The organism is Dactylosporangium roseum (assembly GCF_025264685.1).
Classification (GTDB): Bacteria; Actinomycetota; Actinomycetes; order Mycobacteriales; family Micromonosporaceae; genus Dactylosporangium; species Dactylosporangium roseum.
Genome location: NZ_CP073721.1, coordinates 425001 through 482671 on the forward strand (window position 1 = coordinate 425001; position 57671 = coordinate 482671).

Consider the following 57671-nt stretch of genomic DNA (forward strand, 5'->3'; position numbering starts at 1 on the left):
CCGAATGGGGGAACCCGGCACCAGTCATGTGGTGTCACTTCCGCCTGAACACATAGGGTGGATAGAGGGAACGCGGGGAAGTGAAACATCTCAGTACCCGCAGGAAGAGAAAACAATTGTGATTCCGTGAGTAGTGGCGAGCGAAAGCGGATGAGGCTAAACCGGTCATGTGTGATACCCGGCAGGGGTTGCGTGGTCGGGGTTGTGGGACGTGTCTTGACTGGTCTGCCGGCCGGTCGCGCAGTCAGAAAATCGATGGTTAGTCGAAGTCCGCTGGAAAGCGGTGCCGTAGACGGTGATAGTCCGGTAGGCGAAAACTGTCGGTCTGTGTTGGCGTGTTCCCGAGTAGCGGCGGACTCCTGTAATCTGCCGTGAATCTGCCAGGACCACCTGGTAAGCCTAAATACTCCCTGGTGACCGATAGCGGACGAGTACCGTGAGGGAAAGGTGAAAAGTACCCCGGGAGGGGAGTGAAATAGTACCTGAAACCGTGCGCCTACAATCCGTCGGAGCGTCCAGTCGTTTGGCTGGGGTGACGGCGTGCCTTTTGAAGAATGAGCCTGCGAGTTAGTGGTGCGTGGCGAGGTTAACCCGTGTGGGGTAGCCGTAGCGAAAGCGAGTCTGAAGAGGGCGTTTGAGTCGCGTGTCCTAGACCCGAAGCGGAGTGATCTAGCCATGGGCAGGCTGAAGCGCGGGTAAGACCGCGTGGAGGGCCGAACCCACCAACGTTGAAAAGTTGGGGGATGACCTGTGGTTAGGGGTGAAAGGCCAATCAAACTCCGTGATAGCTGGTTCTCCCCGAAATGCATTTAGGTGCAGCGTTGCGTGTTTCTTGCCGGAGGTAGAGCACTGGATGGCCTAGGGGGCCTACAAGCTTACTGAAGTCAACTAAACTCCGAATGCCGGTAAGTGAGAGCGTGGCAGTGAGACTGCGGGGGATAAGCTTCGTAGTCGAGAGGGAAACAGCCCAGATCACCAGCTAAGGCCCCTAAGCGTGTGCTAAGTGGTAAAGGATGTGGGGTCGCATAGACAACCAGGAGGTTGGCTTAGAAGCAGCCACCCTTGAAAGAGTGCGTAATAGCTCACTGGTCAAGTGGTTCCGCGCCGACAATGTAGCGGGGCTCAAGCACACCGCCGAAGCTGTGGCATTCACACATGTACCCGGCCTGAGACTTCGGTTGAGGGTCCAGGTGTGTGGATGGGTAGGGGAGCGTCGTGTCACCGGTGAAGCGGCGGAGTGATCCAGTCGTGGAGGTGACGCGAGTGAGAATGCAGGCATGAGTAGCGAAAGCAGGGTGAGAAACCCTGCCGCCGGATGACCAAGGGTTCCAGGGCCAGGCTAATCCGCCCTGGGTGAGTCGGGGCCTAAGGCGAGGCCGAGAGGCGTAGTCGATGGATAACGGGTTGATATTCCCGTACCCGCGTAGAAGCGACCATGCTGAACCTGCTTGTACTAACCTTGCGATGGTCTGATCCTTTCGGGGTGAGGGCTGGAGTTTGGGAACTTGGGTGGTAGTAGGCAAGCGATGGGGTGACGCAGGAGGGTAGCTGGGCCCGGCCGGTGGTTGTGCCGGGGCAAGCGTGTAGCCCGTGTCGTAGGTAAATCCGCGGCACTTGTGGGTGAGGCGTGAAGCGGAGCCGTTTCAGGTGAAGTCAGTGATCCCATGCTGCCGAGAAAAGCCTCTAGCGAGTTTCGAGCGGCCCGTACCCGAAACCGACACAGGTGGTCAGGTAGAGAATACCGAGGCGATCGGGCGAACTGTGGTTAAGGAACTCGGCAAATTGCCCCCGTAACTTCGGGAGAAGGGGGGCCACCGATGGTGAGACCACGTGCTGGTGGAGCGGTTGGTGGCCGCAGAGACCAGGGGGAAGCGACTGTTTACTAAAAACACAGGTCCATGCTAAGTCGTAAGACGACGTATATGGACTGACGCCTGCCCGGTGCTGGAACGTTAAGGGGACCTGTTAGCTGGTAACGGCGAAGCGGAGAACTTAAGCGCCAGTAAACGGCGGTGGTAACTATAACCATCCTAAGGTAGCGAAATTCCTTGTCGGGTAAGTTCCGACCTGCACGAATGGCGTAACGACTTCCCCACTGTCTCAACCACAGGCCCGGCGAAATTGCAGTACGAGTAAAGATGCTCGTTACGCGCGGCAGGACGGAAAGACCCCGGGACCTTCACTATAGCTTGACATTGGTACTCGAATTCGATTGTGTAGGATAGGTGGGAGCCGGTGAAGCAGTCACGCCAGTGGTTGTGGAGGCAAGCTTGAAATACCACTCTGTTGGATTTGGGTATCTAACTTTGGGCCGTGAGCCGGTTCAGGGACAGTGTCTGGTGGGTAGTTTAACTGGGGCGGTTGCCTCCTAAAATGTAACGGAGGCGCCCAAAGGTTCCCTCAGCCTGGTTGGCAATCAGGTGTTGAGTGCAAGTGCACAAGGGGGCTTGACTGTGAGACTGACAGGTCGAGCAGGGACGAAAGTCGGGACTAGTGATCCGGCACTGGCAGGTGGAAGCGGTGTCGCTCAACGGATAAAAGGTACCCCGGGGATAACAGGCTGATCTTCCCCAAGAGTCCATATCGACGGGATGGTTTGGCACCTCGATGTCGGCTCGTCGCATCCTGGGGCTGGAGTAGGTCCCAAGGGTTGGGCTGTTCGCCCATTAAAGCGGTACGCGAGCTGGGTTTAGAACGTCGTGAGACAGTTCGGTCCCTATCCGCCGTGCGCGTAGGATACTTGAGAAGGGCTGTCCCTAGTACGAGAGGACCGGGACGGACGAACCTCTGGTGTGCCAGTTGTTCTGCCAAGAGCACGGCTGGTTGGCTACGTTCGGAAGGGATAACCGCTGAAAGCATCTAAGCGGGAAGCTCGCTTCGAGATGAGGTATCCCACCCCTTGAGGGTTAAGGCCCCCAGCGAGACTACTGGGTTGATAGGCCGGAGGTGGAAGCCTGGTGACAGGTTTGAGCTGACCGGTACTAATAGGCCGAGGACTTGACCTCGTAACCGTTCCCGCCTTTTGGGTGGGGATGGGTGGTGAAGGTGTTGACGCATCCACTGTGTGATTCTGAACCAATACCGGTCGCACTCTGCGGGCCCTGTTGTGGGGTGTGTGGGTGTGCGGGGTTGATAGGTTCATAGTGTTACGGTGGCCATAGCGGAGGGGAAACGCCCGGTCCCATTCCGAACCCGGAAGCTAAGCCCTCCAGCGCCGATGGTACTGCACCCGTGAGAGTGTGGGAGAGTAGGACGCCGCCGGACAAACTTTCGATCGAGGGTCGCCCGTTGGGCGGCCCTCGACTCGTTTCAACGGACGTTTTGCGTCGCGTTTCTACCATCCGCGCGCGTCCTACGACGACGATCTGCCCGACCTGTCCGAGCGCCACGACGCGGCCTCCGGTCTGCTGCCCGCCCATTCCGGCGACGACCAGGCGAGATCGCGGTGCCCGACGTAACGAACGAGGGTCAGCCGCCGAACGCCCTGGCGCGGCTCGGCGCGGTGAAGTTCTCCGCGGGCACGCCGGTGAGCGCGCCCTTGAGCGTGTAGGCGACCGCGTTGTTGATGACCGGGTGCGACATCGTCTTGTTGGTTTGCGGGTTGTCCGGGTCGGTGACGATGCCGGCGACCGCGAGCTGCTTGGCCATCACGACGAACGTCGCGCTCTTCTCGCTGTCTGTGGTGCCGGTCTTGCCGGCGACTGGCCGGCCGACCTGGCCGTGGACGGCGGCGGCCGTACCGCCGTCAGGGCAGGCGTTGAACGCGGACTGGTCGCCGACCGGGCAGCGGGCCATGTCCACGGCGGCGCGGGCCACGTCCGGGTCGACGACCTGCCTGCACTGCGGACTCCCGGCGTCGATCGTGTTGCCGTTGAGGTCCCGGATCTCGACGACCGGGGTCGGGGTGCAGTACTTGCCGTCGGCGGCCAGGGTGGCGTAGGCGTTGGCGAGGTCCAGCGGGGTCGTGTCCGACACGCCCAGCGTGAACGCGCCCCACTGGTGGGCGTCGGCGGCCAGGCCGGCGTCGTTCGGCGAGCGGAACTGGATGCCCAGCCGCTGCGCCACGTTGACCACCTTCTCGGCGCCGACCCGCTGTTGCAGCGGTACAAAGTAGGTGTTCAGCGACATGCCGAAGCTCTGCCACATGTTGAAGTCGCCGGCCTGGTCGCCCGAGTTCTTCGGGCAGTAGTGCGCCCCGTTGCAGGCGGTGGGGCTGCTCGGGTCGACCGGATAGTCGGACACGAACTGTTTCTGGACGTTCTCGGTGTGCGACAGCGGCAGGCCCGCCTCCAACGCGGCGACCGCGGAGAAGATCTTGAACGACGACCCGGCCTGGTAGCCGGGGATTTCCGGGCCGCCGGTGATGAGCGGGACCGTGGTGTTGGGGTAGTTGCCCTTCTGTCCCTTCTTCGACGGGTTGGTGCTGGACCCGTTGTGGGTCTGGTCGTTGCTGAAGTTGCGGTTCGTCGCGAGGGCCTGCACCCGCCCGGTGCCCGGCTCGATCGCGGCGAGCATGACCGCCTCGGAGTCGCCGATCTTGACGGAGTCGCCGGCGCCCGGCTGGTCCTGGGCGTACTTGAACGCGGCTGCCTGGGCCTGCACGCTCATCGAGCTGATGATGGTGTAGCCGCCGGAGCGCAGTTTGTTCTGCCGTTCGTACGCGTCGGCGCCGAACGCGGGCTGTTCGAGCCACCACCGGCGCAGGTAGTCGCAGATGAAGCCGGCGCCGAGATCGGGGCGCTGGACCGCCTCGCAGCCTTCGGGGGTCCGCTTGCCGACGACCGTGGGCTTGGTGGCCGCCGCCTCGTCGGCCTGCTGCTCGGTGATGTAGCCCATCGTCACCATCTGGTTGAGCACGTACTTCTGCCGGTCCAGCGCGCGTAGCAGGCCCTCGGCCGTGGCCGGGTCGTTGGTCGTGGGCGCCTTCACCAGGCCGGCGAGGAGCGCGGCCTCCGGCAGCGTGAGATCCTTCGGGTCCTTGTCGAAGTAGACGTGCGACGCGGCGAAGATGCCGTACGCGCCGTGGCCGAATGACGAGATGTTCAGGTACCGTTCGAGAATCTGCTCCTTGGAGAGCTTCTTCTCCAGCGCGATCGCGAGCTTCATCTCCCGCACCTTGCGAGCCGGCGTCTTGTCGGTGGCCTCCACGACCTCCTTCGGCGAGCGCGCGGAGTAGGCGGCGACCTGCCGCACGTACTGCATGGTCAGCGTCGAGGCGCCCTGCTGGTCGCCGCCGTTCTGGTTGTTCACGAACGCGCGGGCCACGCCCTTGAGATCCACGCCGTGGTGCTGGTAGAACCGCGTGTCCTCGGCGGCCACGATCGCCTGCGCCATGACCGGCGCGACCTCGGTGATCGGCACGTCCCGCCGGTTCTCGTCGTACATCATCGCCAGCAGCGTCTTGCCGTCGCTGGCGTAGATGTACGAGATCTGCGGCGACGGCAGCACGTCGAAGGTGGTCGGCAGGCCCTCGAAGTTGTCCGCGCCGGTCTTGGCGGCCAGGCCCGACATGGCCAGTGCCGGGAACACCGCCGCGGCCACCGCCACACCGGCGACCAGTCCACACAGCAGCAGGGACGAAACGGCGGACAGCACGCCGTGGCCACGCAAACGCATACAGCAACCCCAGGGTTTTCGCCGGCTATGCAGTCTCAAACCCTTCAAGTCGTACCCAATCTGACGCTTCGCGACACGTGACACTTCGCACACGACCCGTCGATGTCCACTGTGGACAGACCAGGGCGCTGTTGACGGCGTACCTATCCTCGGCGGGATGCGCCGCTTCCACGTCCGGGACCACATCGCTCAGCTCGATCCGGTGCGCGACTACGCCGAGATCACGCGACTGCTGATGTTCCGGGAGTTTCCGTGGGACGTGCGCATGGCGGGCCGGCTGATGATCTGGCACCTGTACGCCGCCCCGCCGGTCGCCGCAGTCGTGGGCAGCACCGGCGCGCTCGCCGTCCGGGCGGAGGTCACCTCCCTGGCGTTCGGGGATCTCGTCGAGCACGGGTTCGACTCGTGGCGAGGGCGGGAGGTCGTCCGGTTCGTCAACCGCGGTCACCGGGGCACGCCGGTGACCGCCGAACACAACCGGTTTGCGCTCGCGGCGCTGGCGGTGACGCTCGTGCGCTGGCTCGACCGGTACGGCTGGCGTCCGGTCACCGAGGGTGAGCGGGCCGCACTGATCACGTTTTACGCCGAACTCGGCCGCCGCATCGGCGTGCGGGACCTGCCACGGACCTACGACGCGCTCGCCGCCTACCTCGCCGGGTGCGAGGCCGGGTTCGCGCCGTCGGCAGCCGGTGAGCTGTGCGGCGAGCGGACCCTGGCGATGGCGCGCGGCCGGGTGCCCTCGCTGCTGCGGCCACTGGTCCGGCCGGTCGTCGCGGCACTGCTCGACCCGGGCGTTCGAGCGGCCGTCGGCCTACCGCCGCCCGCCGGGCCGGTGCGGCTCGCCGTCCGCGGCGTGCTGCGCCTGCGGCGCCGTGTCGTGCGCCTGCTCCCGCCTCGAGTGGAGGAGACCACCCCGCGAACCCGGCGCCGCGCCGGCGGGCTCCAACGCTGATTTCGGGTGGTGTCAGCGCCTCGGGTCGGCCGGGTCGCCCGGGCGGATCAGGCCCGTTTCGTAGGCGAAGATGACCGCCTGGACGCGGTCGCGGAGCTGGAGTTTCGCCAGGATTCGCTTCACGTGGGTCTTCACCGTCGACTCTTCCACGCCCAGCAGCTCGGCGATCTCCGTGTTGGTGCGGCCGCGGGCCGCCGCCTCCAGGACCTCGCGCTCGCGTGGGGTCAGCTCCAGCAGGCGGCGGGTGGCGGCCGGGTCCGGTTGGGGCTGGTGGGTCATCCGGTCGATGACCGTGCGGGTCACCGCCGGGGAGAGCAGGGACTCGCCGGCCGCGATGGTGTGGATCGCGGCGATGAGCTGCTCCGGCTGGGTGCGCTTCAGCAGAAAACCCGAGGCGCCGGCGCTCAGCGCGCCGAACACGTAATCGTCGTCCTCGAACGTCGTCAGGATTAGGATGCGGGCCGGTGAGCCGCTCGCCACGATCTCTCGCGTGGCGCCGATGCCGTCCAGGTGCGGCATCCGCACGTCCATCAGCACGACGTCCGGTTTTGTGTGCTTTGTCTGCTCGGCGGCCTCGCGACCGTCGGCGGCCTCGCCGACCACGATGATGCGGTCGTCGCTGGACAGCACCGCTCGCAGGCCGGCGCGCATGAGGTCGTCGTCGTCGACGACCAGGACCCGGGGTCCACTCACGCCGTGACTCCGGCGCGGTCGGCGAAGTGTGGCAGGCGGGCCGACAGCTCGTACAGGCTCCCGGACGCCTTCGCCTGGAGCGTGCCGCCCAGCAGAAACGCTCGCTCGCGCATGCCGACGATGCCGTGGCCGCCGTTGGTCGGCGGGGTGCCGGTGGTGGCGCGCGTCGGGTTGACGACCGTGATCTCGACGGCCTCAGGGGCGAAGCGCACGGTCACGTCGGCGCTGCCGTCGCCGTGGCGGGTCGCGTTGGTCAGCGCTTCTTGCAGGATTCGGTATGCCGCCGAGGCGACGCTGCGGGGCACCGAGCCGGGGGAACCGTCGAGGCGGCTGGTGAGGGCCAGCCCGCTCGACCGGAACCCCTCCAGCAGATCGTCGATCGCGGCCGGGTCGGCCGGGGTGAGCTCGCTCTGCCCGTCCTCCCGCAGCGCGCGGACCAGGCGGCTGATCTCGTCCATCGTGCCGCGCGCGACGTCCTCGATGGTGTGCAGCGCCCGGATCGAACCCTCCCGGTCGCGCTCGTGGAGCAGTCGCGCGGCGCCGGCCTGCACGAGGATGACGCTGATCGCGTGGCCGGCCGAGTCGTGCAGCTCCCGGGCGATGCGGGTGCGCTCCTGCGCGGCGGCGAGCCGCTGTTCCCGTTCCACCTCACGCTCGGTGCGCGCGGCCCGCTCCTCCAGCGCGACGATGCGCTCGCGGCGCAGCCGGCTGCGGTCGCCGGTGATCCAGATGGCGCAGAACATGATCGCCAGGGACGTCAGCTCGATCGGGATGTCGGTCAGGTTGTCGCCAGCCAGCAGATAGGTCACCGCGAGGACCGGACCGAAGCCGACCACCGCCGCGCACGCGGACCGCCGCAACAGGTCGGGGCCGCCGCTGTGCCGCACCGCCACGGTGTAGGCGGCGATCGCGGTGCCGAGCGGGAAGTCCAGCGGATAGTTGAGCACCAGCAGGATCAGGGTGGCCACCGCGACGATCGTGTAGACCGCGAGCGGGGCACGGTCCCGCACCACCAACGGCACCGACGCCGCGACGGCGAGCACGACGCCGAGCGCGTCGAGCGGCGTGGACAGCGGGCTCGGCGTGCCCAGCCCGTCGGCCGCGAGGGTGCTCATCGCGATGGCGAGCGTCATCGCCGCGATCCCCCCGTCCACCAGCACCGTCCGCCTGTTCACCCTGCCAGCGTAGAGAGCCGGCCCGGCGGGTGAAACGCTCCGCGGGGGGATGCCGTATGCCCCTACAGGGGGACACGAAGATCCCTTCAGCGAGCGTTGTCCCGAAGTACCGCCGCTTCCTAGCGTTCTCCGTCGGGCAGTCCGGCCGACGCCAGGGGAAGGCGGCGCACGATGGCACAGACCACGCAAACGGAACGCACGACGAGCACCAGCACCGTCTTCACCCGGCTGGCGGACCGCTCGTATCGGCACCGATGGCTCGCGCTCATCGCCTGGGTCGCCGTCCTGGTCGCCGTCACCGTCGCCGCGCAGGTCGTCGGCAGCGACTACCGTAACGACTTCGCGCTGCCCGGCACCGACTCGCAACGCGCTCTCGACATGCTGCGGGAGCGAGCGCCGGCGCAGGCCGGCGCGACGGCACAGGTGGTCGTGCAGCGCGCGGACGGTCTCGCCGCCCGGCCCACCCGGGACCGGATCGAGGCCATGCTCCGCGACGTGCGTGAGCTGCCCCGGGTCGCGGAGGTCCGCAGCCCGTACGAAGATCCCAGCGCCATGTCCCGCGACGGCACCGTCGCCTACGCGACGGTCGTGTTCGACGCACCCGCCGAGCAGGTCCCCGGCGAGGACGTCCGCCGGATCATGGACACCGCCCAGGCCGCCCGCGGCGACGGGCTGCGGGTCGAGCTCGGCGGCGACCCTGTCCGCAACGCGCAGGAGAGCGAGGGCGGCGCCGCCGAAGGCGTGGGGATGCTGGCCGCGCTCGTGATCCTCGTGCTGCTCTTCGGCTCGCTGCTCGCGGCGAGCCTGCCGATCGTCATCGCGGTGTTCGCGGTCGGCAGCGCCGTCGGTGTCGTCGCACTCGCCTCGCACCTGGCGACGATCGCCGACTTCACCGCGCCGCTGATGCTGCTGGTGGGGCTCGGCGTCGGCATCGACTATGCGCTGCTGGTGTTCTCCCGCTACCGCGGCGAACTGCTCGCCGGTGCCGACCGGGCCGCCGCCACCCGCACGGCGCTGGACACCGCCGGGCGCACCGTCTTCTTCGCCGGCTGCACGGTCATCGTGGCGCTGCTCGGCCTCATCGCCCTCGGCCTCGGCTCGTTGCGGGGTGTCGCCGTCGCCATCGCGGTGACCGTCCTCGTCACGATGATCGCGTCCCTGACGCTGTTGCCGGCCCTGCTCGCCGTCGTCGGTGCCCGCGTCGAGCGCGGTGTCCGCAAGCGGGCGTCCCGTGCCATCCGGCGGGAAGGCGATCGCTGGCGGGCCTGGTCGACACTGGTGCAGCGCCGGCCGTGGGCGGCGTTGGTGCTGGCTGTGGGCGCCCTGCTCGCACTCGCCTGGCCGACCCTCGACATGCGACTCGGCTTCGCCGACGCCGGGACCGACGCGCCGTCGGCGACCTCCCGCGCCGCGTACGATCTGCTGGCCGAGGGCTTCGGCGCCGGGTTCAACGGCCCGCTCGTCGTCGTGGTCCGCGGCGACACCGAGGCGGCGGCAACCGTCCAGCAGGCGCTGTCGACCACGGCCGGCGTCGCGGCCACGACACCGCCGCTGCCGTCGAGTGCGGACCTGTCGACCATCATCGTCTTCCCGGACGCCGGGCCGCAGGACGCCCGCACCGCCGAGCTCGTCGACCGGCTGCGCTCGCAGACCCTGCCCCCGCTGGCCGCCGGCAGCGGCGCGACCCTGCTCGTCGGCGGCAGCACCGCCGCGGTCGTCGACTTCGCCGACGCGGTGAGCGGGCGGCTGCCGATCTTCGTCGGCCTGGTCGTCGGCCTGTCGGCACTGCTGCTACTGCTGGTGTTCCGCTCGGTGCTGATCCCGATCAAGGCCGCGCTGCTCAACCTGCTCAGCGTCGCCGCGGCGATGGGCGCCATCACACTGGTCTTCCAGGACGGCAGATTCGGCGCGCAGCCCGGCCCCATCGAGGCGTACGTCCCGGTCATGATCTTCGCGATCGCGTTCGGGCTGTCGATGGACTACGAGGTGTTCCTGCTCGCCAGGATGCACGAGGAGTGGCAGCGTACGCGCGACGCGCAGCTCGCCATCCGGGAAGGGCTCGCTACCACCGGCCGGATCGTCACCGCCGCGGCGGCCATCATGGTCCTGGTGTTCGGCTCGTTCCTGCTCGATCCCGGCCGGATGCTCCAGCAGTTCGGCCTCGGGCTGGCCGTCGCCGTCCTCCTCGACGCCCTCGTGATCCGGTGCCTCATCGTGCCCGCGGTCATGCGGCTGCTCGGCACCCGCGCCTGGTGGCTGCCACGCTGGCTCGACCGGTCGCTCCCGCACGTGGCGCTGGAGGCGGGCCCGGCTGACGGGCCGGTTCCGCGGTAGGCGCGGCGCCGGAGGCGGGCCGGTCCCGCGGTCAGCGCGGCACGCGGCGGCGCGGCTACCTCGCCGACGGCTCGCCGTCGGCAGCATGAACGAGAACCCTCGGACCGACCGGGTGGGCGTTCGCAGCGCGGACGGGCCGGCGGCGCCGCGCGGCGGCCAGGACGATCCGGCCCGCGGCTGCCGGGCGCAGCGGGCGGTTGTGCCTGGCGGACAGGGCCATGCCGGCGGCGAGACACGCCACGGCGGTGATGGTGCCGGCCAGGACGAGCGTCTCGCGGGGGCCGGCCCGTTCGGCGAGCCAGCCCAGCAGCGGAGCGCCCAGGGCGCCGGAGAGCGAACTGGCCACCGACATGGCGGCCAGCATCCGGCCGCGCATCTCGGTGAGGGTGTCCAACTGCACCCGGGCCGACACCGTCGTGTCGATCAGCACGGCGCCGGCGCCGATCGGCAGCATCAGGGCCGCGAAGCTCCACACCCCGGGCGCGAGGCCGCAGAACAGTTGCAGGACGCTGCTGAGCAGGCCGGCGCCGATCAGCGTCTGGTAGCTCAGGTCGCGCTGCCGGGCCGCGGCCAGGGAGCCGATCGCCGTGCCGGCGGCGAAGAACGCGGACAGCAGGCCGTAGCCGGGCGCGCCGGCGTGCAGCGGGCCGTTGCTCATCGCCGCCATCGTCACCTGGTAGTTGCGGCCCAGGCTGCCGAGCACGACGGCGAGTGCGAGCGTGATCAGGATGATCGGCTGCCGCAGCAGGTACCGGAAGCCGGCGCGCACCCCGTGGGCGGGGGCGGTCGCGGGGTCGCCGGTGGACGCCGGCTGCGGATGACCGTACCGGGGGCGGAGGGTGAGCAACGCGACGAGCACACCGAGGAAGCTGATCGCGTTGCCGGCGAACAGGGGCGCCGGGCCGACCAGCGCGGCGACCGTACCACCCAACGTCATGCCGATGATCCGGCCGGTGGAGTTCACCAGAGAGCCGAGCGACAGCGCGTTGGTGAGCAGGGACCGATCCACGATGGTGGACGTGAACCGGCCCATCACCGGGCTCTCGATCGCGTTGACCACACCGCCCGCGGCCGAGATGACGTACACCATGCCGATACCGCCCAGATGCCCCCAGGCGGCGGCCGCCAGGACCGCGGCGAGGGCGGCATGGGCGAGCTGGGTGCACACCAGCAGCGGACGGCCGGGCAGCCGGTCGGCGAGCGCACCGGCCCACGAGCTGAGCAGCAGCACCGGCAAGGTCTGCATGAGCACCGTCAGACCCATCAGGCTGACCGAACCGGTGGCCTGCAGCACGTACCAGTTGATCGCCAGCGCCTGCATCCAGGTGCCGCTGACCGACACGAAGTCGGCGCCCATCCAGATCCGGAAGTTGCGCTCACGCAGGGCTATGAAGGTGGTGCGCACATCGTCCGTCCTCTTCGTGCCGGACGACAGCTTGCCCTCACTCGCTCCGTCCCTGCCGGTCGCCGGCTTTCGGCAACCACCGCGGCGCGGCCGGGCGTCCCCACGCCCGAGCCGCACCACCTCCGGTCCGCACATGCTGCTGGCGCTGAGCCCTGTTCGACAAGGTGGAGAGCGCGATCGTGAGGCGGTTCACGGCCTGCCGCATGGTCGATGACCTGCGGAAACAGGATCAACGACGGGAAGCGGTCAGCACGGTGGAGGATCCGGGGGCAGCTCGGTGGCCACCGTCGAACCGCCCGCACCGGTGCCGACCGTCAGCGCGGGCTCACTCGTTGTGGAGCACCTCAGCGATCCGCAGCCGGGCCGCGCGCCGGGCCGGGATCAGTGCGCCGACGAGGGCGATCAGCACACCCGCGACGGCCAGCAGCACCAGGGTCGGTGCGTGCCATACGTCGAGGACCACCGCCGGGATGCTGATCCGCGCCGCGTCGGCGGTCTGCGGAACGATGTACCGGTGTGCGGCGATGCCCAGCGGGATGCCCAAGAGTCCACCGACCGCGCCGAGCAGCGCCATCGACGTGAGCACCATCGTCACCACCTGGCGCGGCGTCATCCCGATCGACTTCAGCATGCCGAGGTCGCGGCGGCGTTCGTGGACGTTGAGCACCACCGTGTTGAACACGCCCAGCGCCGCGACCGTGGACAGCAGCAGCGCCAGCACCGTCGAGAAGCTGATCACGGTGACCGCGAAGTCGCTGAGATGCGAGGTGTCCCACGCGTCGATGCTCGGGTCGGCCGTCCTGACCGCGGCGACGTACGCCGCGACGTCGCCACCCCGCACCAGTTGGACCTGGTAGTGGACCTCCCACGGCTGGACGGCGCGGTCCGGGGCCAGTTCGGTCAGGACCTGCCAGTCGACGAACGCGGCCGGCGGTCCGGGGGCGCCGTCCATCGTCTCGCCCACGACCGTCAGCACCGTCCGCCGCCCGCCGAGCTCCAGGGTGACCTTGTCGCCGACCGTCAGCCCGCGCTCGCGCATGACCTTCGACGGCACCACCATCTCGTTCACCGCGCTCATCCAGCGGCCCGCGGTGAGCTCGTCCCGGTAGCCCATCGACGCGTAGTCGCCGCGCACGAAGTTCACCGGGAACGGCTGCGTCTGGCCGAGCGCCGGCACCGTCAGGCCCGCGACGGCCGCCACCCGGGCCGCGCCCGGCAGGCCGCGCAGCAACTCCTCCACCTGCGCGTCGGTCCGGCTCGTGGCTGACGGCAGACCGCCCTGGTCGGGCGCCTGACCTTCGGCGGCGATCCGGCGCTGGCCGTCGGAAGGCCGCACGCCGATCTGCCCGGAGGCCCGATCCTCGATGGCGGAGACCCGGGTCAGCGTGTCGGCCAGGCCGGTCGCGAACGTCACCGTGGTCACGCCGAGCAGGACGGCCGCGACGGTGAACGCGGTCCGGCCCGGACGTGCGAACGGCAGCCCCAGCCCGAGGCTGACCGCCTGGGGCAGCCGGGCGCCGGCAAGCCGCCGCTGGATCCGCAGGCCGCGGCCGGTCCGGGGGGCGCTGCCCGCGCTGATCGCCTCGGCCGCGGACAGCCGGTGCGCCCGTGCGGCCGGTACCAGCGCCGTCACCACGACGAGGAGCGGCACGCCCAGCAGGCCGGCCGCCCACACCCAGGGGAAGGCACCGATGCCGCCGCCGAGCCCGAGCCCCTCGAACCCCTCGCTGACCAGTGGCCGGGCGGCGAACGAGCCGGCGACGGTACCGGTGACGCAGCCCACGACGGCGGGGACGGACACCATCACGAGGTATACCGCCACCACCTGTCGCGGCGTGAACCCGAGCGCTTTGAGCACGCCGATGTGCCGGAACCCGGAGACGACCGCACCGCTGACGACGTTGCCCACGATGACGATCGCGACGACGAGTCCGAGCACGCCGAACGTCGCCAGCAGTGGCACGTAGATACCGATGTCCGAGGCGACCTTCTCCTTGACGACCAGGTACGGCTGCGCGGCGATCAGGGCGGCGGAGGGCAGCCCGCCCGTGACGGCGGCGACGTCCGCCTCGACCGCCGTGGTCGTCGACACGTCCCCGCTGAACCGGTAGAGCATCTGCACCGAGGTCGGCTTCAGCGCGGTCATCTGCTCCGGTGTGACCCAGGCGTCCGCGGTCTGGCTGAGGCTGTACGCCCGGCCGACCACCGTGAACGTGGTGTCGCCGAGCGTGACCTCCTCGGACATCCACGGCGGCGCGCCCCGGCCGTCCGCCGGCGGCGTGTTGAGCACCACCTCGCCGGGACCGGTGGGCCAGCGCCCCTTCCACAGGTTGAGCTGGTCCACCGGGCCGCCGGGGTCGGCCCGCCCGACAACGGTCATCGGCCCGCGCGGGCCCGGCCCGGCGCCCTCGCCGAGGTCGAGTGTCACCTGCTCGAACGGGCCGGCTGCCGCGGCCACGCCGGTGCGCCGCCCGGCGAGCTCCGCATCGGTGACCGATGACCGGTCGAACACCGCGACCGCGTGCGCCCCCTGCTGCGCGGCGAAGGCCCGGTCGAACGGCGCCGAGGTCGCGTCCAGCAGCGCCAGCGCCACCACGATCGTGGTCGTCGACAGCAGTACGACCAGACCGATGACAAACGTCTGCAGCTTCCGCCGCCGCACCGCGGCCCGGGCCGCCCGCCACACGGCGCTCATACCCGGTCCAGGGTGCGCTCGTCGGCGATCCGGCCGTCGGCGAACTCGATCAGGCGGCTCGCGCACCGGGTGGCCAGCCGCTGGTCGTGCGTGACGATCAGCAGCGTCTGCCCGATCTGGTTGAGGTCCAGCAGCAGGTCCATCACCTGCTCGCCCGCGCGGCTGTCGAGGGCGCCGGTCGGCTCGTCCGCCAGCAGCAGCGCCGGGCGGTTCACCAGCGCCCGCGCCACGGCGACCCGCTGCCGTTCACCGCCGCTGAGTGCCGCCGGGTACACGTTGCGCCGGTCCGCGATGCCCAGCTCGTCGAACAGCTCCAGCGCCCGCTTGCGCGCCGGTCCGGCGGCCGTCCCGGTGAGCTGCGCCGCGAGCGCCACGTTGTCCAGCGCCGGAAGGTCGTCGAGCAGGTTGAAGAATTGGAAGATCATGCCGATGCGGTGCCGGCGGAACAGCGCCAGCCTCGTCTCGTTGAGCCGCCCCAGGTCCTCCCCGTGCACCCGCACCGACCCGGACGTCGGCCGGTCCAGCCCGGCGATCATGTTCAGCAGCGTGGACTTGCCGCAGCCGGACGGCCCCATCACCGCGACCGCTTCGCCGGTGTGAATCTCCAGCGACACGCCGTCCAACGCGATCGTGTCGCCGTACTCCTTGCGTACCCCGTCCAGCTTGACGACGCAGGTGTCATTGGTCATGACAGCAAGCTAGGGGCGCCGGCCCCGGTCGGGCATCGGCCCGCGGATGCAACCCGCCGGCGGTGTCATACCGGGGATGTACGCGGCTGAACACCGGGGATGACGCCGCGCCGGGCGGGGTCTGCGAAGGTGGTGGTTGTGCAACCCGCGACGGTCTGGCTCGCCGGCGCCCTCGCGGTGGCCTGCGCGGCCGCCGCGTGGCTCGGCGTCGCGCTCGTGCGCGCCCGCCGCCGGCACGACCGCGCGCTGGAGCAGCGGGGCTGGCTCCTCGAACGCGAACGGGAGAGCGCGGCTCGCACCGCCGTCGACGCCGAGCGCGCCCGGATCGCCCGGGAACTGCACGACATCGTCAGCCACAACGTCAGCCTCATGATCGTCCAGGCGTCGGCGGCGCGTGAGGTGCTCGCGAGCATGCCGGAGGAGGCGGTCACGGCCCTGGCCGCCGTCGAGCGCGCCGGACGGGACACCATGACCGAGTTGCGGCACCTCCTCGGCCTGCTCGCACCGCCGGCGGACGGCGGTGACGACGACCGCACCGACCTCGCGCCGCAGCCCAGCCTCAGCCGGCTCAGCCCGCTCATCGACCGCATCTCGTTCGCCGGCCTGCCGACCGACGTGCGCATCTCCGGCGAACCGCGGCCGCTGCCGACCGGGATCGACGTCACCGCGTACCGCATCGTCCAGGAGGCGCTGACCAACGCGCTGAAGCACAGCCCGGGCGGCAAGGCCGAGGTGACGATCCGCTACGCGGAGCGCTCCCTGCGCATCGAGGTGCTCAACACCGGCCCCAGCGTGCTCACCGGTGACGGGACCGGCGAGCGAGCGGCCCGCGGCGGCGGCGGCGCCGGCCGCGGCCTGCTCGGGCTGCGGCAGCGGGTCAACGTCTACGGCGGGGATCTCGACGCCAGGCGCCGTCTCGGCGGCGGGTACCGCGTCCGCGCCCGCATCCCGGTGGACCCCGCATGACGCCGGCGCCCAGGGTGCTCATCGCCGACGACCAGGAGCTGATCCGCGTCGGCTTCCGGCTCATCCTGACCGCTCGCGGCATCGACGTGGTCGGCGAGGCCGGCGACGGCGCCGAGGCGGTCGCGGCCGAGCGGCGCCTCCGGCCCGACGTCGTGCTCATGGACATCCGCATGCCGACGATGGACGGGCTCGAGGCGACCCGGCGCATCCTCGAGCACAGCCCGCGATGCCGGGTGCTCATGCTCACCACGTTCGACCTCGACCGGTACGTCTACGCCGCCCTGGCCATCGGCGCCAGCGGCTTCCTGCTCAAGGACGTCACCGCCGACCACCTCGCGGCGGCGGTACGGCTGGTCGACACCGGCGACGCGCTCCTGGCGCCCTCGATCACCCGGCGGCTCGTGCAGCGCTTCGCCGCGGCCGACGGCCCCGCGACGCCCGCCGTCCACCGGGACCTCGCCGCACTGACCCCGCGGGAGCTGGAGGTGCTCACCCTCCTCGGCCGCGGCCTGTCGAACACCGAGCTGGCCCGGCAACTGACCCTCAGCGAGGCGACCGTGAAGACGCACGTGGCGCGGATCTTCGCCAAGCTGGAGCTGCGGGACCGGGCCCAGGCGGTGGTGCTGGCCTACGAAACCGGCCTGGTGAGCCCGGGCGACGCGTAGCTCCGCCGCCGCGGGGCGCCGACCGGGTCGGCACTGACGTCGACGACGTCGCGCTCATCTGCCATCGGCCGAGAGCCGATGAGCCGCCCCCTGGTCCGTGGCCGCGGCTAGAGCTCGGTCAGGAAGTCGAGGCTCTGCCAGCCGCGGCACGGAGTGGGCGAGGTTGCTCACCGCGATCCTGCTGTGGGTCGCGCTGCCGGCGGTGCTGGGCCTGCTCCGGGTCCGTCGCGCGGAGATCGGCTGACGTCCGCGCGGCCCGTCGGCTGGACCAGCTCCTGGTCCTGCGGCTCCGGTGCCTGCGCCGGCGCGGGCACGGTGGGGATGACGGGAGCGGGCAGGGTCTCGTCGTAGCGGCGCTCGCCGCGGACCGTGGTGAGCGCCGCGCGGATGAGCAGTCGCAGGTCGAGCCGCACGCTCTGGTGCTCGATGTAGGCGAGGTCCTTTTCGAGCCGCTCCTGCGGCGACATGTGGAACTTCTCGATCTGTGCGATGCACGCGATCCCCGGCCGTACCGTGTGGCGCTCGGCGTATCCGGGCACCGTCTGCAGGTGGGTGCGCACCAGCACGGTCCGCAGCGGCCGAGGCCCGACCAGGCTCATCGTGCCGCCCAGGACGTTGATCAGCTCGGGCAGCTCGTCGAGGTGCCAGCGGCGCAGCCAGCGACCGACCCGGAGCGTGCGCGGATCCCCGGCGGGCGAGGCCACCGGACCGGTGAGCCGCTCGGCACCGTACTCCATGCTGCGAAACTTGAACTGCCGGAACGTGGCACCGCCACGGCCCACCGAGTTCTTCGTGAAGAACACCGGTCCCGGCTCCTCGAACCAGACGAGCAGCCCGATGATCGGCCACAGCGGCAGGGTGAGCGCGAGGCCGAGCAGCGCGCCGATGACGTCGATCAGCCGCTTGCCACGCGGTGCCGGGCGCAGCCGTACCACGACCGCGCTGTGGTAGGCGAGCACCTCCCGCTGCACCTCCGCCGACGGCGGTGCGTTGTCCTCCACGATCCCGGCGGTGGCGGCGCTGAGCACGATCCCGCTCGCGAACGCCGCCGTCACCAGGATCAGTGCCGCCCGCGCCGGCACGTCGTGCCCGAGATGCAACCAGACCCACGGTGCGACGATCAGCCCCACCGTGACGACAAAGGCCAGCCGGCAGGCCCACGCCCGCGCCGGCTGGGAGAACGACGACGTGAGCACGACGGCGGGCAGCAACGCCAGGAACAGCGTCACGAGCAGAATCCAGTAGTTCAGGATCTCGTAAATCACCAGCAGTACGCCTTCTCCTGCTCGGCCCACATCGTGAACAGCAGCAGGATCCAGATCTCCCGCGCGTGTTCCGCCTGGCCGCTCAGGTGTCGATCGACGATCGCCCGTACTTCGTCGAACCGGAGGTAGCCCTGCCGCGCCAGGACCTCCCGGCTCAGGTACTCCTGGACAAGCGGCCGGTACACGCCCCGCAGCCACCGCGGCAGCGGGGCGTTGAACCCCTTCTTGCGCATCGCGACGATCTCCGGCGGCAGGATGCCGCTCATCGCCCGGCGCAGCAGCCATTTCGGCCGCGGGCCCGGCAGCTTCAGCCGGCCCGGCAGGCCGAACGCGAACTCGACCACCGCGGTGTCCAGCAACGGCACCCGCACCTCCAGCGAGTGCGCCATGCTCAGCCGGTCGACCTTCGCCAGCACGTCGTCCGGCAGGTAGACGTGGGTGTCGGTGTACTGGAACCGGGTCAGCTCGTCGAAGCCGGCGCCGGCCCGGTGGTGCGGCTCATGCGTGTCGTACGTGTCGGACAGCTCGGCGAACAGCTCCGGCCGCAGCAGCCGCGCCTTGGCCGGCTCCCCGAACACGACCCGCCACAGGTAGTGGCTGCGGCCGGGCTCCTCCAGCGCGTTCGCGACGAACCGCCGCGCCTTGAAGTCGAAACTCGCCCTGGCACTCGACCGGGGCAGGAACCGCAGCAGGGCCGGTGCGACCCCGGCGGTCAGCGCGCGGGGCAGGCGCCGGTAGTGGCGGGCCAGCTTGTCCGCCTGGTAGGTCGGGTATCCGGCCAGGATCTCGTCGCCGCCGTCGCCGCTCAACGCCACCGTCACGTGCTCCCGGGCCAGGCGGCACAGGTAGTACGTCGGGACCATCGACGGGTCGGCGAACGGCTCGTCGAACGCGGGCAGCAGCCCCTCCGACAGGTCCTCGGCGCGCGGCTCGACGACGATCTCGGTGTGGTCGGTGCCGAACCGGCGGGCCACCAGGGCGGCCTCGCGCCGCTCGTCGTAGGAGCGGTCGGCGAAACCCACCGAGAACGTCTTGAGCTCGGCGTCGGGCCGCACCCGGCGGGCGGCGGCGACGACCGTACCGGAGTCCATGCCACCGCTGAGGAAGCAGCCGAGCGGCACGTCGGCCATCAACTGCCGGCGGACGCTGTCGAGCACGAGTTCGCGCAGCCGCTCGCCCGCCTCGCCGGCGGTCAGGTCGTCGTCCCGCGGCACGTCGGCGAGCGCCCAGTAGCGCCGGACGGTGGACGTGCCGTCCTGCCACACGAGTGTCGTGCCCGGCTCCAGCTTGCGGACCTCGCGGTACATCGTCCGCGGCGCCGGGACGTACATCAGCGACAGGAACGCGCTGAACGACTGCAGGTCCGGCGTACGGTCGGCGACCGCGGACAGCACCGCCTTGATCTCCGAACCGAACACCAGGCCGCCGGAACGCTCGGCGTAGTGCAGCGGCTTCACGCCCACCCGGTCGCGGCACAGCACCAGGCGGCCGCGGGCGTCGTCGAACAGCGCGACCGCGAACATGCCCTCGAGATGGCGGGCGAAGCCGGTGCCGTACTCCTCGTACAGGTGCGGGATGACCTCGGTGTCGCTGCCGGAGGCGAACGTGTGCCCGCGCCGGGCGAGCTCACGCCGCAACTGCCGATGGTTGTAGATCTCGCCGTTGCAGACCGCGTGGACGGTGCCGTCCTCCGAGTGCACCGGCTGCCGGCCGTGCTCGACGTCGATGACCGCCAGCCGCCGCACGGCAAGGCCGACGGGGCCGTTGACGTAGAAGCCCTCCTCGTCCGGGCCGCGGTGCACGAGGGTACGGCACATGGCGCGCAACCGGTCCTCGTCGACGTGGTGCTCGTCGTCGCCGATCACCAGGCCGGCGATGCCACACATCCGGGTTCCTCCCCGTCTCAGACCGGCGGCAGTTCAGCCGGCCGGTGAGCGGGCCCCGGTGCGGCCGGTGCCCACAGCCGTGCCGCCTGAGCGGCGAGCCGCACCAGGTAGCGGGGGCCGAGGACGAGGTATCGGTGCGCGAGCCGGCGCGGCTCACCGGCCAGCCGCCACGACCACGCCAGGCCCGCGCGCTGCATCCACCGCGGCGCGGGACGCAGGAGGCCGGCGTGATAGTCGAAGGCCGCACCGACGGCCAGCAACGGCATGCCCAGCAACGGGCGCATCGCGTGGGCGAACGACTCCTGCCGCGGACAGCCGAGTCCGACCAGTACCAGCCGGGCCCCCGAACCGGCGATCCGTTCGGCGATCTCGACCTCCTCGCCTGGCAGCGCCGCACGGAACTTCGACGGTTCCGTACCGGCGATTCGCAGCCCCGGTATCAGCAGGGTCAGGGCCGCCGCCAGCCGGTCCACGGTCCGCTGGGTCGAGCCGTAGAGGTACACCGGAAGGTCCTCGACGGCGGCGCGCCACAGTACCCGCAGCATCAGCTCCGGCCCGCTCACCCAGTCCCGCAGGCCCGCCGCGTGCAGTAGATTCAGCGCCCACCGCACCGGCTGCCCGTCCGGCGCGACCACGTCGAAGGCGTTCAACCTGGCGTTGTGCCTCAGGTCGCCGACGCCGGTCATCACGCCGTGCACGGCCAGCGCCGTGAGAATGAACGGCCGCCTGCGCACCGCCGCTTCGATCACCCGGTCGACGGCGGCGTCGTAGTCGATGACGTCGACCAGCACTCCCAGGACGTTGCGTTTGCCGCCACTCGGGCTGACCGTCAGGTCGATCGGCACAACATCGGTGGCCAACGCCGTTCCCTCCGTATCGCCTCACGGGAGCACCGCGCGTCGACCGCCGGGCACCGGGGTCGAAGCGTCGGGTGCGGACATCGCGGCAGGACGTCCACGGCGGCTGTACCCCTGCCGTTGCGGATAAACGCCGCCCGCGAGGTGGCTGCGGAGGTGGCGGAGGGCGGCCGCCTCGTCGAGGCGACCGCCCTCGCGGTGACCGGCTTTGCACGGCCTGCTGATCGCGTCCAGGACATCGAGCCGGGCCGCGCGCCTTGCGGGCAACGGGCCGGCGATGGGACCGGCCAGGCCTTCAGGTGGTCGGCGCCGGGGCGAGCCCCGCGAAGTACGGCGCCATGGCCGGGTAGTAGTCGTCGAAGGCGGGCCGGGGCGTGCCGTCCCGGGCGGCGACGAGCATGTCCAGGTAGTACTCCCAGCCGGGGCCGATCTCGCCGACGCCGTCGGTCGTGTCGAGGTGGTGCACGAGGCGCAGCTCGGTGCGGCCGTCGGTCTCCGACAGCAGCAGCTCCAGCCGCCATCGGCCGGTGTCGTCGACGGCCGACACGGCCAGCCGGCGGGGCGCCTCACACGCGTCGATGTGCAGGTCCATCCAGGGCTGCTGCTCCTCGAAGGCCATCTGAACCTTGACGGTCCGGCCCGGGCCGGCGTCACCCTCCCACGGACCGAACCATCGGGCCGTGCGGTCGGACTCCGTGACGCTGGCCCAGACGTCCTCGAGCGGTGCGCGGAACGTGCGGGTGAGGACCAGGTCCGTGCCGGTGGCTGTGGGAAACAACCGGCCGGTGGGCGGTGGGGTCATGCTGAACGCTCCTCTGCTTCGTCTGCTTCGGTGGCCGGTTCGCGCCGGCGGCGCTCGCGGCGGGTGCGGTAGACCTCGGTCTCCAGAGCGTCGAGCCGGTGCTCCCAGCCGGAGACCCGCGTGAACTGCGTGAGCCACTCGATCAGCTCGGTGAACGGGGCGGTGTCGAGCTCGTAGAAGCGGCGCCGGCCGATCAGCGTGTCGCGCACCAGCCCGCACTCCCGCAGCACCCGCAGGTGGCGGCTGACAGCGGGCCGGCTGATCGCGAATCGCTCGGCGATCTCGCCGGCGGGGATCCGTTCCGCCAGCAGCATCACCAGGATGCTGCGCCGCACGGGGTCGGCGATGGCGGCCGCGACGTCGTGCACCGCGAAAGCGTAACCGGTGTGTTACATGTCCTCAAGGGATACTGAACGAATGAACCTGACGTTCCGTCCCGCCCGCCGGTCTGATGTGCCCGCCCTCGTCGCGCTCGTCCAGTCGGCGTACCGCGGCGACGACAGCCGGGAGGGCTGGACCACCGAGGCTGACCTGCTCGAAGGGCAGCGCACCGACGCGGCGATGGTGACCGAGGCGGTCGAGGCCCCGGCCGGCGTGATGCTCGTCGCCGAGGTCGGCGACACGCCCGTGGCCTGCTGCAAGCTGGAGCGCCGCGACGACCACGGATACTTCGGCATGTTCGCCGTCGCGCCCCGGTACCAGCGCGGCGGGCTCGGCCGTGCGGTGCTGGCCGAGGCCGAGCGGTTCGCCCGCGACGAGTGGGGCACCGGGGAGCTGCGGATGACCGTCATCGTCCAGCGCGAGGACCTCATCGCCTGGTACGAGCGGCGCGGCTACGTCCGCACCGGCGAGTTGTCCCCGTTCCCGTACGGCGACGAGCGCTTCGGCGTGCCGCTGCGCGACGACCTGGAGTTCGAGACGCTGACAAAGAAGCTCGGCTGAGCCGCCAAGCCTCGTCGATCTTGCAGTTGTGGTGCCTGACAAACCCGGGCATTCAGGGAGTGTCTCGGCACCACAACTGCAAGATCGACGCACGAGGCACGGCGCGCGGCGGGCGGCGCGGGGCACGGCGGGCGGGGTGCGGTGGGCGGTGGTCAGCGGGCGGCGAGTGCCTCGCGGAGGCCCTGCGCGGCCAGGCGGTCGGCCCGCTCGTTCTCCGGGTGTCCACTGTGGCCCTTGACCCAGTGCCACTCGACCTGGTGTCGCGCCACCGCGGCCTCCAGGCGTTGCCAGAGGTCCACGTTCTTCACCGGCTGCTTGCCGGCGGTCTGCCAGCCGTTGCGCTTCCAGCGCGGGATCCACGCCGTAATGCCGTTTCTGACGTACGAGCTGTCCGTGTACAGGTGCACGACCGCCGGGCGGGTCAGGGCCTCCAGCGCGCTGATCGGCGCCATCAGCTCCATGCGGTTGTTCGTCGTCGGCGTCGCCTCTCCGCCGCGCAGCTCCTTCTCCCGCGCGCCGTACCGCAGCAGGGCGCCCCAGCCACCCGGGCCGGGGTTGCCACTGCATGCGCCGTCCGTGTAAATCTCGACCACCGTGTCCGCCACGCGACCAACCTACCGACACCTCGTGGCCGGCGGCGCGGCCGGCGGCACTGTCGACCTGGTGGACATCGGCCGAGGTCAAGTTGTGGGGGCTTGGTGGCGCCGGCCAGGCAGCGGCCGGAGGCGGCCGCGAAGGCCCGCGACATCGGCTGGCTGTAACGCCTTACGCGGCCGCGCCGGCCGGGATGACGTGCGTGGCGCCGGTGCCCAGGCGCTGCACGGCCAGCTCGGCGATCTCCGGGGTCAGGTTGCGGGCGTCGGCGACGTTCCACCCCGCGCCGGCGGCATAGGTCGCGCCCCGCCAGGTCGGGTGCAGCACCGGTACCACGGCCTCCATGACCGCCGCGAACGTCTCGCCGTCGGTCGTCCTGTCGAAGGTGGTGATCGTGACGACCACGCCGTTGATGGTGCAGGTGCCCTGGTCGCGGTACGTGTAGACGGCGTCAGTGTGCTTGGCTGCCTGGGTGTAGTTGTCGCAGCCCAGGTCGGCGGCGACCTTGTCGGCGTCGGCACCGAGGTAGGGCGGCCTGGTCAGCTCGTCGACGACCCGCGGGGCCTGCCAGCCGGCCACACCCGCGACGGCCGCCAGCGCGACGGCGCCGAGGACCAGGCGGCTCTTGCGGCCGCGGGTCGGCGGCTCGTCGGCGATGACGTCGACGGTGTGTGTCTCGATCGTGGTCAACTCGGTCCCCACTTCATGTCGCCCATGTCGTACATATCCAAACTAGGTGCAAATTCGGTGCGGTTCTGTCCTCTGACCGGCCGCAACTCGTCGGCAACGGGCGGCGGGCCGGCCCTCGGGTGAGGACCGGCCCGCCGCTCTCGACAGGGCTGGACTACATCGACGACGCGGGGACGAAGACGTAGCCGGCCGACTGGACGCCCTCCACCGTGGCCTGGAGGTAGCTCAGGTCGACGTACGGGTGGAAGAAGAAGCTCGCCACGCCGTCGCGCACGGCCAGATTGAGCTGCGCCGACTTGACGATGTCGGCGGGCAGGTGCGCCGGGTGGTTGTTGAACGGCTCCAGCTCGATGTTGCCGACGTTCTCCGGCACCGTGACCACGCCGTAGATGTCGCGCACCGTGTACGGGAAGAACTGGCCGATGATCCGCGTGTAGTCGAGCGTGCCGCCGCGCAGCGCGCCCACCGGGTACAGGCCCCGGTCGTAGCGGGTCTGGAAGTTCGCGGCGACCACCCGGTTGTCCGCGTCCGAGCCGGCGTAGTGCGGGAACTCGAAGATGGTCGGCTTGTTCAGGCCGACCGCGGCGAACGCCGCGTGCGCCGAGTCGATCCGCGACTGCGCCCAGGCCGGCGAGTCGCCGGGGACCGGGCCGTCATAGATCACGCTGTCGTTCTCATTGACGTGTGCCATGTAGAACTCGAAGTCGTCCGCGCTGACGCCGTTGTAGGGGTTGATCGCGCTCTCGAACTGGTGCGTGTACCCGTGCATCAGCAGCGTGCCGCCGTGCGACTGCATGTACTTCAACTCGGCCACCACCAGCGGCCGGTCCGCGAGCGTGTAGTCCTCGGCCACGCCGCCCGACATCGCGCCGTTCGGGTCGCGGTAGCGCGAGTAGACGGCCACCGAGAACGGAATGCCCTTGCCGTACAGGTAGTTCGTGATCCGCCGCAGCTCCGCCGGGTCGGCGTCCGGGCCGACGTCCTCGATGCGCACCAGGGCCCGGTGCCGCTCGGCCGTCTGCGGTGCCAGCACGTCGTAGAGCAGGTCGGCGAAGGCGACGTACCGGTCGTCGGCGCTCATGTAGGCGTAGGGGACCTCGCCGAGGTACCAGAAGTTGCCGGACCGCACGCCCCACGGCAGTGTGCTGGAGTCGCTCCGCACCGCGTCGGCGACGACACTCACCTTGCTCGCGTCGTAGATCGTCGTGCCCATGATGCCGGCGCCGTTCTGCGGGTCACGCGTGAACGTCCGGCCCTTGTAGTTGACCTTCGCCACCTGGGAGACGTCGAAGCTCGTCCAGGTGAAGCCGCGCGTCGTGCCGAAGTTCGGGTCGCGGGCGGTTAGCTGCCAGATGTTGTCGTAGATCCACACGACCGGCTTGGTCGTGGCGGTCACGTCGTCGAGAAACGCGGTCGGCAGCGGTTCGTCATAGGTCGAGCCGACGTAGATCACGGCCTGGTACGCGTCGAGATCGCCGGCCTGGTAGTCGACCACCGGCTGGGCGGTCCAGTCGCCGAAGTGCGACGCCAGGTTCGCGGTGACGATGGCGTACTGCTCACCGAGGAACCCGTACGGTCCGGTGGTGTCGTAGAGGACCAGCGTCTTGCCGGTCGAGCCGGGGATGCCGGCGCCGTGGGAAGCGTTGACCAGCGGCCGGGCCGGCGTCGTGACGCTCAACGGCGCGCTCGCCGCCGAGACGTTGCCGGCGGCGTCGAGCGCCTCGACCGTGAACGTGTAGGCCGTCTGCGGCGAGAGCCCGTCGATCGTCACGTCGGTCGCGGTCACGGTGACCACCTGCGGGCCACCCGTGACCCGATAGGCGACCACGCCGGTGTCGTCGGTCGACGCCGCCCAGCTCAACGCGATGCTGGTGGCGGCGACGGTACCGGCGACAGGCGCGCCCGGCGCCGTCGGCGCGGTCGTGTCCGGCGGCGGCGGAGGGGTGAGCGTGGTGAACTCGGCCGGCGCGCTCGCCGCGGAGACGTTGCCGGCCGCGTCGACGGCCTTCACCGTGATCGAGTGCGCGGTCGCCGGCGTCAGACCCGACAGCGTGGTGCTGGTCGCCGGCGGGGCGCCGGTGAGCGTGGCGATCGGCGCACCGCCCGCGCCGCTGAAGATCTGGTAGGCGGAGACGCCCACGTCGTCCGTCGACGCCGGCCAGGTCAGGGTCGCCGACGTGGTGGTCACGTCCGCCGCCGCCGGTGTCCCCGGCACGCTCGGCGCGGTCCGGTCGGCGACACCGGTCGTGAACGCCCAGATGTACGGGCTGCTCAGGACCCCGGACACGTCCTTGACCTTGACGGTCAGCGTGTATCTCGTCGAGTCCGCGAGCGCGGCGCGCGGCTTGAAGGTGAAGGTGTGCGTCGGGGCGTCGTAGGTGTAGTACGCCGGGACCGCGGCACCGCCGGCGGTCTTGACGAACGAGTACCGCAGCGACGCCGGATCGGTCGCCTCGTTGAAGGTGATCGTCGGTTGCGCGGTGACCGGCACTCCCGTCGCCCCGTTCTTCGGGGTGACCGCGGTGACGGCCGGCGCCGCGGCGTGTGCCACGCTCCCGAGTCCTCCCGCGACGATGGCGCCGACGACCGCCGACCCCACCAGCTTCACCACAATGCGCACGTTGCTCTCGCTTTCTTGGGGGAAGGGCCCCGGGCCTGCTCCGGCCGGGGCCCTTCGCGGAGGGATCGTCAGTTGGCGCAGTACACGAACGGGACGACGGTGGCGTTGGTGAAGCCGGACCGCGAGAACGTGAAGGTCCAGGTGCGGCCGCTCTCGTCGGTCTCGTCGCGGTGCGAGGCGGTCTGGTTGATCGCGCCCGCCGTCACGTTGAGCCCGCCGCCGACGACGGTGCCGGAGGTGCAGGAGAACGTGATGGTCCGCGACGACGAGTTGTTCGTCGTGACCGAGTTGCTCGACGTCAGCTTCACGTAGCCGGCGCCGGCCGGACCCTGCGCACCGGTGTCACCCTTGTCGCCCTTGGCGCCCGCGGCGCCGGTCGCGCCCTTGATGCTGCCGGTGTTCGTCCAGGTGGCCGCGGCGGTCTTCTGGTAGATCGTGTAGTCGGCGGTGTCGAGGTACATGTCGCCGACCGACCCGAGTCCGGCGGCCGGAGCACCCGCGCCGGTCAGCCAGGTCGCGCCGTCGGCACCCTTGTCGCCCGTCGCACCCGTCGCGCCCGTGGCGCCGGCGGCACCCTTGTCGCCGGTCTCGCCCTTGTCGCCGGTCGCGCCCTTGAGGGAGACGAGCCACTCCTCGGGCGTACCGGTGAAGAGACCGCTGTCGAGCGCCATCTGGTACGCGTCCTTGCCGTCGGTGCCGTGGCCGACGAGCGACTGCAGCCACTCCTCGACGGTGCCGACGGTCGGGTCCGCGGCGAGCGCGATGTCGTAGGCGCTGGCGCCGGGCATGCCCGGGAGGCCCTGGGCGCCGGTGTCGCCTTTCTCGCCCTGCGCGCCGGTGTCGCCCTTCTCGCCCTTCTCACCCTGCGGGCCGGGCGCGCCGTCCTTGCCGTCGACGCCGGGGATGCCCTGGATGCCCTGGTCGCCCTTGTCCCCCTTCTCGCCTTGAGCACCCTGGGCGCCGGTCGCGCCGGTGTCGCCCTTTTCGCCTTTCTCGCCCTGCGCACCGGTGGCACCCGCAGCGCCGGTCTCGCCCTTCTCGCCCTGCGCGCCTTGGGCGCCGGTCGCGCCGGTGTCGCCCTTTTCGCCTTTCTCGCCCTGCGCGCCGGTGGCACCCGCAGCGCCGGTGTCGCCCTTCTCGCCTTGCGCGCCGGTGGCACCCGTGGCGCCGGTCTCGCCCTTCGGGCCCTGGGCGCCGGTCGCGCCGGTGTCGCCTTTCTCGCCCTTGGGGCCGGTCGCACCCGTGGCACCTTGGGCGCCGGTGGCGCCGGTCGCACCCTTCTCGCCCTTGGCGCCGGTGGCACCCGTGGCGCCGGTGTCGCCCTTGGGGCCGGTGTTGTTCCACTGGATCCGCTGCTCACCGCCCGTGCAGCGCTGACCGCTCTGGTAGTCGATGACCCGCAGCGCGCCGGTGCTGGTGTTCCGGCAACCGGTGATGACGCCCGTACCGCTGTCCGGCACGGCACCGTATGCAGCGGCGCCGACCCCGACCAGCACGGCGGCGGCGGTCGCGCCGATCGCGGCGATCTTCTGCTTCTTGGACTGGAACACGAGCTCTCCCGATTCTCGGTGGTGAATCTGTGCTACTTGCTGGTGACGACGACGCGTTCGGACGGCTTGAGCTGCCGCGGCGGCGGCGGAGCCGGCACCTCGCCGTCTTTCGGCGGCCGGCTCTCGGCGGCGGGTGTGCCGCTCGACGAGCTGTGGTACACGGCGAGCCCGACTCCCAGCGCGAGCGAGAGCGCCGCGAACACCGCGGCCACACCGAGGGCGACCTTCTTCTTCACGTCGACTCCAAAGCCGGAACTTGGGCAGGAAGCAGCGCCCCTGGAACCGCGGAGCACGCGGCGCAGGGCGGAGCGGTTACGAGAAATTCGTGAGGGTCAGGAATGCGATGCGAAACGCGTGGCTTGGCCCACCGGATCTCCCCTGGAAACTGAGTCGTTCGGGGCCGGTTTCGCCACTGGCTCCCCGCCGGGCCGATTGGCGACCAAATGACGCCCGGCGGATCCTTGCCTTCCCGACAGCCCGTTGCTGGGCTGGTGCACATACGGTAGCGGCCCGGGTGCAGCCGCGTTGTCAGGCAACGAGGGACGCAACATTCGACCGGCCGGATGACACGCCGGCCGGTCACGCGCCGTTATCCTGGCGCCACGGCAGTGCTGCCCTGAGCGCCGACCCGAGCGCCGGTCAGGCCTGCCCGGGCGGGTTGTGGGTCGGCTGCTTCTTGACGCCGGGGCTGGGGTTGCCCGGTTTCGGCGTCGCCGGGTTCGACGGATGCGCCGACGAGGAGCCGGGTCGCGAGGTCGCGGACGGTGCGCCGACCAGCCTCCGGCAATAGTCGGTGATGCCGGAATCGCCGCCGGCCACCCGGGCCAGTTCCCGCCGGTCCGTGCCGGTGACGGGGGCGGAGCGCGGATCGGCCTGGAACGCCAGCCACGCCCGGCACAGCTCGACCGGCCCCGCAGGGCCCGGGCTCGGCGTCGTCCCGGTCCGGCCGGGCGACGGCTGTTGCGACGGCGAACGGGACGGGTTTCCGGTTTCCTGGTCGTCCGGTGCGGGCACCCCGACGCCGGACAGCAGTGCGTGAACGGTCCGCTGGATCGGGTCCGGAAGCTGGCCGGTCCCCGCCGCGTACGCCGTGCCGCCGATGGGCACGAGCACCGCGATCGCCATCGCGACGAGGGCCATGCGCCGACGGCGTCGCTCGGTCGGCCGGAACACGCGCCGGTAGCCGGCGACCGCCGCCGCCTCGCCGGCGAGCTCGTGCGGTCGCGCCGGTGCCGTGGCCGCGGCGAGCAGCACGGCGACGGCGGCGTGCCGGCGGTCCGGCAGGCGGTGGAGGTCGAGCAGCCGCTCCGCGTCCTCCGGGCCGAGGTCGGTCATGGGATCGGTCATGGGATCGCTCATGGATTCGTCACCTCGTCGGCGCCATGGCCGACGCCAGTCCCGTGCGGGCCATGGCCTGCCAGCGTTGCCGGCCACCGAGCAGGGCCGCGACCGAGGACTGCACCACCACGAGGTAGAGCAGTTGGCGGTACACCACCTGTTGCAACGGTACCGTCCACAGCGGACCCATCGGCTCACGGTCCAGCCGCAACGCGTAGGCGGCGGCGAGCACCTGCAAGGCGGTGAACCCGCACCACACCGCCGCCACCTGCGCCCACGGCAGGAAGGCCAGTCCGAAGACGGCGTAGACGTCGACCAGCGGGGCCGTCAACGGCAGCAGCATCTGGAACAGCACCAGGTAGACCAGCCCGCGCCGGCCGAGGCGCCCGCCGCCGCCGCGCTCCAGCACGGCCCGCCGGTGCTTCCAGGCGGCCTGCATCGTGCCGTAGCACCAGCGGTACCGTTGCCGCCACAACTGCCGCAGGGAACCCGGCGCCTCCGTCCACGCGACCGCGTCGGGGGCGTAGACCACGCGCCACCCGGCCCGCAGGATGGCCATGGTGAGATCGGTGTCCTCGGCGAGGGTGTCGGCGGGCACCCCGTCGACCTCGAACAGCGCCTCGCGCCGGAACGCGCCGATGGCACCGGGGATCGTCGGCATGCAGCCGCCGAGGTCGAACATGCGCCGGTCGAGGTTGAAGCCGACCACGTACTCGAGATGCTGCCACCGGCCGAGCAGGCCCTTGCGGTTGGCCACCTTGGTGTTGCCGCTGACCGCGCCGACGTCGGGGTCGGCGAACGGCTGGACGAGCCGGCCGACGGCGTCGGGCTCGAAGACGGTGTCGCCGTCGACGAGGACGAGCAGGTCGCCGCGCGCCGCGGCGATGCCGGTGTTCAGCGCCGCGGGCTTGCCCGCGTTGGGCTGGCGGATCACACGTACCGAGGGCAGACCCAGCCGGCGCACGATGTCGGCGGTGCCGTCGGTGGAGCCGTCGTCCACGACGACGACCTCGATCCCCGGGTAGTCGTTGGCGACCAGCGAGCGTACCGTCGCGGCGATGTTCGCGGCCTCGTTGTAGGCGGGCACGATGACCGACACCCGGCCCGGGTACGCACGCCGGTGCCGCTGCCGCCCGGCCAGCCGGGCGTGCCGTCGCGCGGCGGCCACCTGCACCGCCAGCCGCAGCAACGCGAGGGCGGTGCTGAGTACGATCAGCCACCACATGGCACCGCTCAGCCAGGCGGCCGTCGTCTGGGTCCAGCGCAGCGCGAGCCCGCGCGCCTTGACGCCGGTGCCCGCGACGCTGGCGGCGGGCAGGCCGACCCCCTCCGACACGGTGACGAACCGGAAGCCGTGGGTCTCGTCGAGGATCCGCCGGGTCGCCTCGACGGTCTGCGACCGGTCACCGCCGCCGTCGTGCAGCATGACCACCGCGCCCGACGTCGCCCCCGGCTCGGGCCGCGCGGCGCGCACGATCGCGTCCACGCCGGGGCCGCGCCAGTCCTCGGTGTCCAGGTCGGTGAGGACGGTGAGGTACCCCGCGTCCGCCACGGTGCGGACGGCGGCGAACTCGTCGGGTGCCAGCGCCGACGGTGTCGACGAGTAGGGCGGCCGCACGAGTCGCACGGCCCGGCCGGTCGCCGCCGCGATCGCGTTCGCGGTCAGGGTCAGCTCCAGCCGCTGCCGCCACACCGGCACGGACGCCAGGTCGGGATGGGTGAAGGTGTGTACGCCCAGCTCGTGCCCCTCGGCGAGGATCCGCCGTACCAGTTCGGGGTGCCGGTTGACCTGTGAGCCGACCACGAAGAACGTGGCGCGGGCCTGGTGCTCGCGCAGCGCGTCGAGGATCCGCGGGGTCCAGCGCGGATCCGGACCGTCGTCGAAGGTCAGCGCGATCGCACCGGCCGGCACGGCCGCGGCCGTCACCCCACCGGCGCGGTCCACCCGCAGCACCGGGCCGGCGGGGTCGGTGAGGGCCGACCCGACGTGCGGTGCCGGCGTCCCGGACTCGCCGGCGGACAGCTCGACGTAACCGTTGAAGCACAGCTCGGCCAACAGCACGAGGCCGCCGAGCAGCAGCAGGCTCCAGTGCGCCCGGGGCGTGCGGTGGGCGGTGTGGCGGGCCATCGACTACTTCGTCCGGCTCGGCTTGGGGTTGCCGCCGTTGCCGGGGTGCGACGTCTTGCGGTTGCCCGGCAGATCCGTCGGAACCGGCACGGTGGTGGTCGGCGTGGTGGCGGTGTGCGGCGTCGCGCTCGGGGCCGGTCTTCTGGTGGTCGGAAGCTGTGCGGGCACGAGCAAACTGGGCGCGGGGCTCACCCCGGTCTCGCCGCGGTACAGGCCGCCCTGACCGCTCTCGGGCAGGCCGGGCAGCGGCACCGGAGACGACCCGAGCAAGCCGGCGATCAGCAGTGAGCAGCCGACGGCGAGGAGCACGCCGACACCGGCGCCGAGACCGGTGAACAGCCGCCGGCGCCGACCCGTGCGATCAACGAAGACCGGTTCCACACCCGGAAGAAGCGGGCGGGGCGCCAAGGTCGTTACAACTGTGGCCCGTGCGTTGCTTCTTCCGGCGACCGACGAAGGGAGGCGTCGGCGGCCGGCCTCACCGGAGGCTCTCGATCAGCAGGGTCAGCGATCGCATGAGCTCCTCGGCGCGCTGCGGGCCGAACGCCGCCTCGACCGCCCGGTGGTGCGCCGTCGCGGCGTGGTCGAGGCGGTCCACGAGCAGGGTGCCGCTGTCGGAGAGGTACACCGCCACCCTCCGCCGGTCGTTGGCGTCCTGGCGGCGGTAGACCAGCGCGGAGTCCACGAGCCGGTCGACGGCCTTGGTGAGCGTCGGGTGCGGCATCAGGGCCGCCTCCGCCAGGTCCCCCATCGAGTGGCCGCGCCCGTCGGAGAGGGCCCGCAGGATGCGCCACTGCTCGACGGTCACACCTTCCGCATGCAGCGCCGTGGACAATCCACGGTTCACCGCCCGCTCGGCCTCACTGAGCACGTAGCCGAGGTGCGATCGTAGCCCGACGGCTTCCACGTCATCACCCTCTTCTCTGCCGACTGCAGATCGAAGATACTCGGCGCGTGGAAGAGGTCAGGATGATCTCGGACCCGCTCGAGGCCCGGCTGCTCGCCCCCGAGCCGGGTCACGTGGTGCGCGTGGGCCTCGCCGTGCCGATGTCGGGAACGCTGGGCATGATGGGCCCGGCCGTCCTCAACTGCGCCGGCCTGGCGGTCGCCGAACTGAACGCCGCCGGTGGCCTGCTGGGTCTTCCGGTGGAGTTGGTACTGGTGGACGCCGGCCGCGAGCCCCGAACCGTCGCCGCCGACCTGACCGACCTGGTCCGTTCCGGGGCGATCGCCGGCGTCGTCGGCACGCACGCCAGCGACGTGCGAATCGAGGTCGTCAGGGCGCTCGCCGGCCAGATCCCGTACGTCTACACCCCGCCGTACGAGGGCGGCGAGTCCGCGCCGGGCGTGTACCTGCTCGGCGAGACACCCGGCCGCCAGTTGCGCCCCGCCCTGGACTGGCTGGTCACCAACCGCCGGGCCCGCCGCTGGGCGCTGATCGGCAACGACTACGTCTGGCCCCGCCGGCTCAACGGGGCCGCGACGGCGTACCTGCGGGCCGCGCACGCCACGGTCGTCGCGTCGCGGTACGCCCCGTTCGGCAATCTCGACCCGGAGCCGCTGCTCGACCTGGTGGCGGCGAGCCGGGCCGACGCCGTCCTGCTGACGCTGGTGGGCAGCGACCTGGTGCGGTTCAACCGCGCGTTCGCCGCGACCCGGCTCGACCAGCGGGTGCTGCGGCTGTGCGCGGCCCTGGAGGAGAACGGCCTGCTCGGCGCGGGCGGTGACACCAGCGGTGAGCTGTACGCCACGATGGGCTACTTCGGCAGTGTCGCCACCGACACCGGCCTGGACTTCGTCGAGCGGTACACCCACCGGTACGGCTGGCAGGCGCCGGTCCTCAACGGCCACGCCGAGGCCTGCTACGACGGCGTCCGCCTGCTCGCGGCTCTGGCCGAGCGGGCCGGCGGTCTCGACCCGGCGCGGATCGACGCGACCTCCGACGGCACGACGGTCACCGGCGGCCGGGGTCGCCTGACCGTCGCCGCCCGCCATGTCGACCAGCCGGTCTACCTGGCCCGCGCGGACGGCCTGGACTTCGACGTGCTCCGCGCGTTCTGAGTGGGCTGTCGAAGGTCGCGCGGACGCCGCGCTCCGGCGGTCAGCGGTCGTCGCGGTCGGAGCGCCAGGTGATGCGGGTCGGATCTTCGGTGACTGCGGGGTCGGTTCGCTGCTGGGGGATGCGCGGGCCCTCGACCCTGGGGATGATCAGCGTCGCGCTCACATCCTCATGGGGCTGACCGGCCTGGCGGGCCCGGAGCCGCTCCTCCAACAGCTCCCGTGGGATCTCCATGGTGATGTCGCCGGCGTGATCCGGGGTGCCGGCCTGGCTGACCCGCGGTTCCTGCGCGGCCTTACGCGGATCGTTTCGCCGGTGGTAGACCAACCGCGAGTCGAGGCGCCACAGGATCAGCGGCGCCAGGCACACGAGCAGCGCGACCGAGGGCCACAGCAGGGAGGCCACGGCCGCGTACTCCCGCACGAACGACACGACGATCGCGGCCGTCAGCAGCACGAGCCAGCCGATATGGTTGCGGAAGGTGCGCAGGCCGTCACGGCTGCTGCTCTCGCCCTTCGGCGTGACGACGAACCTCGCCGGACGGCGGCCGATCGTGCTGAGCAACTGGACCGCGTAGATCGGCGCGGCGATCACCGACATGAGCATGCCCTTGATGCCGCGTGAGTCCGGCGGTTCGTAGGGGCTCACGTTGTACTGGCGGTTGTTGATGTAGAGCCACAGGGAGAACGCGGTCGCGTCGGTGTAGAGCGCGAACCACAACTGCGGCGAGATCGTCATGCCGCTCACGCCCAGTGCCAGGAACAGCACGGCGTTGACGATGCCGAGCAGCCAGCCGATCGCCATCGACGGGTAGAACGTCGTGATCAGCGTGTAGTGCAGCATACCGCCGGGGGAGAGCCGCCAGAACCGCCGCCAGAACGTCTTCGTCAGGATCTCGAACGTGCCCCGCGACCAGCGCCGCTGCTGGCTGAAGTAGTCGTTCCAGCTCGACGGTCCCTCGCCGGCCGAGAGCACGTCGGGGGTGTAGACCGACTTCCACCGCCGGCCCGTGGCCGGGTTGCGGGTCGTGTGCAGCATGAGGCCGGTCGCCATGTCCTCGGTGATCGAGTCGCTCAACCCGCCGATGCTCTTCAGCGCCGAGATGCGGATGGCGTTGTTGGTGCCGACGAGCATCGACGTGCCGTAGCGGTTCGCGGCGCGCTGGATGACGCTGTGGAACGGGAACTGCTGGGACTCGGCGGCCCTTGTGACGAACGCCTCACCGTTCTTGTAGCACTGTGGCCCGACCGCGAATGCGACGTCGGGATCGCGGAAGTAGCCGACGATGCGCTCGGCGAAGTTGGCCAGCGGCACGTGGTCGGGGTCCACGGAGAGCAGCACGTCGTAGTTGTCTCCGTGTGCGTCGACCCACGAGTTGTAGTTGCCGTGCTTGGTCCTCGCCCGGAACGGGCCTTTCGCCTGGTTGTACCGGTCGATCCCCTTCCGTGTGAAGTGCCGGATGCCCAGCTCGTCGCACATCGCCTTGACCGCGTCGTCGTCACCCTCGTCGAGCAGCCAGATGTCGAACGTGCCCCGGTGCCGGATGCGCTTCGCCGCCCGCAGGGTGTCCCGCACGACCGCGATCGGCTCCTTGCTCGGCACGATCGTGGTCAGGAACGCCAGGCGCAGCCGGGCGTCCGGGGTCACCGGGATCGGGTCCCGCGAGGTGATCGACGCCAGCGAGAGCGACAGCACGTTGATCAGCCGGAGCAGCTCGACGACGGCGATCGAGCAGATGACGAACACGTTGGCGTAGGCGGCCGCCTGGGCGACCGGGCCAGGGTTGGTCTGCGCGAAGTGGGTCGGCTGGAGCAACCACACGCAGAAGAGCACCTCGAAGCAGATGTTCAGCACCGCGATGAGGATCGAGCCGAAGAGCCTGCGGCTGCCGTCCAGCTTGCGTTGATTGCGGTAACGGACCTGATACCGACCGGTGGTCGGTGGAGCGTTCAGTGGCCCGGCGAGCCGGCTGAAGCTCTCGAGCCGGGCCCAGGAGCGTCCGTAGACGGGGATCTCGAATGGCTCCGACACTGGTCCCCTCATTTGCTGTGGCGCAATCACATCAGCCAGGCAGGCAGCATAACCACCCTCGGCGGCTGACGGACTGGGTTAGTCTCCCGCAGTGACGAGAGCGGTGACGAGGCCGGTGACCGGAATGCTGTGGATCGCACTCGCGGCCACCCTGATGTCCGCCTGCGGGTCCGGTGGTGACTCCGCCGCCGACGGCCCCACGACAGGTCACCAGCCGGGCCGGGCCGCGCAGAACGCCCAGCCGGCCGACGTGCTGGCCGGCCCGCCGGCCTCCCGCAACCCCCTTGCCGGCAAGGCGTTTTTCGTCGACTCGAGCGGGCCCGCCGCAGTGCAGGTGGCCCAGTGGGAGGCGCAGCGCAAGGCCGACGCCGACCAGATCCGCAAGATCGCGGACCGGCCGGTCGCGCTGTGGATCGGCGGCGGCTCCGGTGCGGTCGACGCGAAGGTCGACGCCGTCATCGGCCGGGCGGCGGCCAAGGGGCAGTTGCCGATCCTCGTCGCCTACAACATCCCGCACCGTGACTGCGGCAACTTCAGCGCCGGTGGCGCGGCGTCCGCGGACGAATACCGTGCGTGGATCCGATCGTTCGCCGCGGGCGTCAAGGGCCGCCCGGTGGTCGTAATCCTGGAGCCGGACGCGGTCCCGCACGCGGTGGAGGGCTGCGCTGACGGTCCGGCCCGGCTCGCGCTGCTGGCCGACGCCGTCGGCGTCCTGAAGGCCACCGGTTCGGCGTCGGTCTACCTCGACGCGGGCCACGCCCACTGGATCACCGACATGAAGCGGCTCGCCTCCGCCCTGCAGAAGGCCGACGTGGCCTCGGCCGACGGATTCGCGCTCAACGTCTCGAACTTCATCGTCACCTCGGAGAACCTGTCCTACGGCAACCGGGTCTCCGACGCCCTCGGCGGCAAGGCCCACTTCGTCATCGACACCAGCCGCAACGGCGCCGGTCCGCTGCCCGGCACCGGCGATGTCAACGGCGGCCCGCGCTGGTGCAATCCGCCGGGCCGCCTGCTCGGCCAGGCGCCGACGGCCGACACGGGACAGCAGCGCCTCGACGCCCTGCTGTGGATCAAGCGTCCCGGCGAGTCCGACGGTGCCTGCCGCCCCGGCGAGCCCGAGGCCGGCCAGTGGTGGCCCGACTACGCCCTCGACCTGGCGAAGCGCTCCTGACCGGCTACCCAACCTGGACCCAGCGCGCCTGCGACGGCACGCCGTTCTTGTCCAGGAAAAACAGCATGTAGGGCCCCGGCGGCATGAGCGCCGGCGAACTCGGCACGGTGACGGTGACCGAACCCGCGCCGGGCTCGATGTCGAGCGCCACCGAGCGCTGGTCCGTGTTGAGCATGTGTGTGGCCGCGCTCGGCCGAATGAGCCGGGCGCTGCGCACGCTGTCCGGCATCAGCGTCGTGAAGGTGGCCGGCTGCCCGTACCGCACCGTCGTCGGGCCCTCGCCGATCACCGGCCCTGAACCGCGGAACAGATACGGCGGGGTGTAGATCTCCAGCCGCTGCTCGAACGTGCCGCTGATGGTGTTCTTCTTGTCCCGGAACAACGGGTCGGAGCCGACCGTCAGCACCCGGCCGTCCGGCAACAGCACCGCGGCGCTGTGGTAATTGCGTCCGACGAGCGGGTCGGCCGCGACCGTCAGCGTGTTGCTGTCCGGGTGGTAGATCCGGGCGGTGTGGTTGTCCGAGCCGTTGCGCCCCCGGTAGTTGCTGGAGCCGTTGGTGATGAGCACCGTGTCGTCGGGCAGTTGCACCAGATTGGGGTAGCGCGTGCCCTCCGGCAGGTCAGGACCCCGCTGGAACCGCGGTGAAGCCTCGTTGAGCTTGATGAGGTCGATGCGCCTGCTCGACTTGCTCGACTCGCCGACCCCGCCGCCGCCGACGACCATCACGGTCTGGTCCTGCACCGGACCGGCCCAGGCGGACATGCTCGTCTCCAGCAGGTCGGCGTCCCGCAGCCCCGGCACCGCCTCGAAGCTGTTGTCGGCGAGGTTCCAGAAGCCGGGGTCGCGGCCCTTGTCGGCGGGACCGTAGCCGGCGTTCGAGCCGGAGTAGAACAGCACGCCGGCGCGGTCGGTCTGGAACAGCGCCGGATAGGTCGGGAAGTATCGATCGAGATCCCGGCGCACCGTCCACTGCTTCGTCTTCGGGTCGTACACCTCGTTCTGCGTGCCGTCGACCACCTCGCCGCTGCCGTCGAGGCCCGACACCGCGAGCACCGAGCCGTCCGGAAGGCCGGTCAGCGTGGGATACCAACGCTTCTCGTGCATGTCGGCCACCCGCTCGTATTGCTCGGTGAACGGGTTGAACTCGTAGGTCTCCTTGCGCCCCTGGTAGTCCTGCTTCTCCAGGTCGATCTTGTTGGCGATGCCGTAGATGTTCTGCGCGTCGGCCCCGGTGAGGCCGTCGAGGTGATACTGCGCGTGGCCGGTGCGGACGTAGTCGGTGCCGTCCTCGGCCGCGTCGACCCAGACGGCCGTCTGGCCGGCGGTGACGGTGACCGACGTGTGACCGCCGTTGCGGTTTTTGATTTCCGTCTTGGTGGCCGCCGGCACGACGAAGTCGTCGTTTGCGATATACCGCTTACCGTCCGTGGCGATGAAGGTCGTGCCCTTCGGGAAGGACCGGTCGCCGTCGGGTGACTCGTTCTTCACCGTCATCGTGCCCCCGGCCCGCTTGACGGCGGGATCGAGCAGCTCATAGCGCAGTGTGCCGCCGGCGACGAGCAGCTTGCCGTCGGGCAGGAACGTGTGGCCGGCGCAGAACAGGTCGGTCGGGGTCGGCACGAACTTCGTCACGCCGCTGACCGGGTCGAACACCAGCGTCTTGAACGTGCCGGCGTCGAACTGCGCGCGGTCGTTGCCGGAGCCGGCGATGAGCAGGATCTTGCCCGACGGCAGCAGTGCCGCATGGATCGCGTTGACCCGCTGGCCCTTCGGCAGTTCGACGATCTGCCAGAATCCGTGCAATTCCTTGTATTCCACACTGTTGATCAGCCGCTCGTGCTGCCATTGCGTCACGGCCGACCACAGCGGCGGGAGGTTGGCTCCGCCGAGCACCGCGGCCGCCACGATGGGCAGCATGACCTTGCGACGAATCCAGTGTGGAATGAGAGGCGTCAACGCGAGAGCTCCTGCAGTCGGGGGGACCGCAAGAACGGTAGACCGAGCCTGGGGGGCCGACAAATCGTTCTTGCGTCCGTTTACGTTCCGCCATCGGCCGAATACGCCAACGGCGATACCTGTTGACCTCCCGCCGTGCGCGGGATCAAGTTGCCGCATGAGGCGCTCGCCCTACTGGCCGGTGGTCAGCCATCCCGTTCTCCGCCGGGTCCTGCCCGGTCTGGCGGTCTCCGCGCTCGGTGACGGCATGTCCCTCGTGGCCGTGAGCTGGCTCGCGCTGCAACTCGCCCCGGCCGGGCAGCGGGGCGTGTGGGTGGCGGTCGCGGTCGCGGCCTACTCCCTGCCGAGCGCGGCCGGCGGGGTGCTGTTCGGCCGGTTCCTCGGCGGGCGTCCCGGCGCGGAGCTGGCCGGGTGGAACGCGATCCTGCGCGCCGCCGCGCTCGCCGCGATCGTGGTCACCTACGCCGCCGGCGGTCTGGGCATCGGTCGCTACGTCGCACTGCTCGCCGTATCGTCGCTGCTGGCCGCCTGGGGGTCCGCCGGTCGCTACACGCTGATCGCCGAGGTCCTGCCCACCGAGCACCATCTCGCGGCAAATGCGGTGAACACGACGATCGCGGAGTTTGCCACCATTGTCGGACCGCCGCTCGCGGGCCTGCTCATCGCCTGGACCAACCCGGTGGTCGTGATCGCGCTCGACGCGGCGAGTTTCGCGGTCCTGGCGCTGACGTACCGCTTGGCCGTGCCGCGGTCCGCGCAGCGACCGGAGGCCCCGCGGTCGGGGTGGGCCGCCTTCGCCGCCATCTGGCGCGACCGCACCCTGCTCGGCCTGCTGGCGCTGTCGGCCGGCTTCTTCCTCCTGTTCGGCCCGTTCTACGCGGCGATGCCGATCTACGTCGCCGACGACCTGGACGCCGGTGTCACGCTGCTCGGTGTCTACTACACGGCGTTCGGCGTCGGCGCGGTCGCGGGCGGTCTGGCGACGGGCTACCTGCACCGCTGGCCGCTCTGGCCGACCACGATCGGCATCGTCGTCGCGTTCGGCGCCGCGCTGCTGCCGCTGGGGCTCGGCGCGCCTGTGGGCGTCTCCCTCGTGGCGTTCGCGGTCGGCGGACTGGTCTGGGCGCCGTACATGTCGACGTCGATGGCGCTCTTCCAACGGGTCACCCCGCCGGAGCGGCTCCCGCAGGTCCTCGCCGCGAACGGCTCGATGATCGTGCTCGCCGTGCCGCTCGGCACGGTCCTCGGCGGACCGCTGGTCGCCGCGGCCGGTGCCCGCGGGACGCTGCTGCTCTGCGCCGTTGCCATGGTCGCGCTCGGTGCCGTCGCCGCGGCGGTCAGGACCGTCAGGAAATGAGGTCTTTCGCGACCGCTTCAGCGGGTCCGTCAGCAGGGCGGTGATGTCGCTCGCGCTCGGCCTCGACGATGGCCGCCTTCCTGGCACCGCACGTTTACCCGTTCGCGTCGGATCGCGGCGACGCTGTGAGATTCCGCGTTAGGTTTGGGGCATGAAGCTGGGTCTGCACTACTGGACTTTCTCGACCCCGGCGGAGCCGACCGCCATCGCACCGACCCTGCGCGAGACCGCCCTGATCGCCGAGCAGGCGGGGGTGGACTCGTTCACCGTCATGGACCACTACTTCCAGATGGATCGGACGGCCCCGGCCGAGGAGCCCATGCTGGAGGGGTATACGACACTCGGCTATGTCGCGGCGCTGACGTCACGGATGACGCTCGGCCTGCTGGTGACCGGGGTGATGTACCGTCACCCCGGCATCCTGGCGAAGACCGTCACCACGCTCGACGTGCTCTCGGGCGGCCGCGCGCGCCTCGGCATCGGCGCGTCGTGGTATGAGCGCGAGCAGCGCGGCCTCGGTGTGCCGGTGGTGCCGGTCGCCGAGCGCTTCGAGCGGCTGGAGGAGACGCTGCGGATCTGTCTACAGATGTGGAGCGACGACAACGGCGCCTACGAGGGCCGGCACTACAGGCTCACCGAGACGCTGAACTCGCCGCAGACGCTGAGCCGCCCGCACCCGATGATCATGATCGGCGGCGGCGGTGAGAAGAAGACGCTGCGACTCGTCGCCAAATACGGCGACGCCTGCAACATCTTCGGCACCAGCGCCGAGGAGGTGGAGCGCAAGCTGTCCGTGCTGCGCGAGCACTGCGCCGCCGAGGGCCGCGACTTCGACGAGATCGTGAAGACGGCGCTGGTCACCCGGCCGGCGCTGGTCGACCCGGACGCGTGGCTCGCCGACGTGGAGCGCTTTGCCGGGCTCGGCATCACCGAGGTCATGACGATGCCCGACCGCCACCCGGTCGAATTCGTCAACGGCCTGGCCGAGCGGATCGTGCCACGGCTCAAGTCGATCGGCTGAGCGGCACGGGGCCGGCCGCCGTCCCGCGTACCGATCGTCCATAGTGGACCAGCGGAGCGCTGCTTCCCGGCGTCCCCGCCACCGACCGGTCACGCTCCGGCAACGTGGTCGTCGGCGTGCTACCGGACCAGGCTGACAATTCGGGCGCTGGCCTCGGAGGCGTCGCCGCCGAGGTGTGCCGGCCGGCACGCGTTCCGGCGCAATCCCGCCGCCAGGCCGGGCAACCCCATGATCATGGGAAAGATCCGGCTATCGGGGCAGCCACATCTTTCCCATGATCATGGAGTCGCCCGGCACGGAACGCCGCCGCCCCGGTCCGGCGGTCCGCACGACTGTGCGGCACCATCCAGTAGCGCATCTATGCCCGAATTGTCGGCCTTATTTGGCTGTCGGGCCTAGCGCCGAAGACGCTCCGCGATCATGAACGTGGCGCCGGGGTCGGGTGCGTGCCTGCCGGGCTGCCGAAGGCTCCAGGCGTCCCACTGGCGCATCCGCCCGACAGGGCCCGGAGGGCAGACCGACCGGTCGGCGAAATCGCACCTTTGGTCCGAAAAGTTGGTAACGCGTCACCTTTGCTCGGGAGTGCGCGTTGAACTGCAACGATGAGAGTTCTCGTAACCGGCGGCGCCGGGTTCATCGGCGGGAATCTGTGCCGCGAGCTGGCCGCCCACCCCGGCGTCGATGAGGTCGTCGCCTTCGACGATCTCACCACCGGTACCGACCGTAACCTCGAAGGCGTCGACGTCAAGCTTGTCGTCGGCAGCATCCTCGACCGGCCCATGATCAACGACGCGGTGTCCGGTGCCGACGTGGTCGTCCACCTCGCCGCCCGGCCGTCCGTGCCGCGAAGTGTCGCCGACCCGCTGCGCAGCCATCTTGTCAACGCCACGGGCACCATGCACGTGCTGGAGGCGTGCCGGCGGGAAAACACGCCGATCATCACCGCGTCCTCGTCGTCGGTGTACGGGCCGACCCGCACCCTGCCGAAGCACGAGGAACTGCCGACCCGCCCGCAGAGCCCGTACGCGGCGAGCAAACTCGCGGCCGAGTCGGCGGTCCTGGCCTACGGGGCCACCTACGGGCTGCCGGTGCTCGCGCTGCGATTCTTCAACGTGTACGGGCCGCTCCAGTCGGTCGGGCACGCCTACGCCGCCGTCATCCCCACCTTCGCCGACGCGGCACTGCGCGGCCGGCCCTTGCACGTCCACGGCGACGGCCTGCAGACCCGCGACTTCACGTACGTCGGGTCGGTCGCCCGGCTGCTCGCCGACGCCGCGGTCCGCCAGGTCGCCAGCCCGACGCCGGTCAACCTCGCGTTCGGCACCCGCACCTCGCTGCTGGACCTCGTCGACCGCATCCGCGGGCTCGTGGACCGGCCGGTCGAGGTCGTGTTCGACCCGGCCCGCCCCGGCGACGTGCGCGACTCCCAGGCCGACTCGCAGCGGCTGAAGGACCTTTTCCCCGGTCACGGCCCGGTGCCGCTGGACGTCGGACTGCGCGAGACGGTCAACTGGTACGCACAGCAGATAGCGTCGGCACGTCGATAGCCGGCACCGGCAGGACGCACAGGTCCGCCAGTTGGCCGGTCAGTGTCGTCGGCGGCGCCGCCGCGGTCAGTGGCCGCACCAGCGCGGGGTCCAGGGGCGGCACCGAGACGTGCGAGATGAGCGGGTGCAGGGGTCGCAGGTCGGTCTCGCCGGCGCCGAACAGCTCCTCGTGCAGCTTCTCGCCCGGCCGCAGCCCGGTGTAGACGACCTCGACCGTACGCTCGCCCGGACGGTTGGACAGGGCGGTGAGTTGGTGGGCCAGTTCGTCGATCCGTACCGGCGAACCCATGTCCAGCACGAGCGCCTCACCGCCGGCGCCCAGCGCGGCGGCCTGGATGACCAACTGGACGGCCTCCTGGACGGTCATGAAGTACCGGGTCACCTCGGGGTCGGTGACGGTCACCGGTCCGCCCGCCGCGATCTGCGCCTGGAACGCGGTGATCACCGAGCCGCGGCTGCCGAGGACGTTGCCGAACCGGACGTTGAGGTAGGTGCCGGCGGCGACCGTCGAGCGGTGCGCGGTGAGCCGCTCGGTGATCCGCTTCGAGTAGCCCAGGACGCTGACCGGGTTCGCCGCCTTGTCGGTCGAGATGTTCACGAACCGCTCGACACCGGTCGCGGCCGCCGCCTCCAGCACGTTGAGCGTGCCGATCACGTTGGTCTGCAACGCCTCGCCGGGGTGGCGCTCCAGCAGCGTGAGGTGCTTGAGCGCGGCGGCGTGGAAGACGACCTCCGGCCGGCGCTCGGCGAAGACGGCGCGGATGGCGGCCGCGTCCCGCAGGTCCGCCAGGATCAGCTCCGGGCTGTCCAGCAGTGCCCGCCCGTGGATCGATAGCTGCACGGCGTGCAGCGCCGACTCGTCGCGGTCGAGCATCATCAGCTCGGCCGGCCCGAAGCGGTGCAACTGCCGGCACAGCTCCGAGCCGATCGACCCGCCGGCCCCGGTGACCAGCACGCGGCGGCCGGTCAGGTAGTCGCCGATCGTGGCCAGGTCGGTGTCGATCTGGCGGCGCCCGAGGAGGTCCGCGAGCCGCACCTCACGAACCTCCGCCACGTCGGCGCCCAGGGTCTCGTCGAGCGACGGCAGCACCTTGAGCCATCGCTCGGTGGCGGTGACGAGGGCTCTGACCGAGCGCAGCAGCGCGCCGTCCCCGCTGCGGATCGCGAAGATCACGCCGGCCGCGTCGGTGCGCTCCAGCGCCGCGATGAGTGAGGCGCGCCCGCCGAGCACCGGCACGCCCTCGACGCGCAGGTTCCGTTTGGCGGGGTCGTCGTCGATCAGCCCGACCGGGCGGAAGCGGCAGTGCGGGTCGTGCAGCATCGAGCGCAGCAGCCGGTGGCCGGCCGCACCGGCGCCGTAGACGACGACGGGCTCGGCGGCCTCCCGCCCGGCGCGCTGGCGCCGTTCCCGGCGCAGCCGCCCGGTGCCGCGCACGGCGACCATGGCCAGCAGCGTGGTCATCGCCGCCACGACCGGGATCCCGGCGGCGGCGGTCGGCATCGGGTTGAAGGCGTAGAGCAGCGCGCCGGCCGCGGCGACGGTGATCCCGAGCGCGCGCAGCTCGTCGAGCGTGCCGTGGTCGTAGCGGCGTCGGTAGAGGTGCACCGGCCAGGCGATCGCCGAGTGCAGCGCCGCCGCGAGCAGGATCGTGCCCGCGGCATGGAGCAGGGGCGGCCGCTCCGGCGCGATGGCGATCGCGAGTGCCAGGCCACCGGCCCACGCACACAGGTCGGCCGGCCAGTCACCGGGTCCGGCAGGTCGGTGGTGGTCCATCCAGATCCCCCCGCAGAGTCGGATGGCGATCATTCTTCATGACTCGCGGGAGGAATGTCGCTTAAAAACCTTATCGGGGAAATCATGCGGTTTCATCGCTTGCGACCCCTCGATCTGTAACCCTCTGTAGGGAAGTAGTTACGGGGAGGTCATGGCGTATGGAGCTGCGCGACTACGTCAGCGCGGTCCGCAAACGCTGGTGGCTGGTGGCCACGACGGCCTGCCTGGCGCTGGCCGCCGCGGTGGTGGTGACCGCGACGGCCGCACCCACCTACGCCGCCTCGGTCACCTTCTTCGTGAGCACGCCGAGCAGCGGGGTCACCGACGCCTACCAGGGCGGCCTGTTCTCCCAGCAGCGCGCGCGCTCCTACGTCACGCTCGTCACGAGCGACCGGCTCGCCCGCGCGGTGGCCGCCGACCCCGGCGTCGGGCTCGACGCCGACGAGATCAAGGGCCGTCTCTCCGCACGTACCGTGCCCGACACCGTACTGCTCGACGTCACCGTCGTCGACACCGACAGCGGGCGGGCGTTGCGCGTCGCCCAGGCCGTCGCGACGGAGTTCGCCGAGCTCGTCGCGGTCATCGAGACCCCGCCGGGCGGCACCGCCCCGACCGTCCGCGTCGACGTCGTCACCGGACCCCGGGTCGGCACCGAGCCCGTCAGCCCGCGCCCGGTCCGCAACTTCGGACTGGCCCTGCTGCTCGGGCTGATCGTCGGGGCGGCCGCGGCCGTCCTGCGGGACATCCTGGACACCACCGTCCGGTCCGCGTCGACCCTGCGTCAGGCCGCCGGAAGGGCCATCCTGGCAGCGGTACCGCTGGATCCCCGGGTGAAGGACGAGCCGCTGCTGCTGGACGACGCGGCCTGGTCACCCCGCGGCGAGGCCATGCGGCACCTGCGCACCAACCTCCAGTTCGTCGACCCCGACCGGCGCGCCCGCTGCGTCGTGGTGACGAGCGCGCTGCCCGACGAGGGCAAGTCCACGATCGCCTGCAACCTGGCGATCGTGCTCGCCGAGGCCGGGCACCGGGTGCTGCTCGTCGACGCCGACGTCCGGCGACCGAAGCTCGCCGGCTACCTCGACCTGGAGGGCGCGGTCGGGCTCACCAACGTGCTCGTCGGGCAGGTCGACCTCGAGACCGCCGTGCAGCGGTGGGGCGACCGCGACCTGTGGGTGCTCGCCAGCGGCTCGATCCCGCCCAACCCGAGCGAGCTGCTCGGCTCGCAGCAGATGGCCCGGCTGCTCGCGACGGTGAGCGAGTCCTACGACTACGTCGTCGTGGACACCTCGCCGCTGCTGGTCGTCACCGACGCCGCCGTGGTCGCCAGCCGCGCCGACGGCGCCGTCCTGGTGACCCGGGCCGGCAAGACCACCGTCGCGCAGGTGCAGTCGGCGGTCCTCGCGATCGAGGCGGTCTCCGCCCGGCTCTTCGGCTGCGTGCTCAACGCGGCGAAGGGCGGCACCGGCGACGGCTACAGCTACGCGTACTACGGCACACGCGACGCCGAACGGTCCCGCCCGGCCCCGCGCCCGCTCACGGCCGAGCCGGCCAGGAAGGCGGCCGACAAGCCGTTCACCGTCGAAGCCGGCCGGCGAGGAGGCTGAGGATGCCGTTGATGGTCGTGGCGCAGTCCCGGAACCCGTCCATCGGCCCGCCGAACGGATCGGTCAAGTCGTCGTCGGCCGGCGAGCCGGGCTGCAGCCGCCCGCGCACCCGCCCGATCTCCGCCAGCAGCTCGGCTGGCGGCGCGGCCGGGCCGTCCGGCAGCGCGGCGAGGTACCGGCCGAACTGGCGCAGCGTGAAGGTCCGCCCGGCCGTCGCCGGCGCGAGCGTCACACACCGCGCTCGCTCCGCCCGGGTCGCGGTGAGCACCAGTTCGGCACCGGCGAGCACGGCGGCGTCCACGCGACGACTGCGGAAGCCCGTCGGGTCGGCGCCCAGTTCGGTCAGCACCGCCCGCGCGTGGGACGGCATCTCCAGGCCGGGCACCGCGTGCGTGCCCGCGCTGGCGGCGGCCAGCCCGTGCGACGCCGCGAGCCGTTCGGCCATCGCCGACCGGCACAGGTTGGCCCGGCACACGAACAGCATCACGGGCATCTCCGGCTGGGGCTGGTCACGGTGAACGCACGGGTCTACCTCTCCCCGCCCGACATGTCGGGGACCGAGGAGCGCTATCTGGTCAACGCGCTGCGCTCCGGTTGGGTCGCGCCCGTCGGCCCGGATCTCGACGCGTTCGAGCGGGAGATCGCGCAGCGGTGCGGCACCGCACACGCCGTCGGCGTCTCCTCCGGGACCGCGGCGCTGCACCTCGGGCTGCTCGCGTTGGGTGTCAAGGCCGGTGACGCGGTGGTGGTACCGACGCTGACGTTCGCGGCCACCGCCAACGCCGTCGTCTACACCGGCGCCGAGCCGGTCTTCGTGGACAGCCGGGCCGAGGACGGCAACCTCGATCCGGACCTGGTCGAGCGGGCCGTCGCCGACCTGCGCCGGCAGGGGCGCCGGGTCGGCGCGATCGTGCCGGTCGACCTGTTCGGCGCCTGTGCCGACTACGGGACGCTGGTGCCGCTGGCGGAGGCACTGGACGTACCGCTGCTGGAAGACGCGGCCGAGGCACTCGGCGCGACCCGTGACGGCCGGCCGGCCGGGTCGTTCGGGCGGGCGGCGGCGCTGTCGTTCAACGGCAACAAGATCATGACCACGTCCGGCGGGGGCATGATCGTCACCGGTGACGAGGCCCTCGCCGCACGCTGCCGCCACCTCGCCACCCAGGCCCGCGAGCCGGTGCCGCACTACGAGCACATTGACATCGGCTACAACTACCGGCTCAGCAACCTCCTCGCCGCAGTCGGCCGGGGGCAGCTCTCCCGGCTCGACGAGATGATCACCCGGCGGCGGCAGTTGCGGGAGCGGTACGCCAAGACGTTCGCCGGCGCGCCCGGCGTCCGCCTGCTCGGCGACGGTGACCCCGGCGCCAACTGCTGGCTGACCACGATCGCCGTCGAGCCGGACCGGGCCGGCTGGACGGCGGCGGAGCTCGGCGCGCACCTCGGCACGCACGACATCGAGACCCGCCCGGTGTGGAAGCCGATGCACGCCCAGCCGGTGTTCCACGGCCGCCGGGCCTGGCTCACCGGCGTCGCCGACCGGCTCTTCGCGACGGGACTCGCCGTGCCGAGCGGCTCGGCCCTGCGCGAGCCGGCCCAGGAGCGCGTCTTCGGCGCCATCGGCGAGTTCCTGGAGGGTCGGTGAACCGCGTCCTGGACCTGGTAGGGGCGGCCGTCGCGGCCGTCGTGCTCGCGCCGGTGATCGCCGGCACCGCGGTCTTCGTGCGGCTCACGATGGGCTCGCCGGTGCTGTTCCGCCAGGAGCGCGCCGGCCGGCACGGCGCGCCGTTCACGATGGTGAAGTTTCGTTCCATGACGGTGCACGACGATTCCGGCGGCCCCGACCCGCGCCACGACGGCGCGCGGCTGACCCCGGCGGGCCGCTTCCTGCGTGCCAGCAGCCTCGACGAGTTGCCCGCGCTGTGGAACGTGCTGCGCGGCGAGATGAGCCTCGTCGGACCCCGGCCGCTGCCGGTCGCCTACCTCGACCGGTACACACCCGACCAGCGCCGCCGGCACGACGTGCGGCCCGGCATCACCGGCCTGGCCCAGGTCCGCGGCCGCAACACGCTGAGCTGGGAACAGAAGTTCGCCTACGACCTCGAGTACGTCCAGCGCCGCGGTCTCGCGCTCGACCTGCGGATCCTGGCCGCGACCGCCGGCGCCGTCCTGCGCCGTGACGGGATCGCCGAGGCCGGCGTGGCGACCGCCCGCGAGTTCCAGGGCAGCGCGCGATGAGGAGCGGGCTCGTCATCGTCGGCTGCGGCGGCCACGGGCGGGAGCTGCTGATGATCGCCCGGGCCGCCGGAATGCCGGTGCGCGGGTTCGTCGACGACAGCCCCAGCCAGCGCAACCTCGACCGGGTCGCGGCGCTCGGCGTGCCGTTCCTCGGCGCCACCGACCGGCTCACCGACGAGCGCCCGTCGATCGGCTACGCCATCGGCATCGGCGACCCGCGCGTGCGGGCGGCGGTCGACGAACGGCTGCGCGCGCACGGGATGCCGGCCGCGACGCTGATCCACCCGGCCGCCACCGTCGGCTCCGACGCGGTGATCGACGAGGGCTTCGTGGCGTTCGCCGGCGCCCGGGTCACCACCGGCGTCCGCGTGGGCCGGCACGTCCATCTCAATCAGAACTGCACCGTCGGCCACGACGCCGAACTCGGCGACTTCGTGCAGGTGAACCCGCTCGCGGCGATCTCCGGCGACTGCCACGTCGGTCCCGAGGCGCTCATCGGCACCACCGCCTGTGTGCTCCAGGGACTGCGGGTCGGCGCGGGCGCGACGGTCGGCGCCGGCGCCTGCGTGACCCGCGACGTGGCGCCGAAGACCACGGTGAAGGGAGTGCCCGCGCGATGAGGGTGGCCATGGTCATCAAGACGGACGAGGGCGGCCGATGGACCCTGCCGCACCTCGACGCGCTGCGCGAACGCGGTCACGAGGTGGTGGCGGTCCTCCCGCCCGGCAACGAGGGCCGGCTGCGCAAGGCGCTGCACGACCGGGGCGTCGAGGTGGTCCAGTCGGCGTTCGACTTCCGGTTCCGGCCCCGGCCGTCGACCCTGCGTGGGCTGGCCGGCCTGCGCCGGCAGCTCCGCTCGATCGACCCCGACGTGCTGCACTACCACCTGTACGCCTCGGCGCTCGCCTGCCGCTTCGCCGGTCTCGGCTGGCGGGTGCCGAAGGTGCACATGGTCGCCGGGCCGCTGTTCCTGGAGTCGCCGCTGATCCGGGCGGTCGAGCGGGTCCTGTGCCGGCTCGACACCGTGGTGATCGGCGGTAGCGATCACACCGAGGCGCTGTACCGGCGGCTGAAGGCGCCGCGGACCACCGCGATCCCGTACGGCGTGGACGTCGAGCGGTTCAGCCCGCCGTCGCCGGCCTACCGGGCGGCCTGCCGGGCCGCGCTCGGCGTCGGCGAGGACACGTTCGTGGCCTGCATGGTCGCCTACGTCTACCCGCCGAAGCGGCTCACCCACCGGGGCCGCGGCATCAAGGGCCACGACGTGCTGCTGGAGGCCTGGCGGGAGTTCGAGCGCGACCGCCCGGACGCGAGACTGGTGCTGCTCGGCGGCGGCTTCGACACGGCCGGCGAGGAATACAAGCGGCGCCTCGAACTGCGCAAGACCGCGACCGTCGACTGGTACGACTCGGTGCTCGACGTCCGCGACTGCTACGCCGCCGCCGACGTGAGCGTCAGCCCGTCGCTGTCGGAGAACCACGGCGCGGCCCTGGAGGCCGGCGCGATGGGCGTACCGAGCATCGTCTCCGACGCGGGTGCCCTGCCGGAGACCGTCGACCCGTCGACCGGCTGGGTCGTGCCGCGCGACGACGTGGCCGCGCTGACCGCGGCACTGCGGGCGGCGTACGCCGAGTTCCGCGCCGGCACGCTCACCGCCAGAGCGGCCCGCAGCCGGCGCCGGACCGTCGCACGGTTCGCGCAGGGCCTGGCGGCCGCAGCGGTCGCCGACGTGCTGGAGCAGGCAGTCTTGCGATGACCGCCATCAGGCACCGCGCACCGGTCACCGGGCCGTCGTTCGTCGGAAACGTCGGCTGGGCCGTGTTCGGCAACGCGACCTACGCGCTGTCCCAGTGGCTCGTCCTCGTGGTCGTCGCGCGCCTCGGCACCCCGTCCATGGTCGGCGAATACGCCCTCGGCCTCGCCGTCGGCGCCCCGGTCGTCCTGCTGGCCAACCTGTCCCTGCGGACCGTGCTGGTCACCGATCCGCACGGCGAGCACCCGTTCCGCCGCTACCTGTGGGTGCGGCTGGCCGCCATGGCCGCCGCGCTCGCCGCGATCGGCGCCGTCGTCGCGCTCTTCGATCTGCCGCCCGCGGTGGTCCTGCTCGTCGGCGCCGCCAAGGCCTTCGACGGCGCCGGCGACATCTATCTCGGCCTGCTCCAGCGGCATCACGACCAGCGCGGCGTCGCCCTGGCACAGCTCGCCAACGGCGGCCTCACCATCGCCTTCACCGCCGCACTGCTCGTCGGCACGAGCAGCGTCGCCTGGGCCGCGGCCGGCTCGGCCGGCGCGTCGCTCATCGTGTGGCTCCTGGTCAGCGCCCCGCTCGCCGGCCGCTTGCACAACCGCCCCGACCCGGCGGCACACACCCGGCGCCGCCACACCCACCGGGCCGCCGGCGGGGTGCCGGCCCTGCTGTGGACCGCGCTGCCGCTCGGCGTCGCCTCCGGCGTCACCTCGCTCACCGCCAACGTGCCCCGCTACGCCCTCCAGCACGAATCCGGCGCGGCGGACCTCGGCGCGTTCGCCGCCGCCGGCTATCTGGTCCTCACCGGCACCGTGCTGTGCTCCGCCGTCGCGCAGACCCTGCTGCCACGCCTCACCGAGCTGCGCGCCGCCGACGCCACCGCCCGCTTCCGCGCCCTGGTGCGCCAGTCCCTCATCGGCGTCGGCGTCGCCGGCGCCGTCGCCGTCTGGGCCGCCGGGCAGTTCGGCTCGACGGTGCTCACCACGGTCTACGGCCCGGAATACGCCGGACACGGGCCGACCCTCACCGTGCTCACGCTGGCCACCGCGCTCGGTGCCGCCTGCTTCATGCTCGACGCGGCGCTCTCCGCGGTGCGCCGCTTCGCCGGCCAGCTCGCGGTCAACGCCGGTGTGCTCGCCGTCGCCGTGGTCGCCGCGCTGGTGCTGGTGCCCCGCTACGGCGTGGCCGGCGCGGCCTGGGCGACCGCCGTGGCCGCTGCCGTCCACTGCGGACTGAAGTGGGAGGTGCTGCGGCGTGTCCGTTGACCCCTGGTACGCGGTGGCGCTGGCCGGGCTGACCGTGCCGGTGCTTTTGCTCGTCAGGGGCCGCCGCGATCTGCTCGCCTACCTGGCGGCCTACTTCTTCGTGTTCGGCTTCGGGCCGGTCGTGAGCTACCTGCTCGGCGGTGCCATCTACTTCGGCACCAACACGATGCTCATCGGCCGGGCGAGCCTCGGGCTGCTGCTCGCGTTCGCCGGCGTGCTCGCCGCCGGCCTGCTGGTCCGCCAGCGCACCGACCTGTCGGATCCCGCCGAGGACGCCGCGGAGCACCATTTTCCGCTGGTACCGGTGGTGCTCGTGGCCCTGTCGCTCTACGCGGCCGTGGTGCTCGTCCTCGGCGGCAGCGGCTTCCTCGTCGGCACCAAGCTCGACCGCATCGGCGTCGCCGGCCCCGGCCACTACGACTACCTGCTGCTCGAGATGCTGGCGTGCAGCCTGTACTTCATGGCCGCCCACACCAGCGTGGGCCGCTTCGCGTACCGGCTGAACCTCGTCGTCTACGTCGTCTACTGCGTCTCGACCGGCGAACGCGACTTCGTGTTCGTGCTGTTCGCGCTGATCCTGCACCGGGAGCTGGTGTCCGGCCGCGGCTTCGCCCGGCCGGTCGTCTGGGGCCTGGCGCTCCTGCTCGGCGCGACCGCCCTGTTCAGCCTGCGCGGCGGCGGCCCGGCCGACGCCGGCCAGGTGCTCAACCAGGGCTCGGTGCTCTTCGTCGACACCTGGGTGATGGCCCACGTGCCGTCCGTCGACCCGTACGCGCACGGTGCCACCTACCTCGACGCGCTGGTCAACCTGGTGCCGGGCCACGCGCAGGTGCCGCTGTCGCAGTGGCTCGTCGACCGGTACGCCCCCGGCAGCGACTCCGGCTACGGCTTCTCGCTCACCGGCGAGGCGTACCTCAACTTCGGCCTCGCCGGCATCCCGGTCCTCTTCGCCGGGCTCACGCTGGTGCACCGCCTGCTGGTCAACCGGATCGACCGGGCGCCCGTCCACGCCTACGCCAGCCTGCTGTTCACGATCGCGTGGATGTACGGCTTCCGCGGTGAGAGCGCGTCGATGCTCAAGACCTGCGTCTACGGTCTCGTCTTCTACGGCCTGATCCGCCTGGTCTCGGTCTCCGTCAAGGACCGCGCGCCCGAGGAGGTGCTCCGGCCGTGCGCCTAGTCGTCACCTCCGAACAGCGGTTCCTGCGCTCGCCTGACGGACGGGTCTGGACCACCACCGGGGCCGCCAACGACTTCTGGCAGCGGTACCGCACCGTCTTCGACGAGGTGCTCGTAGTCGCCCGGGTGGACGAGCGGCCGGGGCGGCCCGCGGAGGCGCGGCGCGTCGACGGCGCGGGGGTCGCGGTGCACGCCGTGCCGCACTACGTGGGACCGCTGCACTACCTGCGCCGGCTGCGACGCGTGCGGGCGGCCCTGCGCACCTGCCTCGCGCCCGGCGACGCCGTCCTGCTGCGGGTGCCGTCGGCACTCGGCTCCCTGCTGCACCGGCGGCTGCGCCGGGGCCGGCGCCCCTTCGGGCTGGAGGTCGTCGGCGACCCCTTCGACGTGTTCGCCCCGGGTGCCATGCACCACCCGCTGCGGGCGCCGCTGCGCCGCTGGTTCACCGCCCGGCTGCGGGCCCAGTGCCGCGGCGCGTCCGCCGTCGCCTACGTCACCGAGCGGGCCTTGCAGGCGCGCTATCCGGCCGCCCACGGCGCGGTCACCGCCGCCTACTCCAGCATCCAGCTCGACCCGGCCGCGTTCGCCGGCCGGCCACGGCCGCTCGGCCCGCCCAAGGTCGCCGTCCGGCTGGTCTCCGTCGGCTCGCTCGAACAGCCGTACAAGGGCATCGACACGCTCATCGAGGCACTGCCGATGCTCGTCCGGGCCGGGCTGGAGGCGCACCTGGTGCACCTCGGCGACGGGCGGTGCCGGGCCGACCTGGAGCGGCTGGTCCGCGAACGGCGGCTCGGCGGCCGGGTCGCCTTCGCCGGCGCCGTCCCGCCCGGTGCGCCCGTGCGGCGGTTCCTCGACGACGCCGACCTGTTCGTGCTGCCGTCGCGGACCGAAGGGCTGCCCCGCGCGCTGATCGAGGCGATGGCCCGCGGGCTGCCGGCGATCGGCACCCGGGTCGGCGGCATCCCCGAACTGCTCTCCGGCGCGCACCTCGTGCCGCCCGGCGACCCCGTCGCGCTCGCCTACGCCATCACCGCACTGGTCGCCGACCCGCAGGCGATGGCGGCCGCGTCGGCGCGCAACCTCGCCCGCGCCGGCAACTACGCCGCCGACACCCTCGCCCGGCGGCGCACCGCCTTCTACCGCGCGCTGCGAGTGCTCACCGCCCCGGACCGAGTCGAGGAGGTGGTCGGCGGTGCCGACTAGACGGAAAGCCGCTGTGGCAGCCGTCGTGCTGGTGCTGGTCGTCGCCGGTCTCGGGCTGCGGCTGCTGACCGTGGCCTCGTCGGCGACCGGGCACCTCCAGCGCGCCGCGACGCTCGTGGGGGACCTGGAGCGGACGCTGCGGGCCGGCGACCTCGACGGCGCTCGCCGTATCGCCGCCGACCTGCGCCGCCAGACCGGCGAGGCGCGCGCCGACACCCACGGGCCGAGCTGGTGGCTGGCCAGCTCCCTGCCCGCCGCGGGGGACGACCTCACCGCGGTCGCGGCGGTCGCCGCCGCCGTGGACGCCCTCACCGACCGGGTGCTGCCCCCGCTGCTCGACGCCGCCGACGGGATGGCCGCCGCGGTCGGGCGGGGCTCCGGCGGCGACGGCGGTGCCGAGGCGTTGCGGCGCATCCGGTCCGCCGCACCCCGGATCGCCGAGGCCGCCACCGTGGCCCGCAACGAGCGGGCCCGCCTCGCCGGGCTCGACCGCGGCGGGCTCGACCCGCGGGTGCGGACCGCCGTCGAACAGGTCCTGTCCGGGCTCGACCGGGTCGTGCCGGTGCTCGAACCGGTCGCGCGCGCGACGGCGCTGCTGCCCGGGCTGCTCGGCGTCGACGGGCCGCGGACCTACCTGGTGCTGTTCCAGAACCTCGCGGAGGTCCGCGCGACCGGCGGGATGCCGGGCGCGTTCGTCGTGCTGCGGGCCGACCGCGGGACGATCGGCATCGTCGAGCAGGGCACGGCGGCGGCGACGCTGGGCACGTTCCCCGCCCCGGTGCTGCCGCTCGACCCCGACCAGGAGGAACTGCACACCGACCGGCTCGGGCGCTTCCCGGCCGACGTGAACCTCACGCCCGACTTCCCGACCGCGGCCATCCTGGCCCGCGAGATGTACCGGGTGCGGTCCGGCCGGACGGTCGACGGGGTGCTGGCCACCGATCCGGTCGCGCTGTCGTACCTGCTGCGTGCCACCGGCCCGGTGCCGGTCCCGTCCGGGCCGCCGCTCACCGCCGAGAACGCCGTCAAGCGGTTGCTTTCCGAGGTGTACCTGACGATCGCCGCCGAGCCGGCCCAGGACGCCTACTTCGCGGGCGCCGCGCGGGCCGTCTTCGACCGCCTGATGTCCACCGCGGGCGCCGACCCCGACCTGTTCCGCGCCCTGTCGCAGGCCGCCGCCGAACGGCGACTGCTCGCCTGGAGCGCTCACCCCGAGGAGCAGCGGGCGATCGCCGGCACCGTGTTCGCGGGGACGCTGCCGGAGGACGACGGCGACCGGCCGACCGTGGGCGTGTTCCTCAACGACGGCACGGGCGCGAAGCTCGGCTACTACCTGACCCGCGCCGTCGAGCTGACCGTCGGACCCTGCCTGGAGGACGGGACCCGGCAACTGGGCCTGACCGTGACGCTGGGCTCGAACGCGCCCCGGACCGGGCTGCCGCGCAGTGTGCTCGGCCTCGGGCTGGCCGGGGAGTACACGGTCCGCACCAACGTGATGGTGTACGCGCCGACCGGTGGGATGCCGGTGGCCGCGGTACAGGACGGCAAGGCGGTCGAGTTCGGCACCGGGATGGACAAGGGGCGCGCGGTCGCGGTCATCCCCGTCGACCTGGCGCCGGGCGCGCGTAGCACGGTCAAACTGGCCCTGATCACCGGTGCCGTGCGAAACGGCGCGCTGACCCCACGCCTGATCACCACGCCCGGTGTCGCGCCGTGGGCGTCGCAGGTGCGGTCCGGTGCGGCGTGTCCGAAGTGAAGGCTTCTCGGACTTAGTCCGAATCACCCATATCGAGTGGATTTGCGGTCTAACGTGAAACCCGGGGAGACGAGAGGGAGAGCCAGCAATGCGAGCTCGAACAGCATCCGCACTGACCTCGGTCGCCGGCGCCGTCATCGCGGCGGCCGTGCTCGGCGCACCGACCATCGCACAGGCCGCACCTGAGCACCACGGACAGGCCGGAGCTCAGGCGGCAGCCTACCCGGCGCCGGAACCGGCGGTCCGGGTCAGTTCGGCCTCGATCAGCACCGGCGGCACGGTTCGTGTCACCGGGCGCAGCTTCAGCCCCGGCGAGCCGATCGCCATCAGCGTGTCGTACCGCATCACCCCGAACTCGGGCACCTACAACAACCCGTGGGGCGTGAGCATCAAGGGCGACCGGCGGGCCGACGCCGACGGCGCCTTCGCCGCGAAGGTACGGCTGAGCGTGCCCGGCTACGCGCGGATCAAGGTCACCGGCAAGAAGTCGCACAAGTCGGCGGCCGTCACCGTGCGTGTCCTCGCCTGGCGCAGCGACGTGTTCGGCGGCGACGACTTCTTCGCGGGCACGCCGCTCGGCGGGCCGGTCCGCTGGGACGACCGCGGCGACGACCGGAGCGACACCGGCGCCGGTCGCGTCTTCGGCCCGCACAGCGGCGGGTGGAGCCCGTTCCGCCTGTCCGGCAACGAGACCACGGTCGCGGGCGCGACCGTGCGCACCGAGGAGCGCAAGACCTACGGCGGTGACGTGGTGGCCGGCCTGCTCGGCCTGGCCGCGCTCATCGGCAGCGGCTTCGTGACGCGTCGCCGCCGCGCATCGTAACGTCCGCACCGCGTTCGACCCGCCGGATCAGCTCGCCGGCGGGTCGAGTGTTCGCACCCTTAGGATGATCATGGGCAAAGTCGTCATCATCGGCCAGGGCTACGTCGGCCTGCCGCTGGCCGTCCGCGCGGTCGAAGCCGGCGACGACGTCGTCGGGCTCGACACCGACACCGACCGCGTCAAGTCGCTCGGCGCCGGACTGTCCTTTGTGGAGGACATTGCCGACGAGCGGCTCGCGCGGGCGCTGGAGACCGGCAGGTACCGGCCGAGCGACGACTACGCCGACGCGGCGGGCTTCGACGTCTGCGCCATCACGGTGCCGACCCCGCTCACCGACGGCGTGCCCGACATCAGCCACATCGAGCACGCCGCGCTCCAGATCGCGCCGTATCTGCGGCCCGGCTGCACGGTCATCCTCGAGTCGACAACCTACCCCGGCACCACCGAGGAGGTGCTGCGGCCGCTGCTGGAGCACGCGAGCGGCCTGCGCACCCCCGACGACTTCCACCTCGGCTACAGCCCCGAGCGCATCGACCCGGGCAACCGCACCTGGCACCTCGACAACACCCCGAAGCTCGTCTCCGGCATCGACGCACGGTCGCTCGCCGCCACGATCGGCTTCTACCAGCGCTTCGTCCAGCGGGTGGTGCCGGTTTCCGCGCCGCGGACCGCCGAGCTGACCAAGCTGTTCGAGAACACCTTCCGCCACATCAACATCGCCCTCGTCAACGAACTCGCGATCGTCGCCAACAAGCTCGGCGTCGACGTGCGCGAGGCGATCAGCGCCGCGGCGACCAAGCCCTTCGGGTTCATGGCCTTCGAGCCCGGCCCCGGCGTCGGCGGGCACTGCCTGCCGATCGACCCGTCGTACCTGTCCTGGCAGGTCAAGCGGGAGGTCGGCCAGCGGTTCCGGTTCATCGAGCTGGCCAACGACGTCAACGAGGGCATGCCGCGCTACGTGGTCCAGCGCCTGGTCGCCGGGCTGAACACCCGCTGCAAGCCGGTCAACGGCAGCCGGATCCTGCTGCTCGGCCTGGCGTACAAGAGCAACGTGGGCGACCTGCGCGAGTC

The 57671-nt window shown here is 71.5% G+C and carries 45 protein-coding genes, 2 rRNA genes and 1 riboswitch (2 of these 48 cut by a window edge); of the genes, 23 read left to right on the top strand and 24 right to left on the bottom strand.

Features of this window, described 5'->3' with window-relative positions; genetic code table 11:
* Together Drose_RS01910 and rrf are read left to right on the top strand one after the other, a co-directional pair.
* A 23S ribosomal RNA gene (locus Drose_RS01910) occupies positions 1–3005 on the top strand (it extends 114 nt beyond the left edge of the window).
* 142 nt (positions 3006–3147) lie between these two features.
* Positions 3148–3264 (top strand): 5S ribosomal RNA (gene rrf / locus Drose_RS01915).
* Positions 3265–3468: 204 nt separating this feature from the next.
* On the opposite strand, the gene Drose_RS01920 is transcribed toward rrf, so the two are convergent.
* Positions 3469–5616 carry a transglycosylase domain-containing protein gene (locus Drose_RS01920; protein WP_260726451.1) on the bottom strand — a complete coding sequence of 716 codons (2148 nt, stop codon included), beginning with the start codon at positions 5614–5616 and terminating at the stop codon, positions 3469–3471.
* 157 nt (positions 5617–5773) lie between these two features.
* On the opposite strand from Drose_RS01920, the gene Drose_RS01925 reads away from it, so the two are divergent.
* Positions 5774–6568, top strand: coding sequence for an oxygenase MpaB family protein (locus Drose_RS01925; protein WP_260726452.1), 795 nt, complete (start codon positions 5774–5776; stop codon positions 6566–6568).
* Between the two features lie 12 nt (positions 6569–6580).
* On the opposite strand, the gene Drose_RS01930 is transcribed toward Drose_RS01925, so the two are convergent.
* Entirely contained in the window at positions 6581–7261 is a 681-nt protein-coding gene (locus Drose_RS01930; protein ID WP_260726453.1) for a response regulator, read from the bottom strand.
* A complete protein-coding gene (locus Drose_RS01935) occupies positions 7258–8436 on the bottom strand; it encodes a sensor histidine kinase (protein ID WP_260726454.1) in 1179 nt (392 codons plus the stop codon). Before Drose_RS01935 ends, Drose_RS01930 begins: the two co-directional genes overlap by 4 nt.
* A 171-nt stretch (positions 8437–8607) precedes the next feature.
* On the opposite strand from Drose_RS01935, the gene Drose_RS01940 reads away from it, so the two are divergent.
* Positions 8608–10770: an MMPL family transporter gene (locus tag Drose_RS01940; protein ID WP_260726455.1), complete on the top strand. Its 2163-nt coding sequence runs from the start codon at positions 8608–8610 to the stop codon at positions 10768–10770.
* Between the two features lie 55 nt (positions 10771–10825).
* Here Drose_RS01940 and Drose_RS01945 read toward each other — a convergent pair whose 3' ends face one another.
* The 3 genes from Drose_RS01945 to Drose_RS01955 all read right to left on the bottom strand — a co-directional run bounded on the left by Drose_RS01945 (position 10826) and on the right by Drose_RS01955 (position 15559).
* Positions 10826–12175 carry an MFS transporter gene (locus tag Drose_RS01945; protein ID WP_260726456.1) on the bottom strand — a complete coding sequence of 450 codons (1350 nt, stop codon included), beginning with the start codon at positions 12173–12175 and terminating at the stop codon, positions 10826–10828.
* A gap of 325 nt (positions 12176–12500) precedes the next feature.
* Positions 12501–14870 carry an ABC transporter permease gene (locus Drose_RS01950; RefSeq protein ID WP_260726457.1) on the bottom strand — a complete coding sequence of 790 codons (2370 nt, stop codon included), beginning with the start codon at positions 14868–14870 and terminating at the stop codon, positions 12501–12503.
* Entirely contained in the window at positions 14867–15559 is a 693-nt protein-coding gene (locus tag Drose_RS01955; protein WP_260726458.1) for an ABC transporter ATP-binding protein, read from the bottom strand. Before Drose_RS01955 ends, Drose_RS01950 begins: the two co-directional genes overlap by 4 nt.
* Before the next feature lie 177 nt (positions 15560–15736).
* Between Drose_RS01955 and Drose_RS01960 the strand changes: the two genes are divergently transcribed.
* The gene (locus tag Drose_RS01960; RefSeq protein WP_260729572.1) at positions 15737–16525 is read left to right on the top strand and encodes a sensor histidine kinase; all 789 of its coding nucleotides are present in this window, start codon (positions 15737–15739) and stop codon (positions 16523–16525) included.
* Positions 16522–17190, top strand: coding sequence for a response regulator (locus Drose_RS01965; RefSeq protein WP_260726459.1), 669 nt, complete (start codon positions 16522–16524; stop codon positions 17188–17190). Before Drose_RS01960 ends, Drose_RS01965 begins: the two co-directional genes overlap by 4 nt.
* A 167-nt stretch (positions 17191–17357) precedes the next feature.
* Here Drose_RS01965 and Drose_RS01970 read toward each other — a convergent pair whose 3' ends face one another.
* The 5 genes from Drose_RS01970 to Drose_RS01990 form a co-directional block, all read right to left on the bottom strand.
* A complete protein-coding gene (locus Drose_RS01970; protein WP_260726460.1) occupies positions 17358–18455 on the bottom strand; it encodes a sugar transferase in 1098 nt (365 codons plus the stop codon).
* Positions 18452–20341: an asparagine synthase (glutamine-hydrolyzing) gene (asnB, locus tag Drose_RS01975; protein WP_260726461.1), complete on the bottom strand. Its 1890-nt coding sequence runs from the start codon at positions 20339–20341 to the stop codon at positions 18452–18454. The genes Drose_RS01970 and asnB overlap by 4 nt, the downstream gene beginning before the upstream one ends.
* A 17-nt stretch (positions 20342–20358) precedes the next feature.
* Complete coding sequence (locus Drose_RS01980) at positions 20359–21201, bottom strand: WecB/TagA/CpsF family glycosyltransferase (RefSeq protein WP_260726462.1); 843 nt, start codon at positions 21199–21201, stop codon at positions 20359–20361.
* Between the two features lie 292 nt (positions 21202–21493).
* Positions 21494–22000 (bottom strand): SRPBCC family protein, encoded by a 507-nt coding sequence (locus tag Drose_RS01985; protein WP_260726463.1) that lies wholly within the window; start codon positions 21998–22000, stop codon positions 21494–21496.
* Positions 21997–22368: a metalloregulator ArsR/SmtB family transcription factor gene (locus Drose_RS01990; RefSeq protein WP_260726464.1), complete on the bottom strand. Its 372-nt coding sequence runs from the start codon at positions 22366–22368 to the stop codon at positions 21997–21999. The genes Drose_RS01985 and Drose_RS01990 overlap by 4 nt, the downstream gene beginning before the upstream one ends.
* 49 nt (positions 22369–22417) lie before the next feature.
* On the opposite strand from Drose_RS01990, the gene Drose_RS01995 reads away from it, so the two are divergent.
* Positions 22418–22942, top strand: a complete 525-nt coding sequence (locus Drose_RS01995) for a GNAT family N-acetyltransferase (RefSeq protein ID WP_260726465.1) — start codon at positions 22418–22420, stop codon at positions 22940–22942.
* Between the two features lie 152 nt (positions 22943–23094).
* Here Drose_RS01995 and rnhA read toward each other — a convergent pair whose 3' ends face one another.
* The 9 genes from rnhA to Drose_RS02040 all read right to left on the bottom strand — a co-directional run bounded on the left by rnhA (position 23095) and on the right by Drose_RS02040 (position 32769).
* Positions 23095–23547 carry a ribonuclease HI gene (rnhA, locus tag Drose_RS02000; RefSeq protein ID WP_260726466.1) on the bottom strand — a complete coding sequence of 151 codons (453 nt, stop codon included), beginning with the start codon at positions 23545–23547 and terminating at the stop codon, positions 23095–23097.
* 160 nt (positions 23548–23707) lie between these two features.
* Positions 23708–24226, bottom strand: a complete 519-nt coding sequence (locus Drose_RS02005; protein WP_260726467.1) for a hypothetical protein — start codon at positions 24224–24226, stop codon at positions 23708–23710.
* Between the two features lie 154 nt (positions 24227–24380).
* Positions 24381–26846 (bottom strand): DUF2334 domain-containing protein, encoded by a 2466-nt coding sequence (locus Drose_RS02010; RefSeq protein ID WP_260726468.1) that lies wholly within the window; start codon positions 26844–26846, stop codon positions 24381–24383.
* Positions 26847–26914: 68 nt separating this feature from the next.
* Entirely contained in the window at positions 26915–28396 is a 1482-nt protein-coding gene (locus Drose_RS02015) for a collagen-like domain-containing protein (RefSeq protein WP_260726469.1), read from the bottom strand.
* A gap of 32 nt (positions 28397–28428) precedes the next feature.
* Positions 28429–28632, bottom strand: a complete 204-nt coding sequence (locus Drose_RS02020) for a hypothetical protein (RefSeq protein ID WP_260726470.1) — start codon at positions 28630–28632, stop codon at positions 28429–28431.
* 153 nt (positions 28633–28785) lie between these two features.
* Positions 28786–28874: riboswitch (cyclic di-GMP riboswitch) on the bottom strand.
* A 161-nt stretch (positions 28875–29035) separates the two neighbouring features.
* Positions 29036–29755 (bottom strand): hypothetical protein, encoded by a 720-nt coding sequence (locus Drose_RS02025; RefSeq protein ID WP_260726471.1) that lies wholly within the window; start codon positions 29753–29755, stop codon positions 29036–29038.
* 7 nt (positions 29756–29762) lie between these two features.
* The gene (locus Drose_RS02030) at positions 29763–31862 is read right to left on the bottom strand and encodes a bifunctional polysaccharide deacetylase/glycosyltransferase family 2 protein (protein WP_260726472.1); all 2100 of its coding nucleotides are present in this window, start codon (positions 31860–31862) and stop codon (positions 29763–29765) included.
* A 3-nt stretch (positions 31863–31865) separates the two neighbouring features.
* Positions 31866–32243 (bottom strand): hypothetical protein, encoded by a 378-nt coding sequence (locus Drose_RS02035; RefSeq protein WP_260726474.1) that lies wholly within the window; start codon positions 32241–32243, stop codon positions 31866–31868.
* A gap of 97 nt (positions 32244–32340) precedes the next feature.
* A complete protein-coding gene (locus Drose_RS02040; RefSeq protein ID WP_260726476.1) occupies positions 32341–32769 on the bottom strand; it encodes a MarR family winged helix-turn-helix transcriptional regulator in 429 nt (142 codons plus the stop codon).
* A 47-nt stretch (positions 32770–32816) separates the two neighbouring features.
* On the opposite strand from Drose_RS02040, the gene Drose_RS02045 reads away from it, so the two are divergent.
* Positions 32817–33923 carry a substrate-binding domain-containing protein gene (locus Drose_RS02045; RefSeq protein ID WP_260726477.1) on the top strand — a complete coding sequence of 369 codons (1107 nt, stop codon included), beginning with the start codon at positions 32817–32819 and terminating at the stop codon, positions 33921–33923.
* Between the two features lie 40 nt (positions 33924–33963).
* On the opposite strand, the gene Drose_RS02050 is transcribed toward Drose_RS02045, so the two are convergent.
* Entirely contained in the window at positions 33964–35952 is a 1989-nt protein-coding gene (locus Drose_RS02050) for a glycosyltransferase family 2 protein (protein ID WP_260726478.1), read from the bottom strand.
* Positions 35953–36043: 91 nt separating this feature from the next.
* Here Drose_RS02050 and Drose_RS02055 point away from each other — a divergent pair, with 91 nt between their 5' ends.
* Positions 36044–37126 (top strand): glycoside hydrolase family 6 protein, encoded by a 1083-nt coding sequence (locus tag Drose_RS02055; protein ID WP_260726479.1) that lies wholly within the window; start codon positions 36044–36046, stop codon positions 37124–37126.
* Positions 37127–37130: 4 nt separating this feature from the next.
* On the opposite strand, the gene Drose_RS02060 is transcribed toward Drose_RS02055, so the two are convergent.
* A complete protein-coding gene (locus tag Drose_RS02060) occupies positions 37131–39083 on the bottom strand; it encodes a radical copper oxidase GlxA (protein WP_260726480.1) in 1953 nt (650 codons plus the stop codon).
* Between the two features lie 157 nt (positions 39084–39240).
* Here Drose_RS02060 and Drose_RS02065 point away from each other — a divergent pair, with 157 nt between their 5' ends.
* The 3 genes from Drose_RS02065 (at position 39241) to Drose_RS02075 (ending at position 43008) form a co-directional block, all read left to right on the top strand.
* The gene (locus tag Drose_RS02065) at positions 39241–40440 is read left to right on the top strand and encodes an MFS transporter (RefSeq protein ID WP_260726481.1); all 1200 of its coding nucleotides are present in this window, start codon (positions 39241–39243) and stop codon (positions 40438–40440) included.
* A 151-nt stretch (positions 40441–40591) separates the two neighbouring features.
* Complete coding sequence (locus Drose_RS02070) at positions 40592–41461, top strand: LLM class F420-dependent oxidoreductase (protein WP_260726482.1); 870 nt, start codon at positions 40592–40594, stop codon at positions 41459–41461.
* Between the two features lie 602 nt (positions 41462–42063).
* On the top strand, positions 42064–43008 hold the full coding sequence (locus tag Drose_RS02075) for an NAD-dependent epimerase/dehydratase family protein (RefSeq protein ID WP_260726483.1): 945 nt from the start codon (positions 42064–42066) through the stop codon (positions 43006–43008).
* Here Drose_RS02075 and Drose_RS02080 read toward each other — a convergent pair.
* Positions 42968–44782 (bottom strand): nucleoside-diphosphate sugar epimerase/dehydratase, encoded by a 1815-nt coding sequence (locus Drose_RS02080; protein ID WP_260726484.1) that lies wholly within the window; start codon positions 44780–44782, stop codon positions 42968–42970. The two genes, Drose_RS02075 and Drose_RS02080, sit on opposite strands and share 41 nt — an antisense overlap.
* Positions 44783–44940: 158 nt before the next feature.
* Here Drose_RS02080 and Drose_RS02085 point away from each other — a divergent pair, with 158 nt between their 5' ends.
* Positions 44941–46389, top strand: a complete 1449-nt coding sequence (locus Drose_RS02085; protein ID WP_260726485.1) for a polysaccharide biosynthesis tyrosine autokinase — start codon at positions 44941–44943, stop codon at positions 46387–46389.
* Here Drose_RS02085 and Drose_RS02090 read toward each other — a convergent pair.
* Positions 46358–46873, bottom strand: a complete 516-nt coding sequence (locus Drose_RS02090; RefSeq protein ID WP_260729573.1) for an arsenate reductase/protein-tyrosine-phosphatase family protein — start codon at positions 46871–46873, stop codon at positions 46358–46360. The genes Drose_RS02085 and Drose_RS02090 overlap by 32 nt on opposite strands.
* 30 nt (positions 46874–46903) lie before the next feature.
* On the opposite strand from Drose_RS02090, the gene Drose_RS02095 reads away from it, so the two are divergent.
* The 10 genes from Drose_RS02095 to Drose_RS02140 all read left to right on the top strand — a co-directional run.
* Positions 46904–48034: a DegT/DnrJ/EryC1/StrS family aminotransferase gene (locus tag Drose_RS02095; RefSeq protein WP_260726486.1), complete on the top strand. Its 1131-nt coding sequence runs from the start codon at positions 46904–46906 to the stop codon at positions 48032–48034.
* Positions 48031–48627: a sugar transferase gene (locus Drose_RS02100; RefSeq protein ID WP_260726487.1), complete on the top strand. Its 597-nt coding sequence runs from the start codon at positions 48031–48033 to the stop codon at positions 48625–48627. The genes Drose_RS02095 and Drose_RS02100 overlap by 4 nt, the downstream gene beginning before the upstream one ends.
* A complete protein-coding gene (locus Drose_RS02105; protein ID WP_260726488.1) occupies positions 48624–49247 on the top strand; it encodes a NeuD/PglB/VioB family sugar acetyltransferase in 624 nt (207 codons plus the stop codon). Before Drose_RS02100 ends, Drose_RS02105 begins: the two co-directional genes overlap by 4 nt.
* An 8-nt stretch (positions 49248–49255) precedes the next feature.
* Entirely contained in the window at positions 49256–50383 is a 1128-nt protein-coding gene (locus tag Drose_RS02110) for a glycosyltransferase (RefSeq protein WP_260726489.1), read from the top strand.
* Complete coding sequence (locus Drose_RS38695; protein ID WP_313899990.1) at positions 50380–51639, top strand: lipopolysaccharide biosynthesis protein; 1260 nt, start codon at positions 50380–50382, stop codon at positions 51637–51639. Before Drose_RS02110 ends, Drose_RS38695 begins: the two co-directional genes overlap by 4 nt.
* Complete coding sequence (gene wzy / locus Drose_RS02120) at positions 51629–52819, top strand: O-antigen polysaccharide polymerase Wzy (protein ID WP_260726490.1); 1191 nt, start codon at positions 51629–51631, stop codon at positions 52817–52819. The genes Drose_RS38695 and wzy overlap by 11 nt, the downstream gene beginning before the upstream one ends.
* On the top strand, positions 52810–54021 hold the full coding sequence (locus Drose_RS02125) for a glycosyltransferase family 4 protein (RefSeq protein WP_260726491.1): 1212 nt from the start codon (positions 52810–52812) through the stop codon (positions 54019–54021). Before wzy ends, Drose_RS02125 begins: the two co-directional genes overlap by 10 nt.
* A 13-nt stretch (positions 54022–54034) precedes the next feature.
* Positions 54035–55777 carry a DUF4012 domain-containing protein gene (locus Drose_RS02130; protein ID WP_260726492.1) on the top strand — a complete coding sequence of 581 codons (1743 nt, stop codon included), beginning with the start codon at positions 54035–54037 and terminating at the stop codon, positions 55775–55777.
* Positions 55778–55865: 88 nt separating this feature from the next.
* Entirely contained in the window at positions 55866–56600 is a 735-nt protein-coding gene (locus tag Drose_RS02135) for a hypothetical protein (RefSeq protein WP_260726493.1), read from the top strand.
* Positions 56601–56670: 70 nt separating this feature from the next.
* Positions 56671–57671: the 5' portion of a nucleotide sugar dehydrogenase gene (locus Drose_RS02140; protein WP_313899991.1), read on the top strand. It continues 262 nt past the right edge of the window; only the first 1001 of its 1263 coding nucleotides appear in the window; the start codon lies at positions 56671–56673; its stop codon lies beyond the right edge, outside the window.

What these genes read in the sequence shown, in the direction of transcription:
- Drose_RS01920 (WP_260726451.1), bottom strand. Translation starts at nt 5,616, where the DNA reads ATGCGTTTGCGTGGCCACGGCGTGCTGTCCGCCGTTTCGTCCCTGCTG.
- Drose_RS02135 (WP_260726493.1), top strand. Translation starts at nt 55,866, where the DNA reads ATGCGAGCTCGAACAGCATCCGCACTGACCTCGGTCGCCGGCGCCGTC.
- Drose_RS02070 (WP_260726482.1), top strand. Translation starts at nt 40,592, where the DNA reads ATGAAGCTGGGTCTGCACTACTGGACTTTCTCGACCCCGGCGGAGCCG.
- Drose_RS02065 (WP_260726481.1), top strand. Translation starts at nt 39,241, where the DNA reads ATGAGGCGCTCGCCCTACTGGCCGGTGGTCAGCCATCCCGTTCTCCGC.
- Drose_RS38695 (WP_313899990.1), top strand. Translation starts at nt 50,380, where the DNA reads ATGACCGCCATCAGGCACCGCGCACCGGTCACCGGGCCGTCGTTCGTC.
- Drose_RS01965 (WP_260726459.1), top strand. Translation starts at nt 16,522, where the DNA reads ATGACGCCGGCGCCCAGGGTGCTCATCGCCGACGACCAGGAGCTGATC.
- Drose_RS02030 (WP_260726472.1), bottom strand. Translation starts at nt 31,862, where the DNA reads ATGGCCCGCCACACCGCCCACCGCACGCCCCGGGCGCACTGGAGCCTG.
- asnB (WP_260726461.1), bottom strand. Translation starts at nt 20,341, where the DNA reads ATGTGTGGCATCGCCGGCCTGGTGATCGGCGACGACGAGCACCACGTC.
- Drose_RS01955 (WP_260726458.1), bottom strand. Translation starts at nt 15,559, where the DNA reads ATGACCAATGACACCTGCGTCGTCAAGCTGGACGGGGTACGCAAGGAG.
- Drose_RS01995 (WP_260726465.1), top strand. Translation starts at nt 22,418, where the DNA reads ATGAACCTGACGTTCCGTCCCGCCCGCCGGTCTGATGTGCCCGCCCTC.
- Drose_RS02080 (WP_260726484.1), bottom strand. Translation starts at nt 44,782, where the DNA reads ATGGACCACCACCGACCTGCCGGACCCGGTGACTGGCCGGCCGACCTG.
- Drose_RS02090 (WP_260729573.1), bottom strand. Translation starts at nt 46,873, where the DNA reads ATGCTGTTCGTGTGCCGGGCCAACCTGTGCCGGTCGGCGATGGCCGAA.
- Drose_RS01985 (WP_260726463.1), bottom strand. Translation starts at nt 22,000, where the DNA reads ATGACCCCACCGCCCACCGGCCGGTTGTTTCCCACAGCCACCGGCACG.
- Drose_RS01940 (WP_260726455.1), top strand. Translation starts at nt 8,608, where the DNA reads ATGGCACAGACCACGCAAACGGAACGCACGACGAGCACCAGCACCGTC.
- Drose_RS02105 (WP_260726488.1), top strand. Translation starts at nt 48,624, where the DNA reads ATGAGGAGCGGGCTCGTCATCGTCGGCTGCGGCGGCCACGGGCGGGAG.
- Drose_RS02075 (WP_260726483.1), top strand. Translation starts at nt 42,064, where the DNA reads ATGAGAGTTCTCGTAACCGGCGGCGCCGGGTTCATCGGCGGGAATCTG.
- Drose_RS01925 (WP_260726452.1), top strand. Translation starts at nt 5,774, where the DNA reads ATGCGCCGCTTCCACGTCCGGGACCACATCGCTCAGCTCGATCCGGTG.
- Drose_RS02110 (WP_260726489.1), top strand. Translation starts at nt 49,256, where the DNA reads ATGGTCATCAAGACGGACGAGGGCGGCCGATGGACCCTGCCGCACCTC.
- Drose_RS02025 (WP_260726471.1), bottom strand. Translation starts at nt 29,755, where the DNA reads ATGAGCGATCCCATGACCGATCCCATGACCGACCTCGGCCCGGAGGAC.
- Drose_RS01950 (WP_260726457.1), bottom strand. Translation starts at nt 14,870, where the DNA reads ATGAGCGCCGTGTGGCGGGCGGCCCGGGCCGCGGTGCGGCGGCGGAAG.
- Drose_RS02085 (WP_260726485.1), top strand. Translation starts at nt 44,941, where the DNA reads ATGGAGCTGCGCGACTACGTCAGCGCGGTCCGCAAACGCTGGTGGCTG.